This window comes from Prauserella sp. PE36 (genome assembly GCF_003311655.1).
In the GTDB taxonomy this organism is placed as follows: domain Bacteria; phylum Actinomycetota; class Actinomycetes; order Mycobacteriales; family Pseudonocardiaceae; genus Prauserella_A; species Prauserella_A endophytica.
Genome location: NZ_QEQT01000049.1, coordinates 113,538 through 170,691, shown reverse-complemented (window position 1 = coordinate 170,691; position 57,154 = coordinate 113,538). Strand labels below are relative to the sequence as shown.

The following is a 57,154-nucleotide window of genomic DNA, read 5'->3' as shown; positions in this document are numbered from 1 at the left end:
GGAACTGTGCCCCGAACACGAGGCCCACCCGCGCGAGGACTGTGCCCTTTTCGCCCGCTTCGACGCGATCGCCTGACCACATCGAGTGTGACGTTGTCCTCCCCTGTCGCTGCCGTGGATACGGACGGCGACCGGAGATGATCATGGGGTGAAGACCCCCGCCCTCGTCGTCGCCCTTGCCGCCGCGTTCACGCTCACCGCGTGCGAACTGCCCGAAGCCCCTGCCGAGACGCCCGCCCCATCGGGAGCGCTCCCGCAGCTGCGGGTGGCGCCGGAGGACACGGGCGCCCGCTACGACCGCGACGACTGGCCGCACTGGGACTACCTCGGCGACGGCTGCGACGTACGCGACCAGATCCTGCAGGACCAGGGCCGCTCCGTCCGCGTCGGCGACAACTGCGAGGTGACGGGCGAGTGGACGAGCGTCTACGACGGCGAGATCGTGACCGACGCCGGCGATCTGGACATCGACCACATCGTGCCGCTCGCGGAGGTGGCCCGCTCGGGCTCACGTGACTGGACCGAAGCCGAGCGGGAGGCGTACGCGAACGACCCGGAGGTGCTGGTCGCCGTGACGGCCAGGAGCAACCGCCAGAAGGGCGACCAGGACCCGGCGACGTGGCTCCCGGACCAGGATCGCTGCGGCTACGTGACCCGCTGGGTCCAGACGAAGGCCAAGTACGACCTGACGGCGGACCAGGCGGAAGCGGAGGCGATCAACGCGATCCTCTCCCACTGCCCGAGCTGATCCCACTGCCCGAGCTGACGCGCCGGTCCTTCGAGGAGGGTCCGCGCTCAGGAGTCCCGGAGCTGGTTGCGCAGGATCTTCCCCGACGCCGACTTGGGGATCGCTTCGACGAACTCCACCGCACGAACGCGTTTGTGGGGCGCCACCCGGCCGGCCACGTAGGTCATGACGGCGTCCTTGGTGACAGTGCTCCCCCGGCGTCGCACGACGAAGGCCTTGGGCACTTCCTCTCCGTCGGCGTCGCGGGCCCCGACCACGGCGGCGTCGTCCACGCACGGATGGCCCAGCAGCACGTCCTCGAGCTCGGCGGGTGCGACCTGGTAGCCCTTGTACTTGATCAGCTCCTTGATCCGGTCGACGATCTTGATCTCACCGTGCGGACCGAGCGTCGCGACGTCCCCGGTGTGCAGGTAGCCGTCCTCGTCAAGGGCGGAGGCCGTGGCCGACGGGTTGTTCAGGTACCCGGACATGACGTTCGGTCCCCGCACCCACAGCTCGCCCCGCTCTCCCGGCCCGGCGTCGACGCCGGTCGCCGGGTCGACGAGCCGGAACTCGATGCCGGGCAGTGCGAGCCCGCAGCTCGCGGGGTCGATGTCGGGGCGGTCCTCGGGCGCCGCGTGCGACACGGGCGACATCTCCGTCATCCCGTAGCCCTGCATGACCGCGCACCCCAGCCGTTCCGCCAGCGTGGCACTCAGCCCACGGTCGAGCGGGGCCGCACCGGAGAACACCATTTCCAGGCTGCTCACGTCGTGCTGTTCCACCACGGGGTCCTTGGCGAGCGCACGCACGACCGGCGGCGCCACGTAGAGCTTGCGCACCCGGTGCTCGGCCACCAGGCGGAGCAGCTCGGCCAGGTCGAACCGCGACATCGTGACCAGCGGCGCGTGGGTGTACAGGCTGTGGTTCATCAGCACGGTCATGCCGTAGATGTGGAACAGCGGGAGAACGGCCAGCTGGGTGCTGCCCCGCGTCAGCGGCACCATCCGGTCGAACTGCAGGACGTTCGCGACGACGTTGCGGTGGGTGAGCACCACCCCCTTGGCCTGGCCCGTGGTGCCCGAGGAGTACGGCAGCACCGCGATGTCGTCCGGCCCGGTGGTCAGCACCGGCGCGGGCCCGGACTCCGCCGCCAGCTCGGCGAGGCAGGAATGGCCTTCGACCGGCTCCAGGGTGAACACGGCGTCCGGCCCGATCCCGGCCTTCTCCGCGGCCGCCGCGACCGACTCCAGCTGCGCCGCCGCCGCGATGGCGAAGCGGGCGCCCGAGTCGTGGAGCTGGTGAGCGAGCTCAGGTGTCGTGTACGTGGGGTTCGCGGCCGTGACGACGCCACCCGCGCGGAGTACGGCGTGGAACGCCGACACCCAGTCCGGCGAGTTCGGGCCCACCAGACCGACGACGTCACCGGTGCGCAGTCCACGCCCGCGCAACCCCGCCGCAATGCGCTCAACCCGTTGGTGCAGCTCGCCGAAGGTCGTCACCGCGCCCGTGCGGCCGTCGACGAGCGCGGTCGCGCCGGCGTGCTCGCCGGGACCGTCGCCGAACAGCAACGTGGTCAGTGAGACGTCCGGAACGGTGACGGCTGGATACGGGCTGGAAATCGGCATCGACGGTCCTCACTCGTGGGTGCCGCGCACGCGGCCGCAGGCGTGGCCCGCCGCGCGGTAGGCGTACGTGTAGTTCCGGGCGTTCGCCAGCCCGGTGACGTAGCCACGCAGTTCCCGCGTGGCCGCGGCGTTTCCGGTGGCGTACAGGCCAGGGATCGGCGTGCCGTCCCGTCGCAGCACGCGGGCGTGCCGGTCGATCCACAGACCGAGCGTGCCCATCCCGAACCCGACCACGGTCAGGTCCAGCGCGTAGAACGGCGGCGTGCGCAGGGCGCCGAGGCACCCATTCGGCTCGTGGGCTGCGTCGCCGTAGGTCCGCAGGACGAACGGCAGCGTGCCTCTGCCGAACTCCGGGTCCTCGCCGCGATCGGCCCCCTCGTTGAACGCGGTGACGGTGCGCTCGAGCCCGTCGGGGTCGATGCCGGTGAGCGCAGCCAGTTCGGCGAGGCTGTCAGCCCTCGGGATCGAGTGCGGCCATTCCTGTCCCGCCGCGTACGGCCCGAGCGGGTAGCGCTTGCGGTACTCGTCGTCGACGAGGAACCAGCACGGCAGGTTCGCCCAGCGGCGGCGACGACCGTCGAACCGGCGCAGCGCACCGATCAGTGCCCCGTAGTAGCTTTCGTCGCCGAACCGTCGCCCGTCCCGGTTGACGATCATCGAGTGCGGCAGGCCCAGGTGGGCGAGCAACGGCCGGACGAGCGGAACGTCCGTGCCGGGGTGGACCTCGCCGGGGAAGCCGTACCCGACGCTGAAGAACGGGTCGGCCCCTCGGACCAGGCCGGCTCCCGCCTGTTCCGCGAGGGTCGCCGAGTCGCCCTCGACGACCGGAGGGGCGCATTCCACGAGCTCGGGCACGTCCTCCAGCTCGGCCGCGTGCGAGGTCCAGCCGTAGCCGCCCGCCGCGATCAGCACGCCGCCACGCGCCCTGACCGCCACGCGGCCGCCTGGCCCGTCCAGCACCGCGCCGACCACCGCCCCGTCCTCGCGCAGCAGTTCCACCGCCCGGTGCCCGAGCAGGCATTCGACGCCGCGTCGCACCAGCGTCTCCCTGACGAACCCACCGGCGAGCCCCACTCCGTGGGTCAGGCGGTCCTCGGCAGGCGCGGCACCGTCCGGTGTGGCCGGTTCGGTGTACCGCTCGGCCCGGGTGACGCCGATGTCGTAGTAGGGGCCTGGCCGCAGCCGTGGCCGCCAGGCGCCCAGCTCAGCGCCGTCCAGCACGCATTCCAGCAGCCGCCCTTCGCTCGTGGAGCCGGGCGCGGGGTGGTAGAGGTCGGGAGCGTCCGGGATCACGCGCAGCGGTACGCCGGCGTCGGCGAACCAGGCCGTCGCCTCGACCGCGTCCAGCAGGTACTCCCGGCGTGCGGCGCGATCGACCGGACGCTCCCCCTGCACGTGGTCCAAATAGGACTCGACAGCCTCGATGGGGTCGGCGGCGGAGGAGGAGAGCGGATCGCCACCGACCCAGACGAACCCACCGCTGTAGGCGGCGACACCACCGACCAGCGACGACCTTTCGGCCACGAGCACCTCGGCGCCGAGCTCGTGCGCCCGCAACGCCGCGGCGAGCCCACCCAGCCCGCCGCCGACGCAGAGGAGGTCGACCTCCCGAACGCCTGACACCGTCAGGAGTCCTTCACGTCGATGCTCACGTTGATGTTGCCCCGCGTGGCGCGGCTGTAGGGGCACGTCTTCTCCGCCTCGGCGAGCAGCGGCCGCACCTGGCCGACGGAATCCGAGGGCACCGTGACGACGATGTCGACCGCCAGCTCGAAGCCACCGTCGTCGGCCCGATGCAGGTGCACCTGCGACGTGGCGGACACCTCGGGCAGCTTCGTACGGGCCCGGCGAGCCACGGCGCCGAGCGCGCTGAGGTAGCAGGCGGCGAAACCGGCGGCGAAGAGCTGCTCCGGATTCGTTCCTGCGCCGTCTCCGCCGAGTGCGGCGGGTGGCGCGAGTGCCACGTCGAGTTTTCCGTCGTCGCTACGTGCCGCACCGCCCCTGCCGTTGGTGACGTGCACCGACGCGGTGTAGAGGGGTTGGGACAAGGCTGCTCTCCTCGGGTCGTGTTGCGGTGGCCGGCTCGGTCACACCGGCAGGCGTTCCCTGCCGGTCTCGCGGAACGTCAGCACCGTCACGATGCCCACGAGCGCGACACCCATGACCCAGAAGGCGGGCGCCATCGGGTCGCCGGTGCTCTCCACGAGCTGAGCGGCGATGTACGGGGCCGAGCCACCGGCGATGATGGTGCCGATGTTGAAGCCGAGCGCGACACCGGTGTACCGCATGCGCCGCGGGAACAGCTCGGTGAACTGCGGGAACGCCGGAACCTGCGCGAGTCCGTTGAACGACATGTAGACGATGTAGACCAGCGCCACCACGACGATGCTCGACGTCGCGCCGAGGATCGCGAATGCGGGCCACGCGATCACCAGGTACCCGATGTACGCGGTGAGCAGCACGGGACGCCGCCCGAACCGGTCCGCGAGCGCACCCGCCAGCGGGAACGTGGCACAGGCGAGCGCGATGCCGATCGCGGAGGTCCAGTAGACGTCCTGTTTGTCGAACCCGAGATCGATGAGGTAGACGTTGAAGTAGGTCAGTCCAATGTAGCCACTGCCGTTCATGGCGATCGCGATGCCGACGACCCGCGCGACACTGCCCGGCCGTTCCTTGATCACCTGACGCAGGGGGCTGCGCACGATCTCCCGCTTGCTGGCCATCTCCGCGAACTCGTCGGTGTCCTCCAGCCGCACCCGCACCCACAGGCAGAGCAGCGCGAGCGGAAGCGAGATGAGGAACGGGATGCGCCAGCCCCAGGACGTCATCTGCTCGGCCGTCGTCAGCGTGCTCACCAGACCGACCACGGCCGCGGACGTGGCGAAACCGAGGGTCGAGCCGAGCGCGGTGACGGAACCGTAGAAACCACGGCGCTTGGTCGGCGCGGACTCGGCCACGTAGGTCGCTGCGCCACCGATCTCACCGCCCGCGGAGAACCCCTGGGCAAGGCGGAGCAGCACCAGCAGGATCGGGGCGGCGATGCCGATCGAGGCGTATGTCGGCAGCAGTCCCAGCAGGCCGCAGCAGATACCCATGGCGACGACCGTCACCACGAGCGCGCTCCGGCGGCCGCGGCGGTCGCCGAGGCGACCGAAGAACCAGCCGCCGATGGGCCGCATGACGTAGCCGGACCCGAAGACGGCCAGCGCGACGAGCACCGAGACCGCGGGCTCGCCGCTGGGGAAGAACAGCGGACCGATCGTCACCGCGAGGAACGCGTACACGCTGAAGTCGTAGTACTCGATCAGGGTGCCGACTCCACCGGCCAGCGCGGCGCGCTTGGCCGTGGCCGGCGAGGGCACGGTGGGGCTTTCGGTCGACGGGTGTGAGGTCGTCTCGGACATGGTGCTCCTGGTCCGTCGTCGTTGACTTGGCGGAGGGATATCAGGCTTGGTCTGCTGGTTGGTGGGCGTGCTCGGCGAGCAGCAGCTTCAGCGAGCCGCCCGCCTCGATGACGCGGCGGACGCGGTCGCTGGGCGGGGTGCCCCGCAGCTCGGTGCCGTCGTCGAGCCGCACGGTGGCGGCGCGCCAGTCCACTGCCACGTTGTCGCCCTTGGTGACCCCGGTGCTGATGCCGGGCACGGTCAGCAGCGGCATCCCGTTGTAGGTCTCCCCTCGCCAGAAGCCGGGGGAGAACGATTCGGCCAGCACCGCGGCGATGCCGAGGTCCCGCAGTGCCACCATCGGCGGGTAGTGCGGGTGGCCGTAGCCGAAGTTGCGGCCGCCGACGATCACGTCACCGGGCCTGACGCGGTCGGCGAACGTGGGGTCGAACTCCCGCATCACCTTGCTGCGCAGGAAATCCGCGTCGTAGGACTTGATGTTCTCGACCCCGATCACGAGGTCGATGTCGAAGTCGTCACCGAAGATCCACGCCACGCGGCCGCGGATCACATCCGGCGGCGGCGGGTAGTCGCGGAGTGCGCTCACGACCTGGCCACCCCCTCGGCCGACGAGATCGTTCCGGCGACGGCGCTGGCCGCGACCGTGTAGGCCGAGCCCATGTAGATGTTCGCCTCGGTGCTGCCCATCCGGCCCGAGATGTTCAGCACGCCGGTGGAGATGCAGTTCTCGCCGGGCTGCAACGGCTTCTGGTAGCCGAAGCAGAAGTCGCAGCTGGAGCGCGCGATCTGCGCGCCCGCGGCGCGCAGCACGTCCAGCAGGCCCTCCCGCTCCGCTTGCTGGTGCACCGAATCGGAGGTCGGGACGACGTTCAGTTCGACGCCGGGAGCGACCTTGCGTCCATCCAGGATCAGCGCGGCGGCGCGGATGTCCTCGATACGGCCGCTGGCACACGAGCCGATGAACGCCTTGGTCACCGGAGTGCCCGCGAGTTCGTCGACCCCTCGGGTGTTGTCCGACCGCGCCGATCCGGGCAGCACCACCCTCGGGCGCAGTTCGGACAGGTCGATCGTGTGCACGGCGGCGTAGTCGGCGCCCTCGTCCGGCAGCTGCGGCGTGAAGCCGGTGCTGGCGACCCGGCGGGCGTAGGACAGCGCGGCCTCGTCGGGCTCGAAGACCGCGGAGACCGCGCCGGTGAACATGGCCATGCCACAGAGCCCCTGCCGCCGGTCGATCGACATACCACGCGCGCCGGGGCCCGAGAACTCCATGACCTGGTGCGCACAGCCGTCGGCACCGTACTCACCGATGATGTGGTGCACCAGATCACGGCTGTCCACGCCGTCGGCCAGCTCACCGACCAGCTCGAACCGCGTCGTCGCCGGGACGTCGAGGTAGATCTGCCCGGAAACCCACGCCTCCAGCAGGTCGCGGCGCACACCCCAGCCGAGCGCACCGAACGCGCCCGCGCCGGAGATGTGCCCGTCGAAGTGGATCAGGAAGTTGCCAGGGAGCGCGTAGCCCAGTTCGGCCATCACCTGGTGACCGATGCCGCGAGCTTCGTGCAGCTCGATGCCGTAGAACTCGCACCAGTCCCGCGTGACCTGGTGGACCTCGCGTTCCTGTTCCGTGCCCTTGGTGAGCATGTGGTCGATGAACACGACGTACCGGTGCGGCTCGGCGAGCGTCCGGATGCCGAAGTCGTCGTGCATCTGCTTGAACATCACGTCCGTGTAGCCGGGAAAGTCGTAGGCGATCATGTAGTCCGGGCGCACGGGGAGGTTGTCGCCTGCCTTGACGACGTCGACGCCCGCGGCCCTGGCCAGTATCTTCTCGGCGATTGTGCTCGGCATGCCGCTCCTTACACCGGCTCCGCGGCGGGCAGGTACGCCTGCTGGAGCCGCTCGATCTCGGGCATTCCGATGAGGTCCACGAAGTCGTGGTGCGAGGTCGCGTCCGCGCTGACGTCGGCCGGGTTCTCGCCGGATGCGAGCCTGCGCAGGCAGTCACCGGCGGCGCGGGTCACGGCCATCAGCACCTGCGTGGGCAGCAAGGCGATGCGGACACCGATCTGCCGCATCACCTCGGGCGTGAACTCGCGTTCCGTCCACGCCGACGCGGTGAGCGTAGCCATCAACGGAACACCGGTGACCTCGTGGCAGCGCCGCCACTCCTCGACGGTGCTGAACGTCTTGGTCACCGGCATGATCAGGTCCGCGCCCGCCTCGACGTACGCGTCGGCGCGGCGGAGTGCCTCGTCGCCGCTGGCGTCGGTCCTGGCGATCACGAGCATGCCCGAGTCCTTCGCCGCGTCGACCACGGCGCGGATCTTGCCGGTCGCCTCCGGCACGTCGAGCAGCTCGGGTGCGGAGCCAGGGATCAGCGGGCACCGCTTCGGCGAGCGCTGGTCCTCCATGAACACGGCGGCCACTCCGGCGTCCGCGAACAGGCGCGCCGTGCGGTGTGCGTTGACGGCGTTGCCGTAGCCCGTGTCGATGTCGGCGATGAGGGGCAGCCCGCTCGCCTCGCGGATCGTCCGCACGGCCTGCAGGTTCTCCGACATCGAGTAGAGCTCGGCGTCCGGATAGCCAAGCGCCGCCGAGATCGCGAAGCCCGACGCGCACAGCGCGGGGAAGCCCGCCTGCTCGGCCAGCCGGGCGGTCAGACCGTCCCAGACACCGGGTGCGTAGACGAGTCGCTCGCTGATCAAGTCGCGCAAATCCACTGATCACTCCCTTGTGTATCGTGATGCGATACGCGTTCCGAAACTTTGCGGGAAGGACACCGAGCATGTCAAGGAACCGGCGCGAACTCATCGCTAACCTGAGTCCAGCAAGCACGCGGCAGGTGAGGTGAGCGGTGACGCAAGAGGCACTCCAGGACGGCTCCGCGGGGCGGGAGACGGTCACCTCGGTGCTGCGCGCGTGCCAGCTGCTCAGCCACTTCAGCGCCGACCGGCCGGTGATCACCCTGGCCGAGTTGACGGCCACCACCGGGCTCAACAAACCCACCGTGCACCGGCTCATGAGCTCGTTCGTCGAAGCGGGCTGGGTGCACCGGGAGCACACGGGCGCGTACCGGATCCGGATGCCCGTGTTCACGATCGGCGCCGCGGCGCTCGCGGGGTTCGACCTGCGCACCGAGGCCAGGCCCGAACTCGAGGCGCTGGCGCAGCGGTTCGGCGACACCGCGTTCCTGATGGTCCCCTCCGACGCCGGCGCGGTGTGCATCGACCGGGTCGAGGGCGGGAAACCGATGGCATTGGCGGCCATCAGCGTCGGCTCGGTGCTGCCGTTCCACGCGGCCGCCGCGCCGGTGGCGATGGCCGCGTTCGATCCGGAGATCCGCCGCCGGGTCCTGAAGGGCCGGCTCGAGGCCTTCACCGAGGAAACGCACATCGACCCGGCCGCGCTGGCGAGTCACCTGGAGCGGGTACGGACCGAGGGCATCTCCCGCAGCCAGGACGACTACCTGCGCGGCGTGTCCGCCGTCGCCGCGCCCGTCCTCGGCCAGTACGGGGCGCTCGTGGGAACGATCAGCCTCGGCGGGCACAGCGAGGACTTCGCGGGAGCCGAGGGCGAGGCCCGCGCGGAAGCCGTACGCGCCGCCGCGGACCGGCTGAGCACCACGGTGCGCGCCTCACGTCTCTGAGTGGGCCGATCCGGCCCGATATCCGAAAAACGCCCCGAGACCTGATCGAGCAGGTCATCGGGGCGTATCGGCTCGTGTGGCGGGTGAGGGATTCGAACCCCCGAAGGCAGTGCCGTCTGATTTACAGTCAGATCCCTTTGGCCGCTCGGGCAACCCGCCTCGGCCGGGCTCGCCCGGCCGAGAAACAGAGTACCCAATGCCACTGGCCTGCCCACGCCGGGGGTTCGCGGTCACTAAGGTGGACCCATTCCAACCAGCAGACTACGAGGTGTATGACGTGGCCGATCCATCGTTCGACGTGGTGAGCAAGGTCGATCACCAGGAGGTGGACAACGCGCTGAACCAGGCGGGCAAGGAGCTGTCCACCCGGTTCGACTTCCGCGGCACCGGCGCCAAGATCGAGTGGTCCGGCTCCGACGGCGTGGTGCTCGAGGCCGAGACCGAGGAGCGGGTGCTCGCAGCGGTCGAGGTGTTCAAGGAGAAGCTGATCAAGCGGGGCATCTCGCTCAAGGCGTTCGACGCGGGTGAGCCCGCTGTCTCCGGCAAGGTCTACAAGGTCCAGGGCAAGATCATCGAGGGCATCGCCTCCGACAAGGCCAAGCAGATCGCCAAGTTCATCCGCGACGAGGGCCCCAAGGGTGTTCAGGCGCAGATCCAGGGCGACCAGCTCCGCGTCTCCGGCAAGAAGAAGGATCACCTGCAGGAGGTGATCTCGCTGTTGAAGAACAAGGACTTCGAGATCGCCCTGCAGTTCACCAACTACCGCTGACGCGCCAGCGCTGACCTGCGACAACTCACTCCGAGTCGGTCTCGGGTACAACCCCGGTACAACCGAGTGCGGAGTCCACGAGCGAGCGGGTCTGGTCGACGGCGTCGGGCCAGTAGCCGACGTAGGTGTTGAGCGTGACGGTCGGGGTCGTGTGCCCCATCGCGAGCTGGACCGTCTTCACGTTTGCGCCGCCGAAGATCAGCACGGTCGCGAAGTAGTGCCGCAGGTCGCGCAGGCCGAAGCCACTCGGCAGGCCCGTGACCTCCCGGAGGGCTATCACGCCGCGTCCAGGGGCAAGCTTTGGGAAGGCCTGCACAACTTCCGATACAGGTTGCCCCCTGGACCCAGCGTGATTGGGCTGCGCCAGGTCGACGGCATGGAACAAAGGCGGCCCACTCGGAGGGGTCGGACGAGTGACATAAGCGAAGCCCGACATCCGCAAAGGACTGTCGGGCTTCGCCGTAGCTCATAACCGGGAGACTTGCACAAGCAGAGGCCGCACCGGTCTTCGATGAAGAGTGTAGCTTAGAGTAGCCGACGTGCCAAACTCGGACGTCTTTGCCACCTTCGAGCTCCGGGCGCAACGGCTGTCGCCACCCCGGATGGCCTCCTATCTTCACGCTGCTCAGAACGACCGGAAACGGGCGTTGCAACTGTATGAGTGGAACGTGGCTGCGTCTGGTGCAGTGTACGAAGCTCTCGCGATCGTTGAGGTGGTAGTTCGTAACGCGATTCACGATGAGCTCACAGCATGGCATGAACGCGAGCAACGTCCCGGTACCTGGTTGGACGACCCCGCAAATCTCCTGGAAAAGCGCGCGAAGGACGACATCGCGAAGGCCGTTGAACGAGCCCAAGTATGGCGCCGGGTAAAGGGGATCCGGCGCCCCACCAAGCCGAAGCCGCCGGTCGGTGCTGTTGTTGCCGAGCTTTCCTTCGGCTTCTGGCGGTACCTCCTGGCAGCCCGGTATGAGCACACGCTGTGGCTTGAGTCGATTCGGCACGGATTCCCCCACGTCCACGGACGACGTACCGCAGTGGACGAGCCGATGCGCCGACTGCATCAGCTCCGCAATCGAATCGCGCATTTGGAACCGATCATCAACCGCGAGCTCCACCGAGATGCGGCGGACATCCACGCGGTAGTCCACGCAGTGTGCCCGAAAACCGCAGAGTGGGCGGCATCGTTGCGTCGGGTCGATGCTGTACTCGCGGCAAAACCGTAGAGCGGTCACCGCTCGTCAGACACCCACCTAGCACGGCAAACGGTGCCGGTCGCCATTCGTCGCTTCAACTCTGGCCCCGCAGTGCTAACCCATGGCCGGGTACAAATCCGGTACAGATGGCACCGGCCAGCGACGATCACCAACGGCAGACGACCACCGATAAGCGCAGGCCAGAGCCCTCGCTAGACGCGTCGACACAGGTCAGGCGCAGTTCACCAACTACCGCTGACGCGGCAGCGCTGACGGTGTCCGGCGGACCCGCCGGACACCGTTGCCCGCAGGCCGCGAAGAGTGCCAGAGAAGAAGCCGCCACGACGCGACGCACAAGATCACGTCATGGTGTAATCCCTCCGTCACAGCGCGAAGGGATCACCATGCGCAAGGTCTGCGTCCTGCTGTTCTGCCTGCTCACGCTCTCGGGGGTCGTCGCGCCCGCGGCGGCCGCCGAGCGAGAGCTTCTCCACGACGGGCTCGGTTCCTACCCCCGGCTGATCCGCCTCGAGCACAGCGGGCTGCTCGGCAACGGGCGCATCCTCGCCTCCGTCACCAGCAGGGACTCCGCCGGCAACTACGCGCCGATCTTCGAAAGCACCGACGAGGGCCGCACGTTCACCAGGGTCGGCGCCGTGCGTGATCCCGCCGGGGCCGCTGGAATGTGCTGCGGCACGCTCTACGAGCTGCCGGAACGCGTTGGGCGGCTGCGGGCCGGGACGCTGCTGTGGGCCGCGAGCTACCGGCAGAAGGCGGGGCCCGATCGGCGCATCGGCATCCGCGTGTGGGCCAGCCGTGACCTCGGTCGCAGCTGGAGCTTCCTCGCCGAGCCCGTTCGCTCCCACAACTACGACGGCGTGTGGGAGCCCGAGTTCACCGTCGACGTGGGCGGCAACCTCTGGATGCACTACGCCGACGAGACCGAGGCGCCCCGCTACGGCCAGGTTCTCAACCGCGTCGCCAGCACCGACGGCATCAACTGGGGCACCAAGCAGCGCACGATGGCCATCCCACCCGACCGCGTGCGTCCCGGCATGCCGATCGTGCGCAGGCTGCCCGACGGGCGGTACTACTTCGCCTACGAGATCTGCAACTACGGTGACCGCTTCTGCGACCCGTACTTCAAGATCTCCCCGGACGGCGCCAACTACGGCGACCCGAAGGGCCCTGGCACCAGGGTGGACACCGCGAGCGGCAACCACTTCCAGCACGCCCAGACCATCACGCTGTTCCCCGGCGGCCCCACGGGCACCCGGATTCTCATGGTCGGCCAGATCTACGTCGACCGGAACGGCAAGCCGCTGCCCGGCAACGGGCGGACCCTGCTCGCCAACGACCACCTCGGCGCGGGTGACTGGTACGAGGTGCCCGCTCCCGTCCACGTGCGCAGGCCCTACGACAACTGGTGCCCGAACTACAGCTCCACGCTGCTGCCCGTGGACGACAGCGAGAACGTGCTGCAGATCGCCGCGGACTACACCAACGGGGTGTGCAAGGCCTACTTCGGCAGGGGGCCGGCCCGCTGACCGCCGCGATACCCTGGCCATTCACGACCGAGTGACGGCAGGAGTAGTTGATGAAGGGCATCGTGCTGGCTGGTGGCAGCGGCACCCGGCTCCACCCCATCACACAGGCGATCTCCAAGCAGCTGCTCCCGGTCTACGACAAGCCGATGATCTACTACCCGCTCTCGGTGCTCATGCTGGCCGGGATCCGCGAGGTGCTGGTCATCTCCACGCCCACGGACCTGCCGAACTTCCGGCGCCTGCTCGGTGACGGCAGCCAGTTCGGGCTGGAACTGAGCTACGCCGAGCAGGCCGCGCCCAACGGGCTTGCCGAGGCGTTCGTGATCGGCGCGGACTTCGTCGGCGACGACGACGTGGCGCTCATCCTCGGCGACAACATCTTCTACGGCCAGGGCTTCTCGCGGACCCTGCAGGAACAGGTGTCCACTCTGGACGGCTGTGTGCTGTTCGGCTACCCCGTCAAGGACCCCCAGCGCTACGGCGTCGGCGAGATGGACGCCGACGGCAGGTTGGTCTCCATCGAGGAGAAGCCGGAGCGGCCGCGCTCCAACCGCGCCATCACCGGTCTGTACCTCTACGACAACCAGGTGGTGGAGATCGCGAAGGGCCTCACGCCCTCGAAGCGAGGCGAGCTGGAGATCACCGACGTCAACATGGCCTACCTGCGCCAGGACCGCGCGCGGCTCGTGGAGCTCAGCCGCGGTTTCGCGTGGCTCGACACCGGCACGCACGACTCGCTGCTCGAGGCCGCCCAGTTCGTGCAGGTGCTCGAACACCGCACCGGGGTCCGCATCGCGTGCCTGGAGGAGATCGCGCTGCGCATGGGCTTCATCACGGCTGACGAGTGCTACCAGCTGGGTGCGAAGCTCGCCAAGAGCGGCTACGGCGACTACGTGATGGACGTCGCCATGGCCGCGGGCGCCTCCGGCTGAGCCGCCTCAGTACCGCCTGCGGGCCAGCTCCTCCAGCCTGCGCACGCGGTCCTCGATCGGCGGGTGCGTGGAGAACAGCTGCGAGAGCCGCTGACCCGGCCGGAACGGGTTGGCGATCATCAGGTGCGACTGAGAGACGACCTTGGGCTCCGGCGCGAGCGGCAGGGCTCTGGTGCCCCGCTCCAGTTTGCGCAGCGCCGAGGCGAGCGCGAGCGGGTCGCCGGTCAGCTCCGCGCCCGAGGCATCGGCCTGGTACTCCCGCGAGCGGCTGACGCTCATCTTGATGATCCCGGCCGCGATGGGGCCGAGGAACACGAGCAGCAGCGAGACGAGCGGGTTGCCCCCCTCGCGGTTGCCCCCGGTGAACAGCGCCAGGTTCGCCAGCACGCTCACCACGCTGGCCAGCGCACCGGCCACACAGGAGATGAGTATGTCGCGGTTGTAGACGTGGGACAGCTCATGGCCCAGCACGGCCCGCAGCTCGCGCTCGTCGAGGATCTCCAGGATGCCGGTGGTGCAGCACACGGCGGCGTTGCGCGGGTTGCGGCCCGTCGCGAACGCGTTGGGCGCCTGCGTGGGGCTGATGTAGAGCCTCGGCATGGGCTGGCGCGCCTGGGTGGCCAGCTCGCGAACGATGCGGTACATCGCGGGCTGCTGGGCCTCCGACACCGGCCGCGCGCGCATGGCGCGCAGGGCGAGCTTGTCGGACTGGAAGTACGCGTAGGCGTTCATGCCGATCGCGATCGCGAGGCCGATGAACAGCGCGCCGCGGCCGAACAGCCCGCTGATCGCGATGATGATGGCACTCAGCAGGCCGAGCAGCATCGCGGTCTTCAGCCCGTTGCGGTGCTTGTGCACGTGCTCATGCCTCCCTTCGAGTGCCGGCCGTTGGGCGCCGGCTCCACTAGATCGAACGCCGTCGATGCTTGCGAAGTTCCTGGTGAACGTCACTCGGCAGGGGCGAAGCCGCAATCACACTCGCATTTCAGCCGACGTTCAGCCTGCCCTCAGGTTACGGTCCGACCGACAACAGCGCAGAAACGTGGAGGAAAAACAGGAGGTCGGAGTGGCCGAGCCGAGGTGGGCGCGCCGCGTGGTGCTCGGAACGGCGATGGCCGCGCTGGCCTCGCTCCTCCCGACGGGAAGGGCCGGAGCGACACAGGTCACGGCCGTTTCCGTGGGCCGGTCGCCGTCGTGCGTGGCTGTGAACTCACTCACCGGATCGGTCTACGTCGGCTGCGAGGGCGACGGCACGGTGTGCGTGCTCGACCGCACGGGCGCGTTGCGCGCGGTGGTGCCGGTCGGGTCCACGGTGAGCGACGTCGCGGTGAACGAGGTCACCGGCCGGGTCTACGCGAGCAACCGGCTGGCCGGGACGGTGACCGTGTTCGAAGGGGCCACCGGCCGGGTGCTGACCACGATCGCGGCGGGGCCCGGGGCGGCGGCGCTCGCGGTGGACGAAACCACCGACACGGTCTACGTCGCCAGTGAGGCGAGCGGAACGGTCACGGTGCTCGACGGCGCGGCAGGGTCGTTCGCGAACCTGGTGCCGGGCGAGTCGGACGCCCTCGCCGGGATCTGCGTCGATCCCGGAAGGCGGCTGGCGTACTGCACGAGCGTGGGCGAGGCGCGGGTCGAGGTGCTCGACCTGCATACCGAACGGTTCACGGGCTCGATCCCGGCAGGCCGCTCCCCGGCAGGGGTCGCGGTGCACCGGCTGAGCAACACCGTCTACGTCGCCAACGCCGGCATCCACCACCTGTCCGTGCTCGACGGTTCCAACCGCACCGAGAAGGCGACGATCCTGCTCGGCAGCGCCGCCTCGGCCGTCGCCGTGCACCAGGGCACCGCCACCGTCTACGCCAACGGCGGGGCGAACGGGCTGGTGCGGATCGACGGGGCCCAGGGCGAGCGGACGGGAGAGCTGGCGCTCGGAATCAATCCCGGCGCCGTGGCCGTGGACCAGCGCACCCGCGTGGTCTACGCGACCGACCCGGTGCGCGACTCGGTCTGCGTGGTGCGCGACTTCTGAGTGGGCGCCAACCGCAGTGAAGGCCACCTTCACTGCGTTGAACGCAGGCATGGTGGCCTTCACTGCGGCTGGTGGCTGAATTGTGGGAACGGTTGGTCCACTTCGGATCGGCCACCATTTTCCGGGCGAGTGCGTTGTTCACCGACAAGCGCATTCGCTCGATTCTTTTTCACCGGATCTTTTCGACATCACCACTCGATAAATCGCGTAACGACCTCCACTCGCCCAGCGAATCAGCAGGAGAGTCGCGGCCGCCCGGGCAGGCGGTGGCGGGAGGAGAGCCACATGAAGATCAGTGTCTTCGGGCTCGGCTACGTGGGCTGTGTGTCCGCCGCGTGCCTTGCCGACCGCGGTAACCAGGTCATCGGCGTCGACGTCAACCCGATCAAGATCGACTTGGTGCGCGCAGGCAAGGCGCCCGTCGTGGAGGAACGCATCGGTGAGCTGACCGCGCAGGTCGTGGCCTCGGGCGCGTTACGAGCCACCACGGATGTCGCCGACGCGATCGCGAACAGCGAGATCTCCCTGGTGTGCGTCGGCACGCCGTCAGCCCCCAACGGCAGCCTTTCCACGGCATACCTCGAGCGCGTGACCGAGGAGATCGGCATGGCGCTGGCCGAGGTGGACCACCGGCACACCGTGGTCTTCCGCAGCACGATGCTGCCCGGCACGTGCCTCGAACTGCTGGTGCCGATCCTGGAGAAGGCATCGGGCCGCACGGCCGGGGTCGGCTTCGGCGTGGCCGTGAACCCCGAGTTCCTGCGCGAAGGCAGCAGTGTCAAGGACTTCTTCGACCCGCCGAAGACGGTGATCGGCGAGTTCGACACCGCCAGCGGCGACGCTGTGGCCGCGCTGTACGAGGGCCTGCCCGGCGAAGTGTTCCGCGTCCCGGTGCCCGTTGCCGAGATGACGAAGTACGCCGACAATGCCTTTCACGGCCTCAAGATCGGCTTCGCCAACGAGCTGGGCGCGATCTGCCGGGCACTCGGACTCGACTCCCACCGCGTGATGGACGTGTTCCTCGCCGACCGCAAACTCAACGTCAGTCCCGCCTACCTGCGGCCCGGCTTCGCTTTCGGCGGCTCGTGCCTGCCGAAGGACCTGCGTGGCCTCGTCCACGCCGCGCACAGGGCCGACGTGTCCGTGCCGATCCTGTCGCACGTGCTGCCCTCCAACGAGGAGCACCTGCGGCGCGCCGTCGACCTCGTGGTGCGCACCGGGAAGCGGCGGGTTGGACTGTTCGGGCTCTCGTTCAAGCCCGGCACCGACGACCTGCGCGAGAGCCCGCTCGTGGAGCTGGCGGAACGGCTGCTCGGCAAGGGCTACGACCTCAGGATCTACGACGCCAACGTGAGCCTCTCGCGACTTCTCGGCGCCAACCGGGAGTACATCGAGAGCCGGCTGCCGCACCTCGGTCAACTACTCGCCGGATCGGTCGAGGAAGTGCTCGAGCACGCCGAGGTGTGCCTGATCGGCAGCACGGACTCGTCGGTGCTGGCAGCACTGCCGCACGGCGGCGAGCGCGTGCTCATCGACCTCGTCCGCCTTCCCGACGCCGACGTGCGCAGGACCGAAGAGGGGTATGTTGGCCTTGCCTGGTAAGAAAGCTCTGGTCCTCGTCGAGAACCTCTCCGTCCCGTTCGACCGGCGCGTGTGGCAGGAGTGCACGACGCTGCGCGACGCGGGCTGGGAGGTCCACGTCATCTGTCCACAGGGGACCAAACGGGACACCGAGCGCGAAACGATCATCGATGGTGTGCGCATCCACCGCTACCCGCTGCGCGCCGCGACGGGCGGGCCGGCCGGGTACGTCGCGGAGTACGGATCCGCGCTGTGGCACACGTTGCGGATCGCGCGGCGTATCGGCCGCGTCGACGTGGTGCACGCCTGCAACCCGCCCGACCTGCTGTTCCTCGTGGCCCGCATGCTGAAGCGGCGCGGCGCGCGGTTCGTGTTCGACCAGCACGACCTGGTGCCCGAGCTGTATCTCTCCCGCTTCGACCGCGGCAAGGACCTGCTGTACCGGGGCGTGTGCGCGTTGGAGCGGGCGACCTACCGCGCGGCGGACGTCGTGATCGCCACCAACGAGAGCTACCGCGCGGTGGCGCTGACCAGGGGCGGCAAGTCTCCCGAGGACGTGTTCGTGGTGCGCAGCGCGCCGGCGATCGAGCGGTTCCACCAGGTGCCGCCCGAGCCGGAGCTCAAGCACGGCAAGCCACATCTGCTGTGCTACCTCGGCGTGATGGGCCCGCAGGACGGCGTGGACTACGCGCTGCGCGCGCTGGCCTCGCTGCGCGACGACCTCGGCCGCACCGACTGGCATGCGGCGTTCATCGGCTCGGGCGACACGTTCGACGCAATGGTGACCCTCTCGCGCGAGCTCGGGCTGGCAGGCCACGTGGAGTTCACCGGTCGTATTCCGGATACCGACCTGGTTCGTTATCTCTCCACGGCCGACGTGTGCCTCTCGCCGGACCCGCTGAACCCGCTCAACGACGTGTCCACCATGAACAAGATCATGGAGTACATGGCGATGAGCCGCCCGATCGTCTCGTTCGATCTCAAGGAGGCGCGGGTCTCGGCGGGCGACGCCGCCGTCTACGCGCCGGCAAACGACGTTCGCGAGTTCGCCAAGCTCACCGCGCGGCTGCTCGACGATCCCGAGGAGCGGGCCCGCATGGGCGCGCTGGGGCACGAGCGGGTCAACGGGCCGCTCTCGTGGCGGAACTCGGCCAAGGCGCTGCTCGCCGCGTATGCCGCCGCAAGCAAATAACTCATTACCGAACGGTTTTCCAGGTCGCGTTTTGAACAAGACTGCGCCGTGGTTGTAACCAATGGCCTAAAAACCGCGACCTGGTGGGTGAATACCAGTCCGATACGGCACTCGATAAACGAGAGGGGAGGCTCCGGCGTTGAGTGATGAACCGGTTCGGTTGTCCATGGTCTGGGAGGTCCTCCGCAGGCGGTGGCGGCCGCTCGTCGTCCTCGCCGTGCTCGGTGGGCTCGTCGGTGCCGGCGCCTCGGTGGTCTTCTCCCCGGGATACGAGACGACCACGAGCGTGCTGTTGCAGGGCCCGCGCGAGGAGAACGAGCTGCTGACGCAGGAGCAGGTGGCGATGAGCTCGGCGGTGCTCGACCGCGCCGCGCTCGCGCTCGGCAGCCCCGGCGGGGGCAGCGAGCTGCGGGACTCGGTGACGGCGGAGGTCGTGGACGGCGGCGTCATCCAGATCACCGGCAGCGCCGACGATCCCGCACGGGCACAGCGCATCGCGGACACCGTGGCCGAGGAGTTCGTGCGCTACTCGGGCCAGCTCGCCAACAACTCGAGCGACGCGGCCAGCAGGCTGGTGCGCCAGCAGCAGGAGACGCTTCGCCGGCAGGTCGCCGAGACCAACCGCCGCATCACCGAGCTGCACGCGGCCGCGCCGAACCTGACCGTCGAGGACGTCCAGATGCGCACCGACCTCGAAGCGCTGCGCAGCTCCCTGGCCCAGGCCATCACCACGCTCAACGAGACCGAGGCGACCTCGAGCCGCTCGAACATGGTGATCATGGGTCCCGCGCCCATGCCGTCCGGCCCGGCGAGCCCGACGATGCTCCACTTCGTCGGCGGTGGCGTGCTCGCCTTCCTGCTCCTCGGGGTGTTCGGCCAGCTGCTGGCGATCCGCACCGACCGGCGGCTGCGCCGCGAGTCCGACATCGCGGCCGCGCTCGGCTCACCGGTGCTCGGCATCGCCGACGTGCCCGGCGACGGCAGGTCGGTCCAGCGGCCGGAGGCGAGCGGGTGGGCGCGGCTGCGCAGGCTCATGTGGGACGACCAGCCACTCGACCTGGCCCCGCTGCTGCTCACCGGTGACGAGGAGAGCAGGAGCCTGCGGCTGCGGCGCATCCTCGCGAAGCTGCCCGAGGGGGGACGGACGGGGCGCCTGCTGGTGCTCGCCGCCGACGACGACGGCCCGGCGCAGGCGGCGGCAGCCGGACTCGCCGCCGCGGCCGAGGCCCGGCCGGGCGGGCACAGGACGACGCTGCGGGTCATCGACGTGTCCGCGGGCAGGCCGACCGTGCCGGACCGCACCGAGGCGGACGGCGTGCTCGTGGTGCTCACGGCAGGCAGCCGCACGGGCTGGGAGCTGGTCGGCATCGCTGAGGCGTGTGCCGACGCGGGACACCGGGTGATCGGCGCGGTGGTCACCTACCGCACGCGGGCGCAACGCGAGCGACAGACGCCCGAGCCCACTACCGATGATGCGATGGCGGGGTCAGTGTGACGGCGACGGAGAACACCCAGACAGCCCAGCCACTGCTCGATCTGCAGCGGCTCGGGATGACCGTTCGCAGGCGCAGGCGCTTCTGGCTCTCGCTGGGGCTGCTCGGCTTCGTGCTCGGCGCCGCGCTGGCGGTGCTCATGCCCCCGCCGCCGTCAGCGGCGACGCGGCTGCTGGTGGTGCACGAGGCGGACACCCCGACCGACAGCGGCACGCTCGTCGCGACCGACGTGGCGCTGCTGGAGACCACCCGGGTCGCCGAGGAGACCCTGCGCAGGCTCGGCGCGAACGAGTCGCCCGAAGCGTTCCTGAAGACCTACCAGGGCACGCCGGTCACCAACAACATCATGGAGATCAGCGTCCAGGCAGCCAGCGAAGACGAGGCGATGAGGCGGGCGCAGGCGCTCGCGGACACGTTCATCGCCGACTACCGGGAGCGGGTGCGGACGGCGGCCGACGCCGAGGCGCAGGCCCTGATCGACCAGCGTGACCGGGCGCAGGGCGACCTCGACCAGGTGAACGGCACGGTCGCGGAGCTGACCGCCAGCGGTGACGCGAGCGCCGCCGCGCACCTGGAGACCCTCTACGCCCGGCGCGCCGAGCTGGAGTCGCAGATCTCCCAGCTCAACGAGGAGGCGGAGCAGGCCAGGATCGGCGCGCCCGGCGTACTGGCCGGCACGCAGATCGTGGACGCGCCGAGGCCGGTCACCGCGTCACTGGTCGCCGCCGTCGGCATGAACGCCCTCATCGGCCTCGCGTTCGGGCTCGCCGCGGGGCTCGGGCTCACCGCCGTGCTGAGCGTCGTGCGCGAGCGGCCGGTGCTGCGCAGGGAGGTCGCGGAGGACCTCGGCGCGTCGGTGATCGCGGAGCTGCCGCCACCCCACCGGGGACCCGCGAAGCTGTGGCGGCACTCGCGGACCGTCCAGGACCGCAAGCGGGTAGCCGGGACGCTCGCGCGGCTCGTGCGCGAGGACTCCGAACCGGTGTCGGTGCTGGAGTTGGGCTGCCCCGAGACCGCGGCGGCGCTGGCGTTGGACCTGGCGATGGACCTGGCCGCCGACGGCAAGGTCGTGCTGATCGACGACCTGCCCGGCGGCAGGCTCGGCGACCTCGCGGGCGACGGTCCACACCCGTACCGGATCGTCGACGCCGCCGACCTACCGCTGCCGGTCTGGCCGGAGGAGCTGCACGTCGGCGTCGGCTCCGTGTCGCCGGGCACCGCGTGGACCGACCTCGCGCGGCTCGGCACCGAGACCGTGCTCGTGGTCAAGGCCGGGCACGCCACGAGCCTGTGGCTGCACACCGTGGCCAGGCAGCTGGCCGACGCGCGGATCCCGATCATCGGCGTCGTGCTCGTCGGGCCGGACCCGAAGGACCGCTCCGACGGGACGCTGTGGGACGGCCTGCACACCGCGCTGCGCGGCCGGGCCGGGCGCGAGCTGCCCGCCGCCCGCGCGGAGCGCGCGATACCCGCCAGGGCCACCGGGCAGGAGACCGAGGTGTTCGGCCCGGTCCAGCCCGAGAACGGGCTGTCGCACGTCGACGACCTGCCCACCAAGCGGTTCGCCCCCGTGCGGCCGAAGGACGCGGAGGTGTCCTGATGTGCGGTATCGCGGGGACGTACCTGTGGCCGGACGGCGGCCCACTGACCGACCGGCTCACCAAGCGGCTCGCCCACCGGGGGCCCGACGGCTCGGGCCGGTACGCGAGGGCGGTCGCGGACGGCGAGGTGCACCTCGGGCACCGCAGGCTCTCGATCCTCGACCTCTCGGAGACCGGCGCGCAGCCCATGATGCTCGACGGCTTCGCGCTGACCTACAACGGCGAGTTGTACAACGCGCCCGAGCTGCGGGCGGAGCTGGAGAACGCGGGCGTGCGCTTCCGCGGCACGTCCGACACCGAGGTGGTGCTCCAGGCGTGGCGGCGCTGGGGCGCCGACTGCCTGCCCCGGCTGCGCGGGATGTTCGCGTTCGGTGTCTTCGAGGAGCGCACCGGTGAGCTGACGCTCGTGCGCGACCAGCTCGGCATCAAGCCGCTGTTCCTGCTGCGCCGCGGCAGGGGCGTGGTGTTCTCGTCCGAGCTGAAGGCACTCGCGACGGAGCTCGGGGGCTCGTTGCGGGTCGACGAGACCGCGCTCGTGGCCTCGCTGCTCTACTACTGGGTCCCCGATGGGCGCTGCGCCTACCGCGAGGCGGAGAAGCTGCCGCCGGGCACATGGTTGCGGTGCCTGCCGGACGGCAGCGTGCGGCGCGGGCGCTACTACTCCATTCGCGACGTCGCCGAGCAGGCCGCGCAGGGGCCGGAGGCCGACCTCGCCGAAGTGGTGGCCGAATCCACCCGCAAGCACCTGCTCTCCGACGTCCCGGTGGCGACGTTCCTCTCCGGCGGCCTCGACTCCAGCTACCTGACCGCGCTGGCCGCTCGAGAGCAGCCGGGGATCTCCGCCTACACCATCGGTTTCCGCGCCGAGGACGCCAAGTTCGAGGCCATGCCGGACGACCTGCGCTACGCGCGGCAGGTGGCCGCGCGCTTCGGCGTGAACCTGCACGAGATCGAGATCGCGCCGCAGGTGCTGGACCTGTTGCCGCGCATGACCTACCACCTCGACGAGCCGATCGGCGACCCCGCGGCCATCAACACGTTCCTCATCTGCACGGCGGCGCGCGACGCCGGGGTGAAGGTGATGCTCTCCGGCATGGGCGCCGACGAGCTGTTCGCCGGCTACCGCAAGCACCTGGCGAACGTGCTGGCCCTGCGCTACCAGCGGGTGCCACACGCGGTACGCGCGCCCGTGCAGTCCATTGTGGATCGTCTGCCGGTGGCGACCGCGAAGCGGGGCCTGCGCTCGGTGCGCTTCGCCAAGCGGTTCCTGTCGTTCGCGGAGCTGCCGGAGGAGACGGCGTTCCGGCGCAGCTACACGATGTACGACCGCACCGAGCTGCTGGACCTGGTGAACCCCGACCTCGCGTCCGCCGTCGACGACGTGCTCACCGAGCACGCCGACACCTACCACGACACGGCGCTCACCGACTTCGTCAACCGCATGTGCCTCACGGACTCGCGGCTCTTCCTGCCGGGACTGAACCTCGCCTACACCGACCGTTCCAGCATGGCCGCCTCCACCGAGGTGCGGGTGCCGTTCGTGGACGTCGATGTGGTGCGGGCCGCGTTCAGCCTGCCCGGCAACCGCAAGATCGTCGGCAGGCAGGGCAAGGTCGCGCTGAAGGACGCCGCGTCGTCGATCCTGCCCAGCGAGATCGTGCACCGGCCGAAGGGCCTGTTCAGCGCACCGCTGCGGGCATGGATGAGCCGTGACCTCGCACCGCTGGTGCGCGAGGTCGTCGACGAGGGCGTGCTCGTGAAGTCGGGGCTGCTGCGGCGCGAGGCACTGCGACGGCTCGTCGCCGAGGACGCCTCCGGCCAGCAGGACCGCTCGAAGCACCTCTGGCACATCTTGACTCTCGAGTACTGGTATCGCGGTGCCACAGAAGGGGCGTCTTCGTGAAGCAGGTCGTGCAGAACTACAAGAGCGGAGAGCTGACACTGCTCGACGTGCCCGCACCAGCGTGCAAACCGGGTGGCGTCCTCGTGCGAACGGTGTACTCGCTGATCTCCACCGGCACCGAGCTGATGAAGGTATCCGAGGCCGGAATGTCGTTGCTCGGCAAGGCGAAAGCTCGGCCCGACCAGGTCGCAAAGGTGATGCAGAGCGTCGCCACGAACGGTGTTTCGGCCACCTACCGCAAGGTGACGAGCAAGCTCGACTCCTACACCCCGCTCGGCTACTCGCTGTGCGGTGTGGTGGAGGAGGTCGGCGCCGGGGTGAACGACGTCGCGGTGGGCGACCTCGTCGCCTGCGCGGGCAACGAGCACGCGCTGCACTCCGAGCTGAACTGGGTACCGAAGAACCTCTACAGCCGCGTGCCCGAGAACGTCGAACCCCGGCACGCCGCGTTCGGCACGGTCGGCTCGATCGCGCTGCAGGGCGTGCGCCGAGGCGAACCGCGACTCGGTGACGTCGCGCTGGTGATCGGGCTCGGGCTCATCGGCCAGCTCGTGGTGCAGCTGCTGGTCGCCTCGGGCGTGCGGGTGGTGGGCGTCGACCCGGCGGCCGCGCGCTGCCGGCTGGCCGAGCGGCTCGGGGCGCTCGTGTGCGCCGACCCCGGCTCTGGGCTCGTGGACACCGCGGTCGGTGAACTGACCGGCAGCCACGGCGTCGACCAGGTCTACCTCGCGGCGGGCGGAGGCAGCAACGAGCCGGTCGAGCTGGCCGCGAAACTCGCGCGCGACCGCGCCACCGTGGTCGACATCGGCAAGTGCAGCCTGAACCTGCCATGGAACGCCTACTACGAGAAGGAGCTGGACGTCCGGTTCTCCCGCTCGTACGGGCCCGGTCGCTACGACCCGGAGTACGAGTTGGAGGGGCGCGACTACCCCATCGGCTACGTGCGCTGGACCGAGCGCCGCAACCTGGAGTGCTTCATCGACCTGCTCGCGCGTGGACGGCTCGACGTGGAGCCCCTCGTGTCGCACGTCGCCGACTTCGGCGACGCCGTGGAGACCTACCGGCAGCTGTCCGAAGGCGAGCTGAAGGCCGTCGCCGTGCTGTTCCGCTACCCCGGCGCTGCCCCGGCCCCCTCGGAAACGGTCACGTCGGCCACGGTTCCGCGCCCCGCGCCCGCTCGCGTGGCACCGAAGAACCGCATCCGGGTCGGTTTCGTCGGCGCGGGCAACTACGCGTCGTCGATGCTGCTGCCGCACCTGGCCGAGCGCGAGGACGTGGAGCTGCACCGGGTGGTCACCACCTCGGCTCTCTCGGGCGCCAACGCCCAGCGCAAGTTCGGCTTCGCTGAGGCGTCGACCGACACCGCCGCGCTGCTGACCGACGGTGCCGTGGACGCCGTCTTCGTCGTGACCCGGCACAGCTCGCACGCGGAGCTGACCCGGCAGGCCCTCCTGGCGGGCAAGGCCGTGTTCGTGGAGAAGCCGCTCGCGCTGAGCGAGACCGAGCTTGAGAAGGTGCTCGCCGCCGTAGAGGAGTCCGGCAACGACCGCCTTCAGGTGGGCTTCAACCGCCGCTTCGCGCCGCTGCTGAACCAGGCCCGCAACCGTTTCGGCACGCGCGTGGGCCCGGCCTCGGTGCGCTACCTCGTCAACGCGGGGCGGCTGGAACACGGCAGCTGGTACAACCAGCAGGACACCGAGGGCTCGCGCTTCGCGGGCGAGGGCGGGCACTTCATCGACACGGTGAGCTGGCTGCTCGGCGCCGATCCGGTCTCGGTGTACGCGTGCGCGACGCCGGGCCAGGCGGACCTGCAGATCCTGCTCCGCTACGACGACGGCTCCACCGCGTCGATCGGGTACACCACCTCCGGCGCGTCGACCTTCCCGAAGGAGACCATCGACGTCACCGCCGACGGCAAGGTGCTCCGCTTCGACGACTTCCAGCGCGCTTCGCTCTACGGCCGCAAACGCTCGGTGAGCCCGAAGCTGCCGCAGGGCAGGGACAAGGGGCAGGCCGCGGAGCTGGGCGCGTTCGTCGAGGCCGTGCGCTCCGGCGGGCCGATGCCGGTGCCGCTGTCGTCGCTCGTCTCCACCACGCTCGCGACCCTGGCCGTGCACACGAGCCTCGCGACCGGAGCGCCCGTGCGGATCGAGTCGCGCTGATGACCAGCGCGGGGTGGTACCTGCGACGGCTCTCGCGCATGGGGCCCGCCGAGGTGGCGGGCCGCGTCGGCGACGCCGTGCGCAGGCGCCGGTGGCGGCGGGTGCTGACCGCGCCCGTCGCGACGGTGTGGCACGAGCAGCGCCGGTTCGCCGCCACGGTGCCGGGCGCGGCGCTCGCCTCGGTCCCACCCGCCGCGCGGCAGCGGCTCGTCGCGAGCGCCGATCGGATCCTGGACGGCTACGCCGAGTACTTCGGACGCACCCGCGACGACCTGGTGTCCCCGGACTGGTCGTTCGACCCCAAGACCGGGCGCAGGGCACCGGCCGACGTCTACGCCTTCGACGTCCCGTACCGCGACGAGGAGGCCATCGGTGACGTCAAGCAGATCTGGGAACCCTCACGGCACCAGCACCTCACCGTGCTCGCCGCCGCCTACGCGGTCACCGGCGAGGACCGCTACGCCGAGCGGATCGCCGACCACCTCAAGTCGTGGTGGGCGGCCAACCCCCCGATGTACGGCGTGCACTGGGTCAGCGGCATCGAACTGGGCATCCGGCTGCTGTCGTGGGTGTGGGTGCGCAGGCTGCTCGACGGCTGGCCCGGCGCGGCGCAGCTGTTCGAGCACAACCCCGTCGCCCTGCACCAGATCTACTGGCACCAGCGCTGGCTCGCGACGTTCCGCAGCCGGGGCTCGTCGGCCAACAACCACGTGATCGCCGAGGACGCGGGTCAGCTCGCCGCCGCGTGCGCGTTCGGCTGGTTCCCCGACTCCCCGCGCTGGCGCTCCGACGCGCTGCGCTCGCTCGACGAGCAGCTGCGGCACAACACGTTCGGCTCGGGGCTCAACCGCGAGCTGGCGACCGAGTACCACGGGCTCGTGCTCGAACTCGGGCTCGCCGGGCTCACCGAGGCGAGCCGCGCCGGAATGGCCGTGCCCCGGTCGGCGTGGCTGACGCTGCGCCGGATGACCGACGCGCTCGCGGCCGTTGTGGACACCCGGCTGCGGCCACCGAGGCAGGGCGACGCCGACGACGGCTACGGCCTCGTGCTCGACGGCGAGGGCCGCGACCGCTGGGCCGCCCTGCTCACCACGGGCGAGGTGCTGTTCGGGCGGCTCGGCTGGTGGCCGAAGGTCGCCGATGCCGAGGTGTTCACCGCGCTCGTGGGCTCGCTCGCGGCCCCGCCCGAGCTGACCGGCGACCGCCCCGCCGGGCGGCCGGCGCACTTCGCCGACGCCGGGCTCACGATCCTGCGCGCCGGTGCCGGGAACGAGGAGATCTGGTGCCGCTGCGACGGTGGCCCGCACGGGTTCCTCTCGATCGCGGCGCACGCGCACGCCGACGCGCTCTCGCTGGAGGTGCGGCACGGCGGCGTCGACATCCTCGCCGACCCGGGCACCTACTGCTATCACTGCGAACCGGAGTGGCGGCGGTACTTCCGCTCCACGCTCGCGCACAACACTCTGGAGCTCGACGGCGCCGACCAGTCGGTCTCGGGCGGCCCGTTCCTGTGGACGCGGCACGCCGAGAGCCAGGTGCTCGTGGTGCACACGCCCCGCACGGGCGTCGCCAGGTGGTGTGCCGAGCACGAGGGCTACTCCCACACCAACGGCCCCGCGCTGCACCGGCGTTCCGTCGAGCTGGACGACGCCACGGGCGAGCTGCGCGTGCTCGACGAGGTGCTGGGCTCCGAGCGGCACCCGTGCCGGCTCGCGTTCCACCTGGGGCCCGCGGTCGAGGCCGACCTCGACGGCAGCACCGCGCGGCTGCGCTGGCCGGGTGAGGACGGCGAGCGCACCGCGGTGCTGGAGTTGCCGCCCGAACTGAGCTGGACCTGGCACCGGGGCGAGACCGACCCACCACTGGGCTGGTACTCGCCCGGCTTCGGGGTGCGCGAGCCCGCCGTGACGCTGCTGGGCACGGGCACCGCCGAGCCCGCCACCGGCCTCGCCACGACCCTGCGTTTCGAAGGGGCCCGGGAATGAGGATCGTCGTGGTGCACAACCGGTACCGCTCCGAGCACCCGAGCGGCGAGGACCGCGTGGTCGACCAGGAGACGGCGCTGCTGTCCTCGGCCGGGCACGAGGTGGTGCTCTTCGAGCGGCGCAGCGACGACATCGCCGGGATGTCCCTCGCCCGCAAGGCCGCCGTGCCGTTGCTGGTGCCGTGGAATCCGGCCGCGCGGACCGAGCTGAGGCGCACACTGCTGGACGTGCGGCCCGACGTGGTGCACCTACACAGCACGTTCCCGCTGCTCAGCCCGTCGGTGGTGGCCGCGTGCGCTGACGCCGGTGTGCCGTCGGTCGCGACCCTGCACAACTACCAGCAGGTGTGCGCGCCCGGCACGCTGTACCGCGACGGCCGCATCTGCACCGACTGCGTTGGCGGCACGCCGCTGCCCGCCGTCAGGCACGGCTGTTACCGGGGTTCGCCGCTCGCGACGGCGCCGCTGGCGCTGAGCCTCGCGGTCAACCGGCGGCGCTGGTGGTCGGGTGTCACCCGGTTCTTCTGCATCTCCGGCGCGCTGCGGCGGGTGCTCGTGGAGGCCGGGATGCCCGCCGAACGGCTCGCGGTGAAGTACAACTTCGTGGCGGAGCCCCGCCGTCGGCGCGACGGCGACGGCGAGTACCTGCTCTACATCGGACGGTTGACCGAGGAGAAGGGCGTGCGCCTGCTCATGGCGGCGTGGGACCTGCTCAGGGCGCGCGGCGGCGTGGGCCTGCCGCTCGTGGTGGCCGGCTCGGGGCCGCTCGACGGCGAGGTGGCCACGTGGGCCCGCGATCGCACCGACGTGCGGTACCTGGGCCTGCGCACCCGAGAGGAGTGCGCCGAGCTGACCGCTCGCGCGGCGGCGCTCGTGGCGCCGTCGCAGTGGCTGGAGGGCTTCGGCCTCGTGGTCGTGGAGGCCATGGCGGCGGGCGTGCCGTCGGTCGCGGCGGGACACGGCGCGTTCGTGGAGCTGGTCGACGACGGCGTGACCGGGCTGCTGCACCGGCCGGGCGATGCCGAGTCGCTCGCCGAGGGCCTGCGCCGCATCGTCGACTCGCCGGAGCGCAACCGCGCGCTGGGCGCGGCGGCCCGCAGGCGCTACGAGCGTGACTTCGACCCCAGGGCGGGGCTCACCGGGCTCATCGCGGGCTACCGCGCGGCCATCGGCACACCCGCCTTTCCCGAGCGGGTGTGACGATGGCGAACTCAGGAGATTCAGCCCAGCGGCTCGGCCTGGCGGTGTGCGCGCTCCCGTTGCCCCGCGACGATCGTCTCGACCAGGATGGGCACGTCGAGCTCCACGGGCGCGGCGTCCTCGGCCCGCTCACCGCTGCCGATGCGCACGCGGCTCGCCGCCCAGTGCGCGAGGTGCCCGTAGCACTTCCAGCGGTCGGCCTGCGAAAGCGGCGTCCGGCGGATCGCGTCGATGAAGCCCCACACGTACTCGCCGAGCAGCCGCACGGTGGGGTGGCGCAGCCGGTCGGCCCGGATCGGGTCCATGTTGGCGCACCGGGCGCGGATGGTCGGCTTCGCCCGTTCGGCGCGGCCGGGGTGGTCGCGGCGGAAGAACAGCAGCTCCGGCACCTGGTGGAACCGGCCGAGCAGGGCGAGTTCCGCGGTGATCGTGCGGTCGGAGTGGTGGTAGCTGCCGTTGAGCGGGGTCCTGCGCAGCACGTCGGTGCGGATCACGCCGTAGAAGTCGTCCCCGCCGACTCCGAAAAGGACACTCCGGAACCGCTCGGGCGCGCTCGGCGAGTCCGTGGTGAGCGTGTACTCGACGGGCCGCGTCACGGCGCCGTGCTCGTCGATGAGCGCCTTGTACGAATGGGCGAGCACCACGTCGGGACGTTCGTCGAGCGCGTCGACGCACACCTTCAGCAGGTCCCTGCCGTAGAGGTCGTCGTGGGAGGCCCACTTGAACAGCTCGCCGCGTGCCTCGTGCACGGTGACGTTGTGGTTCGGGCACGCGCCGATGTTGGTGCGCTGCCGGAGGTACCGGATCCGGCCGTCCCGCGCGGCGTACTCGCGGCAGATCTCCTGTGTGCCGTCGGTGGAGGCATTGTCCGAAATGATCAGCTCGAAGTCCTCGTAGGTCTGCCCCAGCAGCGCGTCGAGGGACTCGGCCAGGTAACGCTCGCCGTTGTAGATGGGTAGGCCGATGCTCAGCCGCGGAACAGAACTCACGAGCCCTCAATCCCTTCGCCGCACAGAGGGAGATTCCCTTGCGAGGTGTCACAGGCACAGTCGGCTGCGAGCGGCGAGCCGTTACGCGGGCACCCTTCCGGGCTGTAACAAGCGGTGCGGCGCCACGACTTCACCTAGGTCGGGCAAACACAGAGACGAAGGCCGGCCGTGACAGCTTCCACGAGCACCGCACGCCCACTGGCTGAGCCGGATTTTCCGGGCCAGCGCGGCGTTTCCTGGGTGATCGGGCTGATCTGGGGCCTGCTGGTGATCAACACGCTCGGCTCGCTCGGCGTGGACACGATCGTGCCGATCCCGCGCAGGCTGCTGCAGGTGATCACCATGGGCTCGCTCTGTGTCGCTTTCGTGCTGGCCCTGTTGCTCAATCGCAAACTGCGCATCCGCCCGAACGCGTTCTTGTTGTTGCTGAGCCTGCTCGCGGTGGTCAGCTTCGTCTCCAGCTCCTTCCTCGACTCCGGTTTCGGCGCGTTGTTCCGCTGTGCCCGGCTCGCCGTCTTCATCGCGACGCTGTGGCTGCTGACGCGGTGGTGGGACGGGGGCCTGGCGTTCGTACGCCACCACGTGCGGGCGCTGACCGCGGTGCTCGCGGTGGTGGCGGCGGGCCTCGTGCTCTCCCCCGGCACCGCGATGCCCGCCGACTTCGACGGCCGCCTCGTCGGCGTGCTGTGGCCGATCACCGCGACCCAGGTGGCCGACTACGCCGCCGTGGTCGCCGGGCTCACACTCGTGCTGTGGCTGGGCCGCGCGACCACGGCCAGAAGCGTGCTGTTCATCGCCGTGCCCGCCGTGTTCCTGCTCCTGCTCACCCACACCCGCACGGCGACCGTCGGCCTGCTCGCCGGCGTTCCGGTGGCCGGGCTGACGCTGGCACTGACGAATGCCCGCGCCCGCAAGACGATCGCGGCGATCACCGTGGGCGCGACCGTGCTCGCCGTGGCCTTCTCCACAGCGCTGACGGCATGGTTCCAGCGCGGGCAGGACGACGACTCGTTCTCCAACCTCACCGGGCGGCAGTTCGTGTGGGACGCGCTGCTCGCCGAGGACCGGACGGTCCGCGAGCAGATACTCGGCGTCGGGCTCACCGACAAGTCCTTCGGCGGACTGCCGATCGACAGCACGTGGCTTGCCGTGTACCACGAGCAGGGCATCGTCGGCATCAGCATCGTGGTGCTGATGCTGCTCGGGCTCCTGTTCGCCATGGCGACCCGGCCGCCGTCGCCCGCCCGCGCGTGCGCCGTTTTCCTGGTGGTCTACGGCCTCATCGCGTCGTACACGCAGGTCGGCCTCGGCGACGTGACGGGCTACCTGCTGCACTTCGTCGTGGCGGCCGCGTTGCTGACGCCCTCGTCCGGTGACCAGCGAACCCTCCACAGCTACGACCGAGCCTGAACACTGCCCGAACCGGGCAGAGGGAGACGGAGCACATGACCATGCGGCGAATCGACACCGTCCTGAGGCAACGTAAGACGCTTGCCGTGCTGGGCGTGCTGGTTCTCGTCGTCGTCGGCACGATCGTCGCACTCGGCCGGGACCCCGGTGCGGGCAGCGGCGGCCCCGGCGGCCAGGCGCGGTCGGACCTCAATCCCACGGCAGCAGGCTGGCCTGCCGAACCACCCGCCCGCGTCTGCGGCAACCAGGCGATCCTCGGCAAGGGCCCGGCCGAACCGCCGCAGGGCGCCGTCGTGATCCCGGCCGGCGACAACAGCTCGCTGGAACTCGACCTGCAGGCGGAGAACACCACGTTCTGGTTCGCCCCCGGCGTGCACACGCTCTCGCCCGACGAGTTCGGCCAGATCATCCCCGGCAGCGGCAGCACATTCGTGGGCGCACCCGGCGCGGTCCTCGACGGCAAGCGCATCAACCGCTACGCCTTCACCGGTGAGGCCGACCGCGTGACCATCCGCTACCTGACCGTGCGCAACTTCGTCGCCCCCATGAACGAGGGCGTGGTCAACCACAACGACGGCACCAACTGGCTCGTCGAGTACAGCACCATCACCGAGAACGAGGGCGCCGGGCTGATGGCGGGCGCACCCGGCAACACCTATCGCTACAACTGCATCAAGGACAACGGCCAGTACGGCATCAACGCCTGCTGCGGCACCGAGGCCGAGCCGGTCGAGAACCTCGTGCTCGACCACAACGAGATCACCGGCAACAACACCGGCGACTGGGAGAACAAGGTCGAGGGCTGCGGCTGCACCGGCGGCGTCAAGTTCTGGATCAACGACAACGTCACGGTCACCAACAACTGGGTACACGACAATCGCGGTACCGGGTTGTGGCTCGACAACAACAACAGCGGGTTCGTGATCGAGCACAACTACATCGACAACAACGACGGCAACGCCATTTTCCTGGAGGCGGGCTATGACGCCCGCGTGCGCTACAACAACATCAAGCGCAACGCGATCGTGACGGGCCGAGAGTTCCAGAGCCGGGCCGACCCGTTCCCGATCGGCGCGATCTACGTGTCGGAGAACGGCAGCCCTCGGGGTTACGGCCTGAAGAGCGTGCCCACCGTCATCAGCCACAACAACTTCGAGAACAACTGGGGCGGCGTGACGCTCTGGGAGAGCGCGGACCGCTACTGCGGCTCCACCGCGCACACCCATCCCCCGTTCTGCACGATCAAGGTGGATCTCTACGACGACGCGCAGTGCGAGACCGACGTCGAGGACGTGATCCCGGAGAGCATCGGCGACAAGTACCGCTGCCGGTGGTCCACCGAGAACAACGTGGTGGAGAACAACGTGTTCCGCATCGACAAGGACGCGATCGGCGTGGGCTGCGCGAAGCGCGACTACTGCGGTCTCAACGGCCTGTTCGCCGGGTATGGGACCTTTCCGGGATTCCCCGGCTACGAGGTGATGTGGCGGGCCACGTTCGAACAGGGAAACGTGTTCCGGAACAACCAGTACCACGGCGACTGGCAGTTCGCCGGTTTCCAACCCAGCAAACCGAACGGTGGCCGGGTGAGCTGGGAGGAATGGACCTCGCCGGCGCCGGCCGTGCCCGAGAGTTTCACCCACGACAATCGCCCCGAGACCTTCGGCCAGGACCAGGGAAGCACTTATTCGATCACGCCCTGAAACCGGAAACACCCGCCCCGGAAACCCGAACGACCAGCAACGCTCGCACCAGTTGCCTCGAAGAACGGAAACCGACAGTGAGAACAGGTGCATTCAGCCAATCCAGTGCCCTGAGCCGCAGGATCGCGCGCAGCAGACTGGCCCCGGTCGCGGCGTTCCCCATCCGCGCGATGAGCGTGCTCAAACACGACGCGCAGGTGGTCGGGAAGTCCGCGCGCTGGCTCTTCACCTCCAGGGAACACCACAACTTCACCTACGACCTCACGCCCCGCAACCGGGAGCACCTCGCGTGGTTCCTCTCGGCCGTGACCGGGCTGGACGTCAGCGCCTTCCGCAACTGGCTCGACGAGGTGGAAGGTGACGACGCGCTGCGCACGCTGGTCGCCCGCGGCGTCGCCACGAGCGACCGGCGCGGCCTCGCCGACGAGGTGGTGCGCTACGGCCGCCGCATCGGCTGGTACGCGCTGGTGCGCGCCCTCCGGCCGAAGCACGTGGTGGAGTCGGGCATCGACAAGGGGCTCGGCTCGTGCCTCATCGCATCGGCCCTGCTGCGCAACGCCGCCGACGGACACCCCGGCAGGCTCAGCGCACTCGACATCAACCCCGACGCCGGGTACCTGATCCAGGGCCCCTACCGCGAGGTGGTCGACGTGCGCAGGGGCGACTCGCTGGCGACCATCCCGGCGCTGACCGAGCCCGTCGACCTGTTCATCCACGACAGCTGGCACAGCCCCGAGCACGAGAGCGCCGAGTTCACGCTCATGGAGGACAAGCTCGCGGAGAACGCGCTGCTGGTCACCGACAACGCGGCCGAGACCGACGTGCTGATCCAGCACGCCGAGAAGACCGGCCGCCGGTTCCTGTACTTCCAGGAGCGGCCCGAGAACCACTGGCATCCGGGCGACGGCACCGGCATCGCCTGGTACGGCAAGGGCTGAGGCGATGGCGCGTCGGGTCTGCGGTGAGGAGCACTATCCAGCCACGTTGCTCGCCGTCGCCGGTCACGGCCTGCCCGGTGCCACGCGCGCCTTTCCCGCCGAACCGCTCGGCGACAAGGCGTGGACCGCACTGCTGGCCGCTGCACGCGAGCACCGTGTGCTCGGCCCGCTGCGCCAAGCCGTCGGGGAAGGGCGCCTGCCAACGCGCGACCGGCAGGCCGCCGACGCGCGCGCCCTCCACCGCGCCGGCCTGCTGCGCGTGTTGTCGCTGGAGCAGGCGCTACTCTCCCTCGTGCGCCTGCTCGGCGAGGCAGGCATCGACAGCAGGGTGCTCAAGGGCAGCGCGGTGGCGCGGCTCGACTACCGCGAGCCCGCGCTGCGCTCGTTCATCGACCTCGACGTGCTCGTGCGGGCAGCCGACTTCGAACGCGCGGTCGCCACGCTCGGCACGGCGGGCCTCGCGAGGACGCTCGCCGAGCCGTCGCCGGGGTTCGACCGCCGCTTCGACAAGGGGACCACACTTCGCCACGCCGCGGGCTACGAGCTCGACCTGCACCGGACCTTCGTGCTCGGGCCGTGGGGCAGGCTGGTGCGGCTGGAGTCGCTGTGGGACGAAGGCGAGGCGTTCGAGCTCGGCGGCCACCGGCTGCGCGCGCTCTCGCGCCGCAACCGTTTCCTGCACGCCTGCTACCACGCCGCGCTCGGCGACTGGCCGCTGCGGCTCGGCTCACTGCGCGACATCGCGGAGATGCTGCGCTGGGCCGACCCCGATGGCGCGGCGATCCTGAGCATCGCGCGCGAGTGGGGCATCCAGGCGGTCGTCGCCGCCGCGGTCGCCGACTGCACCCGGCTGCTCGGGCTGCCTGCCGACGGCGAGCTGACGCGATGGGCACCCGGCTACGTGCCCACCAGGCGCGAGGTGTCGTGGCTGGCCCTGCACACCCACGCGAACAAGACGTTCGCCGCGCAGGCGCTCGCCACGGTGCGGGTGCTGCCGTGGCGCGACCGGACCGCGTACGTGCGGGCGCTGCTGCTGCCGGACGCCGAGTACGTCGCGGGCAGGCACCGCTCGGCGCTGAGCCGGTTCGGCTACGCCGTGCGCGAGGTGCGCAGAGGCCGCGCGGCCCGGTCCTGAGTGGACAGCCACGCCTGCTGCAGCAGCGTCATCGAAGGCGCCGAGGGCGTATCGGAGAGCCAGATGCGCCGCAGCACGCCGGGGTCGACCAGGTCCGCGTCGACGCCGTCACCGGCCCAGCTCTCGGCGAACTCACGCGTGTGGCCGGTGAACAACGCCGAGGCGAAAGCGGCCTTGCTGTCACGCTCCAGGACCGTACGCGGCAACAGGTCACCGAAAAGCGAGCGCATCGCGTCGGTACGGCCGCTCCAGCCCCAGAACCCGGCCGCCTCGCGCACGGCGGCGACGAACTCCAGCTCACCGAAGGTCTGGACGTAGGTGACCCCGATCGACTCGCCGAGCGTGCGGACCGTCTCGTAGGCGCGGCGCACGCTCCGGCGCGTCGCGAACTGCCAGGCGTGCTGCCCGGCGTGCAGCGACGACGCGGCGATGTCGTCGGCGTCCCTGCGCGCGAGCAGCCGCGCGATGTCGTCCCGCAGCCAGGGCCTGCGGTAGTGGTGGCGCAGCGCCCAGCGCCTGCGCACCACCGCCGGAGCGAACGCCCGCGCGATGTACGGATAGACCTGCGGGCTGACCTTGCCCCTGGCCTTGAGCACCTTCGTCAACGGCGTGATGCGCTTGAGGCCGAACACCTCGTCGCCGCTCTCGCCGGTGAGCAGCACCCCGCCGCGGGCGAGGTTCATCATGCGCCACGTTGGCGCGATGTTAGGTGGCCACAGTAGACCGTGCTCGCGTAACAGCGGCGCGGCGACGGGGCCGATCGGGTCGTGCTCGTCCAGCACCGAGAGCACCACGCGTTCGTGCACGCCCAGGTGGTCCAGCACCGCCTGCTGCCACTGCGCCTCGTCGGTGGCGGGCGCGTTCGGGTAGGTGAGTGTCACCGGAACCGGCAACGGCAGACCCTCCCGGCGCGCGGCGTGGACCGCCGCCGCGAGCAGCACCGACGAGTCCCTGCCCCCGGAGAACGCGAGCAGACAGGGCGAGCGGGTCAGGTGCGTCAGCAGGATCCGGTCGAGCACCTGCCGCGGCGAGCCGTACGGAGGCTGTGGCAGCGGCACCCGCTCGTAGCCGTTGACCCAGCCACCCACGATCTCCAGCTCGTCCATTGTGTACAGGTTGCCCATGGAGCACCTTTCTTTCGGGCAGCCGTTCGAATTCGTGACACGCCAACGGGCCACGGGGCCGTGCACATTCTTCGACCCCGTGGCTGATCCGTCAGGAGAATGTATCGTCACCGAAAATCGGCCCAAGGACCGGAAGCCAGGACAAATTATCCGCGTTGTCCCCGCCGATAGCGGACTGCGTCATCTCCACGACCGTCCCCAGAGTGGTGAGCTCGGGTGGCACGTACGGCTGGCGCATTGGGGTACACCTCCTCTCCGTGTGTCGAAGTGGCAAACTCCTCAGGAGAAGGTCAGGTCACCGAAGACGGTGCCCGCCGCGAAGTCGGCGTCGAGCCGGCTCCCCTGCGACTGTCCGAGCGTGATCTCGGCTACCGAACCGATCTCTTCGAGCGCGGGAGCGGTGTAAACTTCTTTCATTCCGCACCCCCTTTCCGAACAATTGGAACCACGGCGAAACAGGCACACCATCGCGCCTAGCAGACCATTCGTACTTTCGGCGCATTCGTTACGCCTGGACGGATAACGTGTCCACTCGGCAACGAAACCGGTACCGCTGAGGTATTGTGCGCGGCTCGGTTTTCGCACTCGCCGCGGATAAGATCGGTTGGTGCGCCTGCGAAAAGTGGCCAGAGCCTCGGTGAACACCCCGCGGCTGATCGCGGCCGCCGCGCGCGAGGTTCGCCGTGCCGATCCACTGGGGGCGGTGGTCGCCTCGGTGTACCAGATCATCGGCGCCACCGCGGCACTCGGCGTGGTCGCCGCGGGCAAGCTCACCTTCGACGCGTTGCTGCAGCCCGAGGACGCCGCACTCGGGATCACCCCGTCGCTGCTGCTGCTCGCGCTCGCGACCGCGCTGTCCGGGTCGGTCGGTCCACTCCAGACCCAGCAGCACCGGCTGCTCGGTGAGCGGGTCTCGCAGCGGGTGTGGGACCGGCTGCTCGACACCACCGCGCGCGCCGACCTGGTGACCTACGAGTCGGCCGGCTTCGCGACCTCGCTCGAGCGAATCCAGCAGAACGCGCTGACGAGGCCGTTCGCCGTCACGACCTCGCTGCTGGGGCTCACCGGCAGCCTGCTCGGCGTGGTGACGCTGTCGGCGGTGCTGATCGGCGTCGAGCCGCTGCTGGTGCCGATCCTGCTCGCGGCCGGGCTGCCCGCGGTGCTGCTCTCGCGCTGGGCGAGCCGCACCGAGTTCGCGTTCGCCCACCGGCTCACGCCGTTCGCCAGGCGGCGCAACTACCTGCGGCAGCTGCTCACGCAGCGGCCCTACGCCGCCGAGCTGCGCGCGTTCGACTCGGCCGGACGGCTGCGGGAGAAGCACGCAGAGCTCAACCACGAGGTGAACGCCGGCCTGCGCGGGCAGGTGCGGCACCGGCAGCTGATCGCCGCGCTGACCACGCTCGGGGTCGCGGCGGCGTTGACGGGTGCGCTGCTCGCGATCGTCGCGCTCGTGCGGCAGGGACGAATCGGGTTACCGGAGGCCGGTGCGGCCGCGATCGCCGTGCGGTTGCTGTCCGGGCAGCTCAACACGCTGTTCACATCGATCGGGGGCCTGTTCGAGTCGGCCCCGTTCCTCGCGGATCTCGAACGGTTCGTCGCCTCGGTGCCGCCGGCCGCGCCGCGCGGGCGCAAGCGAACGCTCACCGAGGGGATCGCTTTGTGCGACGTCACCTTCCGCTACCCGGGTCAGGAGCGGCCCGCGGTGGATGGGGTCGACATCCGGATCGGCGCGGGCGAGGTCGTGGCGCTGGTCGGCGAGAACGGCTCCGGAAAGACCACGCTCGCCAAGATCGCGGCCGGGCTGTACGCGCCGGACACGGGCTCCCGCCGGTGGGACGGCGCCGTCGTGCCCGCCGCCGACGTGCGGGCGTCGGTGACCGTGATCTTCCAGGACTTCGTGCGCTACCAGCTGACGCTGCGCGAGAACATCGTGATCAGCGACGGGTACCGCGACGAGGCCGACCTCGAGGACGCCGCCAAGCGCGCGGGCCTGCTCGCGGCGACGCGGGAACTGCCCGACGGGCTCGACACGATGCTCGGCCGCGACCTCGACGAGGGTGTGGACCTGTCCGGTGGGCAGTGGCAGCGGGTGGCCCTGGCGAGAGCGTTGTACCGCGACACGGGGCTGGTGGTGCTCGACGAGCCCGCCGCGTCCCTCGACCCGCGTGCCGAGTACGAGCTGTTCGCCGACGTGCGGGCCATGCTCGGGGGCCGCGCGGCCCTGCTCATCTCGCACCGGTTCTCCAGCACGCGTCTTGCCGACCGCATCTACGTTCTCGATGGTGGCCGCGTCGTCGAATGCGGCACCCACGACGAGCTCATGTCGAGGGCAGGCCAGTACGCCGAGCTGTACACCCTCCAATCGGCGGCCTACCGCTGACGCCCGCGAGTCCCCCGCTCCAGCCCGCGAGTCCCCCGCTCCAGACCGCGAGTCCCCCGCTCCCAACCGCGAGTCCCCCGCTCCCAACCGCGAGTCCCCCGCTCCCAACCGCGAGTTGCCCGCTCCCGACGGCCGCCGAAGGGGGAACTCGCGGGCCCGAAGGGGGAACTCGCAGACCGGAAGGGGGAACTCGCAGACCGGAAGGGGGACTCGCGGGTCAGAGCGGGGGACTCGCGCGGTCACACCCTTGCCGGTTCCGCCAGGGCCGCCAGCAGGCGACCCGGGATCTCCGGGCGGAAGGGCGGGCCCCACGGGACGGTCGCCTCGAAGAGGGGTACGCGTTCGACGAGGTCACCGAGCGCCTGGAAGGTGTGCCCCAGCGAGGAGGGGTCCGACCACCCGAGCACGCGCGGGAACCGGCACAGCCACAACAGCGCCCTCGAAGGGGGTACCCGGCGCACCACGACGTCGCCCGCCTCCCGGCTCGGCCGGGGTACGACGCACGCCGCGAGCGGCAGCGGCCCACCCGCACGGGAACCGGGTCGCAGCGCCAGCCTGCCGTCCGCGGTGGGGCGCACCGCAGACCCAGGCGCCGAGTCGGCCAGTTGCCGCGCGTTCGGGCGCAGCCGGCTCTCGGTGCTTCCCGGATGCACCACGAACCCATCCGCACCAGCGGGGTCGACCCGCAGCACGTCGTCCGCCACCAGTCCGCACCCGGCTCCGCAGAGCGCGGCGGCGAGCGTCGACTTGCCCATGCCCGACGCGCCGACGAACGCGATGGCCCGCCCCTCGGCCTCCACGGCGCTCGCGTGCAGCACTAGGTGCCCTCGAAGCAGCAGGTGCACCGCCAGCAGCGTGCCCGACGCCAGCACGGACAGCAGTCCCGGATCGGCGCCGCGCTGCGGATGCGCGGTCACGTCCGCGAGGTCCGCGTCGCCCGCGAACTCGGCCAGCTCCGGGTAACGCAGCACCGTCCGCTCGCCCTCGCGAGCGAGCGCGTAGAACATCCGCCCGCCCTCGCGCGACAGCTCCGCCAGCGGCTTCCCCTCCGGCCGCCGATGGGGGACGTCCACCGCCTCGCCGAGGCGAAGGGTCACCTCGTGGCGGCCATCACCGGGCGGCAGCGGCAGTTCCAGGTCGCTCAGGATCCCCAGGCCGTGCGCCCGGTACCGGTACGCCACGCCGCTCACCGCCCCGCCGCGCCGAGGGTCGCGAACGCCGACGCGCCGGGGTCGAGCGAGCGGCCGCCGATCTCCAGCCACGAGTGTGCGAAGAACGCGCCGTCCTCACGCCGCACGCCGATCCGCAGCACCGGGTCCAGCTCACGCAGGCGGTGCCCGATCAGCAGGCACCGGCGCAGGCACGTGTCCCCCGCGGGCCAGCACGCGGCGACGAGCCTCGCCGCGACCACGGCCGGACGCGTGCGCCGCGGTAGCACGGCCCGCTCGCGCGCGGGCGGCGCCGCGCTGTCGAGATCCCAGCCGACGCCGAGCCGCAGGCACGTCGACGGCAGATCTTCGGTGCGCAGGCTCCGTTCGATCCGCGCCAACGTCACGACCGCGCCCGGCACCTCCGCCACGAACCGCACCACTCCCCGCACGCTCACCGCTCCTCCGCGCTCGCCAGCCACGCCTGCTGCAGCAGCAGCGCCGTGGACGCGGGCGGGACCTCCGACAGCCACGCCGCCCGCAGGGCCACCGGATCGACGAGGTCCTGATCGACCCCGCCGCCGTCCCACTCTCGCGCGAAGGCACGCGACACGGCGCCGAACCGCGACGCGTTGAAGTACGCCTTGTCGCGCCGCGAGACCACCTCCGGCGGCAACAGCTCACCTGCCAGCAGCCGGGTGCCCTCAGCGCGCGTCAGCCCACCCCACGGCCCGCCGAACGCCGCGTACGACGCGACGAAGTCCGCCGCCCCCAGCGGTTCGACGAGCGCGCAGTCGTACTGCCCGGCGACGGCGGCCCGCGTGCGCCTGCCGACCAGGACCGCGCGGGGCGCCAGAGCGGACCACACACTGCGGTCGAAGCGCAGGGGCCGCGCGGCACCGTCCACACCGAGCGCCCGGCGCAGCGGGGGGCGCAGCCACGGCGCGTCACCCAGCACTCGCCGGGCCCGGTGCCTGCGCACCGGCGCGGGCGCCGCACAGGTCGCCGCGAGCCGCCAGTCGGCGCCGGTGAGCCCGCGCCCTCGCCTGCGCACCACCGCACGAAGCACCGCCGCGCGATGCCCGCCGAGCACCTCGTCACCGCCGTTGCCCGTCACGAGGCTGCCGCCGCGCGCGTACCGCGCGAGCAGCACCGTGTTGCCGACAGCGGCGGGGTACACCGGCGCCCCGTGCTCACGCAGCACGGGCGTCGTGAGCGGGCCGAGCACGTCCAGCTCGCCGGTGATGTCGCGGCGGATCCATTCGATCCGCGAACCCAGGTGGGCCAGCACCTTCTCCTGCCATGCCGTCTCGTCGGCGGCGGGATCGCCTGGATAGCGGAACGTCACCGCGATCGGCGCGGGCAGGCCCTCGCGCGCGGCTAGATCGGCGGCGACGGCCAGCAGCAGCGCGGAGTCCCTTCCTCCCGAGAAGGCGACGACGCACGGCGGGCGCAGCAGCGCGGGCCGCACGGCATCGCGCAGCGCGCGCACCGGATCCGGGTCGACCCGCGCGGCCCTCGCGAGCAGCAGCGGCACGGCGCCGACCGGGCACCCGAGCGCGATCTCCCGCGCCGAGAGCGTCGGCAGCACGGTGGGCCGCTCGTCAGTGCAGGAGCTGGGCATCGCGCAGCCGTTCGACGAAAGCCTCGACGTCCCGGCGCGCGGTGGCGTCGTCGACGTCGTACTCGGCCACGATCGTGCCGACGAGTGCGTCGACCGACGTCTCCTCGGCCAGCAGTTCGAACAGCCGTGTGCCCACACCGGTGATCGTGAAGTACCGGGAGGTGGGCAGGCTCAGCACGATCGTCTCGTCACCGATGGTTCGCGTGGACAGCTCGGCGGATCGCAGGCGCATGGGGTCCTCCTCCGCGGTTCCATATTGGATTCGCGTTGGGGCGCAAGATCGTTACGCCGAACGGCCGTGTCCGAAACGAACGATCCCGCAACGCCGACTTAGTGGTGTGCGCATGGAACCGATGAGCGAGGACGGCGGGCTCGCCCTGCCGAGGCGGCTACGACTGCCGCTCGGTATTGCGGCGGGAATCGGCGTGCTCGTGGTGCTCCTGCTCGGGTTTCTCCACACCGGCGAGTCGACGGCGAACGGCGTGGACGCGTGGGTCGAGTCCCTCGTCGGCGAGCCCGTCGGGCCGAGACGCGAGGTCGCGCTCATGGTCGACTTCGGCGGCGAACCCGTGGGCGCCGCGATCCTCGTGGCCGTGCTGGCCGGGATGTGCCTGGCGCTGCGGCGGTTCCGGCTCGCGATCCTCACCGTCGCGTGCCTCGTACCCGCGTTCGCCACCACGCCGCTGAAGGACGTCTTCGATCGCACGATCAACGACGGCCACCTCGCCTACCCCAGCGGGCACACGGCGTTCGCCACCGCCATCGGGATCGTGTTCGGTCTGCTCGTGGTGGACGTCTTCCGCGTCGGCGGCAGGGCGGCGCTCGCCGTCGTCGCGGGAACGGCGCTGCTTGGCGGCGCCGAGATGGCGTGGGCGCAGACGTCTCTGGACGCCCACTACGCCACGGACACGCTCGGCGGCTTCGCCACGGCCTTCGTGTTCGTGCCCGTGCTGGCCGTGGCGATCGACGCCGTCGCCGAAAGGGCCGCGCTGGTCAGGCCCGGCGGCGGAACACCGGCTTGACCGAGCGGCCGCCCATCCACGCCGTGGGATCCTGCGCGTCGAGTGCCTTCCGGTACACCGCGCACGCCTGCGAGACGACCTCGACGGTCCGCTCGATGTCCTCGCCGGACAGCGCGCTGCTGACCACGAACGAGGGGCCGAGCACGCCGCCGCAAACCAGCTGCCGCAGGAACAGGGTCCGGTACTGCTGCGAGGGCCTGCCGTGCTCGTCCAGCGTCGCGAAGACCAGGTTGCTCGCGCGGCCACGGACGAGGACGTGGTCGCCGACGCCCATACCCTCGGCGACCTCCCGCACACCGGCGGCCAGCCGCTCGCCGAGGTCGTGCAGCCGCGCGGTGATGCCCTCCTCGGTGTAGGTCTGCAGCACGGCCATCGCCGCGGCGAGCGAGTGCGTTTCAGCGCCGTGCGTGGTGGAGAGGAGGAAGACGCGGTCGCCCCGGCCACGAAGACCGCCGAGCTCCATCAGCTCACGCTTGCCGGCGAGCGCCGACACGGCGAAGCCGTTGCCGAGCGCCTTGCCGAACGTCGACAGGTCGGGCGTCACGCCGTACAAGCCCTGCGCCCCGGCCTCCGACCAGCGGAAACCGGTGATCATCTCATCGAAGATCAGCACACAGCCGTAGGTGTCGGCGAGCGAGCGCAGCCCTTCGAGGTAGCCCGGTGGGGGTTCCAGTTGCCCCGACGCCGCCTCCAGCATGAGACACGCGATCTGCCCGTCGTGCCGCCGCAGCAGCTCCTCCGTCGCGGCGAGGTCGCCGTACGGGAACGTCACCGTGAGCGGCCTGGTCCTGGCGGGAATGCCCGCGTCCATCGCGGTGGTGCCGATGAACCAGTCGTCGGTGGAGAAGAACGGCTGGTCGGCACAGATGGCCACCAGCTGGCGTCCGGTGGCGGCGCGCGCGAGCCGCACGGCGGCGGTGGTGACGTCGGAGCCGTTCTTGGCGAACTTCACCATGTCCGCCGTGGGCACGGTGGTGAGGAACCGTTCCGCCGCCTCGAGTTCGAGGATGCCGGGACGCACGAAGTTGGAGCCCCGGTCGAGCTCGCGCCGCGCCGCTTCGGTGACGCGGGGATGCGCGTGCCCGAGGCTCACCGAGCGCAGGCCGGCGCCGTACTCGATGTAGCGGTTGCCGTCGACGTCCCACACGTGCGCGCCGACGCCGTGGGAGATCACGGGCGCGAGGCACTCGGGGTACTGGTCGTCGCCCTTGGCGTAGGTGTGCGCGCCACCGGGGATCAGCTGGTGCAGCCGCTCGTTGGCCACGTTGGAGCGGGGAAGCGTCCGTTCGGTGTCCATGTCGGTTACCTCGGCTTCCTGAGCGCGTCGGCGAGCGAGGGGGCGAGCCTGTCCCGCTCCGACAGCAGGGTGGGTGGCAGTGGCCACGGGATGGCCAGTTCCGGGTCGTCGTGGGCGATCGCGACGTCCTCGGCTGGATCGTGTGGCCGGTCGATGCGGTAGGACACGTCGGCGGGTTCGGTCAGCGCCTGGAAGCCGTGCGCGCAGCCCGCGGGCACGTACACGGTCACCTGCGTGTCGCCGGAAAGCTGGAAGAACTCGATGTTGCGGTGGGTGGGCGAATCGGGCCGCAAATCAACGACCACGTCGAACACCTCGCCGTAGGAGCAGCGTACGAGCTTCGCCTCGCCGCGGCCCGAACGCAGGTGCATACCGCGAATCACGCCCTTGGCGGAGCGGGAGAGGCTGTCCTGCGCGAAGCCGTCGGGGTCGATGCCCACGGAACGCACCACCTCCCGGTCGAACGTGCGGGAGAAGAACCCGCGCGCGTCGACGTGCGGCGTCGGTTCGAAAAGGTAGGCCCCGGCGATGGCCGGGACGGGGATGGCCTTCATCGTCGCCCTCCGTTCGGAAAGAGAGCCTTGGACAACACGGAGTACTGCTGCTCCAGCCGTTCCCTGCACGCCCGGCTGCGCTCGGCGAGCGCGGGGCGCAGCTCATCGGCGCGCCGTTCGAGTTCGGTGAACTGCGCGACGAGCCGGTCGACGTCGACGGCCTTGGCGGGCTGACAGAACTCCGCCATCCCGAACTCGGCCATGAGATCGTCGCTCTTGGCCGAGTAGCTGATGGAGATCGTCGGCTTGGCGAGCTTGAGCCCGCAGAGCACGTTGTGGTAGCGCGTGCCCACCACGAAGTCGACCCCGACCATCTGCCGCATGAGTTCCCTGAGCGTGGTCATGGGTTCGGCCACCACGGCGGACGCGGGCAGTCCGGGGCGCTGCTCGCGCAGGTCGGCAAGCACATCGGCGACCACAGCGTCGTCGTAGATGTCACCGGTGAACAGGCGCAGCCGGTAGCCCCGGTCGATGAGCCTGCGCACGAATTCCTTCATCGCGGTGACGTAGGTGGCGCGAATGCGGGCGGCATCGCGCCGGTCGTCGTTCGAACCGGAGAAGGCCATCAGCCCGACCCCGACCACCGGCGTGCCGGTGTCCGTCGACGCCTCGGGCTCGGGCAGCGCGAACACGAGATCCGGGTAGACGTCGTCCGCCACCGTGTCGGCTCCCATCTCCTGTAGAGCGGCGCGGGAGCGGACGTCGCGGAACGACCGGTAGTGAGCCAGCTTCGCCGCCGAACCGATGAACAGCCGGGTGGCGCGCTGTTTGATCACGTTGGCGCCGACGTTCACCAGCGCCACCGGCGTGCCCGTCAGCCGCCCCGCCGCAGTGAGCAGGAACAGCGACAGGGGGAAACCCCAGGCGCGCAAGGGAAGCGTCGTCTCCAGCACGCCCGCGCCGGGCACGATCACCACGTCCTGTCCGCGGACCCAACGCAGGACCCGAATCGGGTCGAGCAGTTTCCCGAGCGCTTTCGCGACGAACACGCCGACACGGGTACGTGGGCTGGGCCGGCCGTAGAACCAGTGCAGCGACGCGGTCGGCAGGCCGTAGCGCTCGCGCACCACCGCAGCGCCGGAACAGAAGCCACTGAGCACGGCGTCGGGATGTTCCCGCTGGAGGTAGTCGAGGATCACCTCGAGGGAACCGTCGTTACCGATGTTTCCGGAGCCGAGCAGGCCGAACAGGCCGACTCGCGGTGGCGCGGTCCTGCTCATCGCGTCCTCATCTCCTCGGGCTGGTCCGGCTCGGGCACGACGTACTGGCGGAAACCCACCCGCAGCTGCCACCACCAGACAGCCGCACCGCACCACATCGCGATCGTGGAGCCCCAGCTGGCGCCGAGGGCCCCGCCGAGCGCGGCTCCGGCGAGCCCGCCGCCGAGGTAGCCTGCCGAGGCGAACAGCTGGGCCCGCAGGCTCAGCTTCGCCGCCCCGAGCGCACGCAGCCCCGCCGTCGCACCGGCCACCACGCCCGCGCCGGTGACCGAGAGTGTGATCGGCAGGATCAGCTCCTCGGCAGGTCCCCACACCTCGCCGAGCACGAGCGCGCCAAGCGAATCGGGCAGGAACAGCAGGATCCCGAGGCCCCACACCAGCGCCGCGGCGGCCTGCCCTCCGCCGAGCACGAGGCAGAACGCGGGCAGCCGGGCCGGGGACCGTTTGAGCACCCGCGCCGCCTCGGGCACCGCGACGAGGCTCACGCCCATCAGCAGCGCGAGGAACGGCGCGAGCAGCAGCTCGCCACCCCGGATGGCACCGACGGCGGACAGGCCCGCGATCGCGCCGAGGCCGTACATCCGCAGCTGCGAGGCGCCGCTGTTGCTGACGTTCTCGACGAGGTAGCGCGAGCCGAGGTCGCGGTGGCGTGACACCCATTCCCGCGCTCCGCCCGCGCTCGGCAGCACCCCGGACTGGAGCGCGCCGTAGCCCGCGGCAAGCGCGGCGGAAAGGCCCCACGCGAGCACGAAGGCGAACACGGTGCCCGACTTCGCCGCGAGGAACAGCGCGGGCACCATGGCGGCCGCCCACACGATGTCGTTGAGGAACGCCTTCTGCCCCTGTCCCGCCGCGAAGAACGCGTACCGCCACGAGTCCTGCACCAGCAGGCCAGGGAGCACGACGCCGAGCCCTAGGAACGCCCAGCCGATCACTCCACCGAGCGCGAGTCCCGCGAGGACGCTCAGCGCGCCCGAGCCGAGGCCGATCAGCAGCGCCGTGCCCGACGAGCGTGCCACGGCGGAACGCCATCGCTCGTCCGCGGCGCCGCTGAAACGCACCACGAGCGGGTCGGTCGCGAGGCCGCGTGAGACGTTGAGCAGCACGCCGTAGGTCACCCACGCGAGCGTGAACACGCCGAAGCCCGTGACGCCGAGACCGCGGGCGACGACGATGCCGACCGCGAAGTTGGACAGGCTCGACACCGCCTGGTCACCGAGGCCCCAGCTGAGCCGCCCCGCCATGGCGCGCACGCCTTGCCGCATCGCTCACTCCCTCGCGGGCGGGGCCGGGGCGAGCAGCCCGGCCGCGTACAGCGCGTCGGCGGCGGCGGCCACCGCGTCGAAGGCGATGCCCGAGCGCTGCGCGATGTCGAGCAGCGTGTGGTCGCCGTCGGAGAGGTTGAGCACCCACAGCATCGCGAGCTGGGCCTGCTTGGCGTCACTGCGGCCCCCAAGGGAGCCGTAGAGCCCGCGCTTGCCGAGCTGCGGCTCGCCGTACGGGCTCAGGTTCACGTAGCGGCGGTTGCGGTCGAGCACCGAGAACGCGTCCCGGCACGCGGCGAGCGTGTCGGCCATGGCCTGCGCGGTCACGAAGTCCGGGTTGTCGGCCGACGTGTGGTACTCGGGGTAGCCCGCGTAGGGCGTGCGCGTCAGCGAGCCGACGCCGAGGTTGAACCCGGGTGAGCAGAACTGCCGTTCGTCGTAGCCGTACGGCGAGAAGTCCACCACCGTGTGCTCGCGCTCGGCGAGCACGTGCTGGACGACACGGTCGATCTCGGCGTCCCCGCGCCTGCTCTTCTTGTACGTCAACGACCCAGGGTCACCCGCGCACGCGAGCACGAGCCCGTGCTTCACCTTGCCGATGCGCTCGGCGTTGCGGGCCAGCCACGTGATCGAGCCGATCGTGCCGGGCACGAACAGGAACCGGTAGGTGTAGTACGGCTCCCGCTGCGCCAGCTCGCGGGCGAGGAACGTGGCGACGGCGATCCCGGCGAGGTTGTCGTTCGCCAGGGAGGGATGGCACACGTGGCACGACACGATCACCTCGTCGGTGACCTCGCCGGGCACGACGTGCTCCGCGTAGGTCAGGTGCCCGTCCTCCAGCGTCGAGTCGATGCGGACCTCGTAGTCACCGTCCGGCAGGGCGTCGAGCGCGTTCTGCGAGAGGCAGAAACCCCAGTCCGGCGAGTAGTAGCTGGTGCGGTAGGGCACGAGCGACGGCTGGTCGGGCAGGGTGTGCAGGTGCTCGCGCAGCTCGGCGAGGCTCATCGTGGCCGACACCGGCACGCTGTAGCTCACCACGTGCAGACTGGACTCGGCGAAGTCCACCACCCGCTTGCCCTCGGAGTCGGCGATCCAGGCGTCGGAGATGTTCCATTCCTTCGGAACGGTCCAGTCGAAGACCTGCGTGCCGGTGGGCACCTCGTACAGCCGCAGCGGCAGGTACTCGCCGACGATCTCCAGCGTCCGGCGCACTCCGTCGCCCGTGATGCTGCGGCAGAGCGGGTAGAGCCGCTCCACCAGCGCGTGCATCTCGGCGCCCGTGTTCATCCCCGTGTTCATCACTGCCCGCGCAGGGTGTCGTCGACGGTGCCGTCTTCCATCCGGTCACGCAGCCACGCCAGCCGCGTGAAGCGCCGCGCGAAGTCCTCCGGGGTCAGCGTGAAACGCTGGTAGGCCTCCACCAGCTCCACGGCCCCGTCCTTGACGCTCCACTGGCAGTCGAAGCCGGGCACGGCATCGCGGAAGCGCGAGAAGTCCACGCGGTACGAGCGCGGGTCGGCACCCGCCTCGCCGGTGATCCGCAGCCGCGCGCCCGGCACGGCCTCCACCACCTGCTCGGCGATCTCGGCGACGGTGACGTTGTTGCGCTCGGTGCCGATGTTGAAGGCCCGGTTGTGCACGGCCTCCCGCGGCGCGGCGAGCGCTGCGGCGAACGCGCGCGCGATGTCGACGGCGTGCACGAGCGGCCGCCACGGCGTGCCGTCGGAGAGCACCAGCACCTCGCCGGAGAGCACCGCGTGCCCGACGAGGTTGTTGAGCACGATGTCGGCGCGCAGCCGCGGCGAGTAGCCGAACGCGGTCGCGTTGCGCATGAACACCGGCGTGAAGTCGTCGTCGGCCATCGCCCCGACATCGCCCTCGACCTTGACCTTCGACTCGGCGTAGGGCGTCACGGGCCGCAACGGTGCCTCCTCGTCGACGAGCCCCGAGTCGCCGGAAGCGCCGTACACCGAGCACGTCGAGGCGTAGAGGAAGCGGCTCACCCCCGCCGCCTTGGCCAGCTCGGCGAGCCGCACGGCGGCGTGGTGGTTGATGTCGTAGGTGAGCTGCGGGGCGAGCGCGCCGAGCGGATCGTTGGACAGCGCGGCCAGGTGAATCACCGCGTCCACACCGGACACGTGCTCGGGCCCGGCATCGCGCAGGTCCACGGTGTGGCCGGGCGGGTCGCCGGGCAGCAGGCCGAGCACGCAGTCGTCGAAGAGGCCGGAGTCGAGGCCGATGACCTCATGGCCCTCGGCGGCGAGCACCGGGGCCATCACCGTGCCCAGGTAGCCCTTGTGGCCGGTCAGCAGCACACGCATGTCTCAGCCCTCCAGGGCAAGAGTGAACTTGTGGGTGTAGAAGCCCTCGGCGTAGTGGTGTCCGCACTCGATGCCGCGGATCCGGGCCAGCCCGAGGAAGGCCTCCCGGTCATACCAAGGACGATGTCGCTGGGAGGGGTAGTGCTGTTGCAGCAACCGCACCTTTTTCTCCGCGAGCTCGCGCGAGAGCGGCTGGTAGGCCGACGGCGTGCCGAGGTCGCCGTCCCATTTCACGATCTCGTAGCCGAGCGCGAGGTGGTCGCGGAACACCGTGGGCACGAGCTGTGCGAGGCCTCGGTGGTCCTGGTGCGCGTCGCCGGTGCTCGGCGCGATCACCAGCTCCGGTTCGGTGCGCCTGCGCAGCTCCTCCAGCGCGGACTTCGCCTCGTCCCAGTGCGCGGGCAGCCGCCCGTCGGGCAGCTTCAGGACCGTGACGTCCACGTCGGCGCCCTGGCAGAACGCGGCCAGAGCGGCCCGCTCCTCGTCCTCGCGGTCGGTGCCGCCGCCGGAGAGCACGAGCGCGTCGACCCGCACCCCCGGCCACGCCGAGCACAGGGTCAGCAACGTGCCCCCGGCGCCGATCGCGATGTCGTCACAGTGGGCGCCGAGCGCAACGACCCGCGTGAGCCGGCCGGCGAGCAGTCGGATCACGCCGTCCTCGCGACCTCTCGCTCGTTCTCCCAGAGCGCCCACGGGCGCTCGCCGCGGGCGTAGGCCTCGTCGAGCGCGGCCCGCTCCTTGACCGTGTCGGTCGGCTTCCAGAAGCCCCGGTACGGGTAGGCGAGCAGCCTGCCCCGCTTGGCGAGCTCGGCGCAGCCATCGCCCACGAGGTCGCCGTTCTGCGGGATGTGGTCGAACACCTCCTGGCGCAGCACGAAGTACCCGCCGTTCTCCCACAGCGGCATCTCGCTCACCGCCGTGATGGCGCCGACCATGCCGCCCTCGTCCATCTCCACACAGTGGAACGACGACTGCGGCGGCACGACCATCATCGAAGCGCCCGCGTCCGAGGCCGAGAACCGCTCGATGATGTCGGGCAGCGGCGCGTCGGTGAGCACGTCGGCGTAGTTGGCGAGGAACATCTCGTCACCGTCGAGGTGGTGGCGCACTCGCCGCAGCCGCTCCCCGATAGCGGACTCGATGCCCGTCTGCACGAACGTGATCGACCACTCCGAGATGTCGGTGGAGAGCAGCTCCGCCTTGCCGCCCCGCAACACGAAGTCGTTGGACGTGGTCTCCTCGTAGTTGAGGAAGAAGTCCTTGATGTGGTGGGCGCCGTAGCCGAGACACAGGATGAACTCGGTGTGCCCGAAGTGCGCGTAGTAGCGCATCACGTGCCAGATCAGCGGGCGCGGGCCCACCATCTGCATGGGCTTTGGCACGTCCGAGGCCGTGCCGTTGCGCATGCGCATGCCGTAGCCGCCGCAGAAGAGAACGACCTTCACGATGTCACCTCGACGATCTCCAGTCGTGGGATCGGGAACACCAGCCGTCCGCCCCACTCGTCTACATAGGACAACTGCTCCGTGAGCTCTTCCCTGAGGTTCCACGGGAGCACGAGCACGTAATCGGGCCGGTCGAGTGCGATCTGCTCGGGCGGCAGGATGGGGATCCGCGTGCCCGGCGTGTACCGGCCGTGCTTGTAAGGGTTGCGATCCACCGTGTACGCGAGCAGGTCCGGCCGGATGCCGCAGTGGTTCAGCAGCGTGTTGCCCTTGCCGGGCGCGCCGTAGCCCACCACGGTCCTGCCGTTCGCGGCGGCCTCGGTGAGGAACCGCAGCAGGTCCAGCCGCACGCGGTCCACCTCGGCGGCGAACGCGGTGTAGCCGCTCAGCTCGTGCAGGCCGGCCGCCTTCTCGCGCGCGAGGACATCGACCATGCGCGAGCTCGGTTCGCCCGCGACCTCGACCGGTCGTGCCCAGAGCCGGATGGAACCGCCGTGGGTCGGCAGCAGCTCGACGTCCACAACGGACAAACCGCCCACCGCGAGCGCCCTTCGCGCCGACTCCACGGTGTAGTACTGGAAATGCTCGTGGTAGATCGTGTCGTACTGCACCTTCTGGATCAGCGTCAGCAGATGCTGCACCTCGATCGACACCCAGCCGTCGTCGGCCACCAGCGCGCGCAGGCCGTGGGTGAAGCCGGCGACGTCGGGGATGTGCGCGTAGACGTTGTTGGCCACCACCAGGTTCGCGGGTCCGTGCTCGGCGCGGGCCTGCGCTCCCGTCTCTGGGCCGAGGAACGCCGTGAGCGTTGGGACTCCCTTGTCGCGGGCGGCCTGGCCGACGTTCACCGAGGGCTCGATCCCGAGACAGCGAATCGACCGTGACACCACGTGCTGCAACAGGTACCCGTCGTTGCTGGCGACCTCGACGACGAAGGAGTTCTCGTCCAGCGAGGCGCGCTCGACGGCGCTCTCCACGAAGCGGCGCGCGTGGTCCACCCAGGACTGGGAGTACGACGAGAAGTAGGCGTACTCCGTGAACGTGTCCTCCGGCGTGATGAGCGGCGGGATCTGCGCGAGCCAGCATTCGGTGCAGACGCGCAGGTGCAGCGGATACGTGACTTCCGGTTCGTCGAGCTGGTCCCGCGTCAGAAACCGCTCACACGGCGGCGTCGCCCCGAGGTCCACGACACCTGCCATGCTCGCGGAGCCGCACAATCGGCATGTTGTCATCTACTTGGCTCCTTGGCGCGCGGTGTCCGTGCAAAGCCTGATTCGCGGGCCAGTAGGCCGTTGTTACAGCGAATTCGGACAGCGCGGCAATGCGATTCCCAAATGAGACCTGTCTCGTTTCCGCATTTCCGAAAACGGGGAATGACTGTGAGACATTCGCCGCCATGGTTGTCTTCGACGCGGCGTACGCTAAAGTTCGGCATACCGAACTTTGGGAAGGGCGATGGACACCGAGCGGATCAGTGAGACCGCGCGCCGCAGGCGGCACGCGCGCAGGCGCGACGCGCGGCTGCTCGTCGCGCTCGCGGCCGTGTTCGTGCTGGCCCTCTCCTGCGCCGTCGGCTACGCCATGCAGCCGGGCGCGGATCCCGCGCACGAGGGCCTGCGCCTGGTCACCACCACGAACTTCCTCGACGACACCGTGCGCCGCATCGGCGGCGAGCACGTCGAGACCGTGCGGCTCATGGGCCCCGGGGTCGACCCCCACCTGTACCAGGCCAAGGCGAGCGACCTGACCGAGATGCGCGAGGCGGACGCGGTGGTCGCCGTCGGGCTCTACCTCGAAGGGTCGCTGCAACAGACGTTGGACGAGATCGCCAGGACCAAACCGGTGCTCTTCGCGGGCGAGGCCATTCCCAAGGAGAAGCTGCTCTCCCCTCCGGCAGGCGCGGCCCCGGAGGAGGAGCACGACCCGCACGTCTGGTTCGACCCGTACCTGTGGGTCCACGTGGTCGACTCCGTCACCGACGAGCTCGCGAAGCTCGACCCCGAGCACGCCGTGGACTACCGCCGCAACGGCGCCGCCTACCGCGCCGACGTGCTCGCGATGGCCGCGCAGGTGCACGGGCTGATCGAGCGGATCCCGCCGGCGCACCGACAGCTCGTCACCTCGCACGACGCGTTCCGCTACTTCGGGAGGGCATTCGGCATGGAAGTCGTCGCGATCCAGGGGATCTCCACGCAGCAGGAGGCGACCACGGCCGACATCTCGCGCGTCGCCGCCGACATCGCCTCGAGCGGGGTGCGCTCGGTGTTCGTCGAGTCGAGCGTGCCGAGACAGACGCTCGACTCGGTGCTCGCGGCGGCCCGCAGGCAAGGCAGCGACATCCGGATCGGCGGCGAGCTGTTCTCCGACGCCGCCGGCGCCGACGGCACCCCCGAGGGCACCTACCTCGGCATGGTGCGCGCCAACGCCGAGACGCTCGTGGAGGGACTGCGATGACAACGACCGTGGTGCGGCCACCGTCCGCGCTGGCACTGCACGAGGTGAGCGCCTCCTACGGCGGACGCACCGTGCTCGACAGCGTCAGCGTGGAGATCCCTCCCGCCACGCTGTCCGCCGTCGTCGGCCCCAACGGCGCCGGCAAGTCCACGATGGTCAAGGCCGCGCTGGGGCTCGTGCCGTCGGTGCGCGGGCACGTCGCGCTGCTCGGCGAACCGCTGCGGCGCGTCCGCCGCCGGGTCGCGTACGTGCCGCAGCAGGACAGCGTCGCGCAGGACTTCCCCATCACCGCCGTCCAGGTGGTGGAGATGGGCCGCTACCCGCACCGGGGCTGGTTGCGCAGGCTCACCCGCCACGACGACGAGCTGGTGGCCGCCGCGATGGAGCAGGTGAACGTAGCCGACCTCGCCGACAGCCCCATCGACGAGCTGTCCGGAGGGCAGCGGCAGCGGGTCTTCCTCGCCCGCGCGCTCGCGCAGGGCGCGGACCTGATCATTCTCGACGAGCCGTTCACGGCCGTCGACGCGCGCACGGAGTCGGCGCTGCTTGAGGTGCTCACGTCGCTGTGCGAGAACGGCCGGTCCGTGATCGCCGTGCACCACGACCTGCGCACCGTGCTCGACCGGTTCGACCACGCCGTGCTGCTCGCGGGCACCGTGATCGCCGCGGGCGCGCCGGCGGACGTGCTCACCGCCGAGCACCTGGAGCGCGCTTACGGCATGGCCCCGCTGGCGCTGAACCGATGATCGGCTGGCTCCTCGACGCGCTCCCGCTGTCCTACCCCGACGCGGTGGTGGTGGTCGGCACCGCCGTGGTCGGGTTCGTCGCCGGCGCGCTCGGTCCGCTCGCGGTGCTGCGCCAGCGCAGCATGTTCGGCGACGCCATGAGCCACGGCACGCTCGCGGGTGTCGCGGTCGCGTTCCTGGTCACGGGCGCGAAGGTGCCCGAGGTGCTGCTGCTCGGCGCCACGATCTCCGCCGCGCTCGCGGCGTTCGCGATGATCGCGCTGGAACGCACGGGCCGGCTGCGGCCCGACGCCGCGATCGGCGTGGTGCTCTCGGTGTCGCTGACGCTCGGCATCGTGCTGCTGACCCACATCGCGGGCAGCGGCAACAGCGAGCAGGCCGGACTCAACTCCTACCTGCTCGGCCAGGCCGCCGGCCTCACCGAACGCGACATCGTGCTCGCGCTCGCGCTCGGCGCGGCGGCGCTCGCCGTGCTGCTGGTGGGCTTCCGGCTGGTGCGCTCCGCGACGTTCGACCCCGGGTTCACGTCGGTCGCCGGCGTGCCGACGTGGGCGGTCGACGCCGCGAGCACCGGCCTGCTCGCCCTCGCCGTGGTGCTCGGAGTGCGCACGGTCGGCGCGATCCTGATGGTGGCGCTGCTAGTGGCCCCGGTGGTGACGGCGCGACAGCTCACCAAGCGGCTCTCCACGCTCGTGCCCCTCTCCGGCGCGGTGGGCGCAGCGTGCGGTGCGGTCGGCGGGGTCCTGTCCGGACGCGCGGAACTCCCGGCGGGGCCGGTGATCGTGCTGCTGGCGACCGCCGTCGCGGTGCTGTCGGTGACGTTCGCGCCGCGCAGGGGCATCGTCGCGAGGATGAGGCGGAGGAGGACCCGTGTCGCCCGATGACGTCATGATCGTCGTGATCACGGGGCTGCTCTCCACGGCCTGTGCGCTGCTCGGCAGCTTTCTCGTGCTGCGGCGGCAGGCGCTGCTGCCCGACGCGGTGAGCCACGCGGTGCTGCCGGGAATCGTGCTGATCTTCCTGCTGACCGGCGAGCGCGCGTCGCTCGCGACCGTGCTCGGCGCGACGGCGTTCGGCGTCGCCTGCGTGGCCGGGTTCGACTGGCTTCGGCGCACCGGCATCGTCGGCTCCGACGCGGCACTCGCACTCGTCTTCCCCGCCCTGTTCTCGATGGGAATCCTGCTGATCAGCCGGTTCGCCTCGGGCGCGCACATCGACCTCGACTCGGCGATCTTCGGCGACGTGACGTTCGCGCCGCTGCGCACGATCGAGATCGCCGGCGCCGACGTGCCCCGCTCGCTGGTGATCACCGGCGGCGCGACGCTCGCGACGGTGCTCCTCGTGACCCTGCTGTGGCGGCCGCTGCAGGCGAGCACGTTCGACCCGGACTTCGCCGAACTGGGCGGCCTGCGCGGGCGGCTGGTGAACCAGGTGCTGCTGGTGGCCGTGGCGGGGCTCGCGGTGGTGGCCTTCGACAGCGTCGGCGCGATCCTGGTGATCACGTTCTTCGTGATGCCGGCGTCCACGGCACGGCTGCTGGTGCGGCGCGTCGGCACGATGCTCGTGGTCGCCGTGGCGGTCGGCTGGCTCAGCGCGTTCGCAGGCCAGCGCGCCGCGGTCACGTTCGACACGTCCATCCCGGGCACCATCGGACTCACCGCGGGAGCCCTCTTCCTGCTGGCCCTCCTCTTCGCCCCGCGCAAAGGCCTGCTCACCAGACGCCTCACCCGGCTCCGCCAACCGCAGTGAAGGCCACCTTGCCTGCGTTCAACGCAGTGAAGGTGGCCTTCACTGCGGTCGGGGTGACGGGTTACTTGCGGAGCTCCAGCGTGCAGCACTTCGGGCCGCCGCCGGCCTTGCGCAGCTCCGAGATGTCGACGAACACCGGCTCGTAGCCCAGCGCGGCGAGCCGGTCGGCCAGCGCCGTCGCCTCGACCGGCAGCACCACGTTGCGGCCGTCGGACACCGCGTTGAGCCCGAAGCACGCGGCGTCGGCCGCCGTCGCGAGCACGGCGTCGGGGAACAGCCGCTCCAGCACTCGGCGGGAGCCGCGCGAGAACGCCCCGGGGTAGTACGCCACGCGCGCGGGCGCCGCCTCGGTGGCCTCGCTGAGCACGAACAACGCCGTGTCCAGGTGGTAGTAGCGCGGGTCGGTGAGCCCCAGCGACACCACCGGAACGCCCAGCGTTTCCTGCGCCTCCGCGTGCGCCGCGGGGTCGGTGCGGAACCCCGTGCCCGCGAGCAGCAGCCTGCCCGTCCAGGCGAAGTCGCCCTCGGCCTCGTTGACCTGCCTCGGCATTGTCACGTCGCGGTAGCCGTGCTCCACGAACCAGCGGCGGAAGTGCTCGGCCTCAGCGGCCCGCTGCGGCGCCCGGAACCGCGCGCCGAGCACGCGTCCGTCGATCACGGTGCCCGAGTTGGCGGCGAACACCATGTCGGGCAGCCCCGGCTCCGGCGGCACCTCGTCGACGGTGTGCCCGAGCCTGCGGTAGGTGTCCCGCAGCTCCGTCCACTGCGCGAGCGCGCGGTCGACGTCGACGGGCATGCTCGGGTCCATCCACGGGTTGATCGCGTACTCGACGGCGAAGTACCGCGGCGGGCACATCAGGTAGTGGCGAGGCGTCGGGACACGCACGGGCAGCGGCGGGGCTTCCGTCATGATTCGAATGTATGCGTGCCCGAACCCGCAAGCAATCGATGTTGATTGCGCATATACGTGCAGAATGTTGCGCATGAACACGTTGGATCAGCGAATCGTTTCGTGCCTTGTCTCCAACGCGCGGTCGAGCTACGCGGAGATCGGCAAGGTGGTGGGGCTGTCGGCTCCCGCGGTGAAACGCCGGGTCGACCGGCTGGTCGACACGGGCGTACTGCGCGGCTTCACGGCGGTGGTGGATCCCGAGGCGCTCGGCTGGGGCACCGAGGCGTTCGTGGAGGTCCACTGCCAGGGCAACGTCTCACCTGCCAGGATCCGCACGCACCTCGAACCACTGCCCGAGGTCGTTGCGGCCTACACTGTGTCCGGAGCAGCCGATGCGATCGTGCACTTGCGGGCAGCCGACATTCACCACCTCGAATCCGCGTTGGAGCGACTACGCGGGTTGGAGATCATCGACCGCACCGTGTCCACCGTGGTGCTCTCGACCCTGCTGGAGCGGCCGCCGAACCCTGAGACGTGATCTCATGCACTGGGATCCGCCGGGCCGCCACCGCCGCTCGCTGGTAAGGCAGATCACACCGCTCTCGGCCCCACCCAAACAGCAAGTAATCTCGAAGTATTAGCGCTGTGCGCGCCCAGTCGTGAGAGAGGGATTTCCTGGCCCATGAGCACGAGTGCGAACGGCAGTGGCACCGGCGCGCTGTCGGCGACGCGACCCAC

At 70.6% G+C, this 57,154-nt stretch carries 54 protein-coding genes and 1 tRNA gene (2 of these 55 only partly in view); 28 read left to right on the top strand and 27 right to left on the bottom strand.

Going from position 1 to position 57,154, the window contains the following annotated elements:
* Positions 1-76, top strand: partial view of a hypothetical protein gene (locus tag DI005_RS10965; protein WP_113642036.1) — the end only. The gene continues 194 nt to the left of window position 1, outside the view; the window shows 76 of its 270 coding nt (coding positions 195-270); its start codon lies off the left edge, out of view; it ends in the stop codon at positions 74-76.
* A 72-nt stretch (positions 77-148) separates the two neighbouring features.
* On the top strand, positions 149-748 hold the full coding sequence (locus DI005_RS10960) for an HNH endonuclease family protein (RefSeq protein WP_112276754.1): 600 nt from the start codon (positions 149-151) through the stop codon (positions 746-748).
* 47 nt (positions 749-795) lie between these two features.
* Here DI005_RS10960 and DI005_RS10955 read toward each other — a convergent pair whose 3' ends face one another.
* Genes DI005_RS10955 through DI005_RS10925 form a run of 7 tightly spaced genes read right to left on the bottom strand, consistent with a single transcriptional unit; the run spans position 796 to position 8,482 of the window.
* Complete coding sequence (locus tag DI005_RS10955; protein WP_113642035.1) at positions 796-2,355, bottom strand: AMP-binding protein; 1,560 nt, start codon at positions 2,353-2,355, stop codon at positions 796-798.
* A 9-nt stretch (positions 2,356-2,364) separates the two neighbouring features.
* Positions 2,365-3,978 carry an FAD-binding protein gene (locus tag DI005_RS10950; RefSeq protein ID WP_158559804.1) on the bottom strand — a complete coding sequence of 538 codons (1,614 nt, stop codon included), beginning with the start codon at positions 3,976-3,978 and terminating at the stop codon, positions 2,365-2,367.
* 2 nt (positions 3,979-3,980) lie between these two features.
* Positions 3,981-4,403 carry an organic hydroperoxide resistance protein gene (locus tag DI005_RS10945; RefSeq protein ID WP_113642051.1) on the bottom strand — a complete coding sequence of 141 codons (423 nt, stop codon included), beginning with the start codon at positions 4,401-4,403 and terminating at the stop codon, positions 3,981-3,983.
* A gap of 39 nt (positions 4,404-4,442) precedes the next feature.
* Complete coding sequence (locus DI005_RS10940; RefSeq protein ID WP_112276746.1) at positions 4,443-5,759, bottom strand: MFS transporter; 1,317 nt, start codon at positions 5,757-5,759, stop codon at positions 4,443-4,445.
* 40 nt (positions 5,760-5,799) lie between these two features.
* Entirely contained in the window at positions 5,800-6,345 is a 546-nt protein-coding gene (locus DI005_RS10935) for a 3-isopropylmalate dehydratase (RefSeq protein ID WP_112276744.1), read from the bottom strand.
* Positions 6,342-7,610 carry an aconitase family protein gene (locus tag DI005_RS10930; protein WP_199542717.1) on the bottom strand — a complete coding sequence of 423 codons (1,269 nt, stop codon included), beginning with the start codon at positions 7,608-7,610 and terminating at the stop codon, positions 6,342-6,344. The genes DI005_RS10935 and DI005_RS10930 overlap by 4 nt, the downstream gene beginning before the upstream one ends.
* A gap of 8 nt (positions 7,611-7,618) precedes the next feature.
* Positions 7,619-8,482 (bottom strand): oxaloacetate decarboxylase, encoded by an 864-nt coding sequence (locus tag DI005_RS10925; protein ID WP_112276742.1) that lies wholly within the window; start codon positions 8,480-8,482, stop codon positions 7,619-7,621.
* A gap of 134 nt (positions 8,483-8,616) precedes the next feature.
* Between DI005_RS10925 and DI005_RS10920 the strand changes: the two genes are divergently transcribed.
* Positions 8,617-9,408, top strand: coding sequence for an IclR family transcriptional regulator (locus DI005_RS10920; RefSeq protein WP_112276740.1), 792 nt, complete (start codon positions 8,617-8,619; stop codon positions 9,406-9,408).
* 77 nt (positions 9,409-9,485) lie between these two features.
* Here DI005_RS10920 and DI005_RS10915 read toward each other — a convergent pair.
* A tRNA-Tyr gene (locus DI005_RS10915) sits at positions 9,486-9,567 on the bottom strand.
* A 118-nt stretch (positions 9,568-9,685) separates the two neighbouring features.
* On the opposite strand from DI005_RS10915, the gene DI005_RS10910 reads away from it, so the two are divergent.
* Positions 9,686-10,177 carry a YajQ family cyclic di-GMP-binding protein gene (locus tag DI005_RS10910; protein ID WP_158303152.1) on the top strand — a complete coding sequence of 164 codons (492 nt, stop codon included), beginning with the start codon at positions 9,686-9,688 and terminating at the stop codon, positions 10,175-10,177.
* A gap of 25 nt (positions 10,178-10,202) precedes the next feature.
* Here the strand turns inward: DI005_RS10910 and DI005_RS10905 are convergent, their stop codons facing one another.
* Complete coding sequence (locus DI005_RS10905; RefSeq protein WP_233520085.1) at positions 10,203-10,457, bottom strand: tyrosine-type recombinase/integrase; 255 nt, start codon at positions 10,455-10,457, stop codon at positions 10,203-10,205.
* Between the two features lie 259 nt (positions 10,458-10,716).
* Between DI005_RS10905 and DI005_RS10900 the strand changes: the two genes are divergently transcribed.
* The 3 genes from DI005_RS10900 (at position 10,717) to rfbA (ending at position 13,852) form a co-directional block, all read left to right on the top strand.
* Positions 10,717-11,403, top strand: a complete 687-nt coding sequence (locus DI005_RS10900; protein ID WP_113642033.1) for an Abi family protein — start codon at positions 10,717-10,719, stop codon at positions 11,401-11,403.
* A gap of 374 nt (positions 11,404-11,777) precedes the next feature.
* A complete protein-coding gene (locus DI005_RS10895) occupies positions 11,778-12,920 on the top strand; it encodes a sialidase family protein (RefSeq protein ID WP_113642032.1) in 1,143 nt (380 codons plus the stop codon).
* A 50-nt stretch (positions 12,921-12,970) separates the two neighbouring features.
* Positions 12,971-13,852 (top strand): glucose-1-phosphate thymidylyltransferase RfbA, encoded by an 882-nt coding sequence (rfbA, locus tag DI005_RS10890; RefSeq protein WP_112276697.1) that lies wholly within the window; start codon positions 12,971-12,973, stop codon positions 13,850-13,852.
* 6 nt (positions 13,853-13,858) lie between these two features.
* Here rfbA and htpX read toward each other — a convergent pair whose 3' ends face one another.
* Complete coding sequence (gene htpX, locus DI005_RS10885; protein ID WP_112276695.1) at positions 13,859-14,710, bottom strand: zinc metalloprotease HtpX; 852 nt, start codon at positions 14,708-14,710, stop codon at positions 13,859-13,861.
* A gap of 208 nt (positions 14,711-14,918) precedes the next feature.
* On the opposite strand from htpX, the gene DI005_RS10880 reads away from it, so the two are divergent.
* The 9 genes from DI005_RS10880 (at position 14,919) to DI005_RS10840 (ending at position 29,000) form a co-directional block, all read left to right on the top strand.
* Positions 14,919-15,884 carry a YncE family protein gene (locus DI005_RS10880; RefSeq protein ID WP_233520084.1) on the top strand — a complete coding sequence of 322 codons (966 nt, stop codon included), beginning with the start codon at positions 14,919-14,921 and terminating at the stop codon, positions 15,882-15,884.
* Positions 15,885-16,169: 285 nt separating this feature from the next.
* Positions 16,170-17,486 (top strand): nucleotide sugar dehydrogenase, encoded by a 1,317-nt coding sequence (locus DI005_RS10875; protein ID WP_112276693.1) that lies wholly within the window; start codon positions 16,170-16,172, stop codon positions 17,484-17,486.
* A complete protein-coding gene (locus DI005_RS10870; protein WP_113642031.1) occupies positions 17,467-18,657 on the top strand; it encodes a glycosyltransferase family 4 protein in 1,191 nt (396 codons plus the stop codon). Before DI005_RS10875 ends, DI005_RS10870 begins: the two co-directional genes overlap by 20 nt.
* Positions 18,658-18,796: 139 nt before the next feature.
* The gene (locus tag DI005_RS10865; RefSeq protein ID WP_113642030.1) at positions 18,797-20,152 is read left to right on the top strand and encodes a YveK family protein; all 1,356 of its coding nucleotides are present in this window, start codon (positions 18,797-18,799) and stop codon (positions 20,150-20,152) included.
* Positions 20,149-21,750, top strand: a complete 1,602-nt coding sequence (locus DI005_RS10860; RefSeq protein WP_112276687.1) for a Wzz/FepE/Etk N-terminal domain-containing protein — start codon at positions 20,149-20,151, stop codon at positions 21,748-21,750. The genes DI005_RS10865 and DI005_RS10860 overlap by 4 nt, the downstream gene beginning before the upstream one ends.
* Positions 21,750-23,654: an asparagine synthase (glutamine-hydrolyzing) gene (gene asnB, locus DI005_RS10855; RefSeq protein WP_113642029.1), complete on the top strand. Its 1,905-nt coding sequence runs from the start codon at positions 21,750-21,752 to the stop codon at positions 23,652-23,654. Before DI005_RS10860 ends, asnB begins: the two co-directional genes overlap by 1 nt.
* Positions 23,651-25,816 carry a bi-domain-containing oxidoreductase gene (locus DI005_RS10850; protein ID WP_113642028.1) on the top strand — a complete coding sequence of 722 codons (2,166 nt, stop codon included), beginning with the start codon at positions 23,651-23,653 and terminating at the stop codon, positions 25,814-25,816. Before asnB ends, DI005_RS10850 begins: the two co-directional genes overlap by 4 nt.
* Positions 25,816-27,801, top strand: a complete 1,986-nt coding sequence (locus tag DI005_RS10845) for an alginate lyase family protein (protein ID WP_113642027.1) — start codon at positions 25,816-25,818, stop codon at positions 27,799-27,801. Before DI005_RS10850 ends, DI005_RS10845 begins: the two co-directional genes overlap by 1 nt.
* Positions 27,798-29,000 (top strand): glycosyltransferase, encoded by a 1,203-nt coding sequence (locus DI005_RS10840; RefSeq protein WP_113642026.1) that lies wholly within the window; start codon positions 27,798-27,800, stop codon positions 28,998-29,000. The genes DI005_RS10845 and DI005_RS10840 overlap by 4 nt, the downstream gene beginning before the upstream one ends.
* Positions 29,001-29,020: 20 nt before the next feature.
* Here the strand turns inward: DI005_RS10840 and DI005_RS10835 are convergent, their stop codons facing one another.
* The gene (locus DI005_RS10835) at positions 29,021-29,989 is read right to left on the bottom strand and encodes a glycosyltransferase family 2 protein (RefSeq protein ID WP_112276676.1); all 969 of its coding nucleotides are present in this window, start codon (positions 29,987-29,989) and stop codon (positions 29,021-29,023) included.
* A 240-nt stretch (positions 29,990-30,229) separates the two neighbouring features.
* On the opposite strand from DI005_RS10835, the gene DI005_RS10830 reads away from it, so the two are divergent.
* From DI005_RS10830 to DI005_RS10815, 4 genes are all read left to right on the top strand, one after another.
* Positions 30,230-31,399, top strand: a complete 1,170-nt coding sequence (locus tag DI005_RS10830; protein ID WP_113642025.1) for an O-antigen ligase — start codon at positions 30,230-30,232, stop codon at positions 31,397-31,399.
* A gap of 35 nt (positions 31,400-31,434) precedes the next feature.
* Positions 31,435-33,102, top strand: a complete 1,668-nt coding sequence (locus DI005_RS10825; protein ID WP_113642024.1) for a right-handed parallel beta-helix repeat-containing protein — start codon at positions 31,435-31,437, stop codon at positions 33,100-33,102.
* Positions 33,103-33,179: 77 nt separating this feature from the next.
* The gene (locus tag DI005_RS10820) at positions 33,180-34,040 is read left to right on the top strand and encodes a class I SAM-dependent methyltransferase (protein WP_199542715.1); all 861 of its coding nucleotides are present in this window, start codon (positions 33,180-33,182) and stop codon (positions 34,038-34,040) included.
* A 4-nt stretch (positions 34,041-34,044) separates the two neighbouring features.
* Positions 34,045-35,175 carry a nucleotidyltransferase family protein gene (locus DI005_RS10815; RefSeq protein WP_112276668.1) on the top strand — a complete coding sequence of 377 codons (1,131 nt, stop codon included), beginning with the start codon at positions 34,045-34,047 and terminating at the stop codon, positions 35,173-35,175.
* Here DI005_RS10815 and DI005_RS10810 read toward each other — a convergent pair.
* Both DI005_RS10810 and DI005_RS10805 read right to left on the bottom strand, forming a co-directional pair.
* The gene (locus DI005_RS10810; RefSeq protein WP_233520083.1) at positions 35,130-36,299 is read right to left on the bottom strand and encodes an asparagine synthase-related protein; all 1,170 of its coding nucleotides are present in this window, start codon (positions 36,297-36,299) and stop codon (positions 35,130-35,132) included. The two genes, DI005_RS10815 and DI005_RS10810, sit on opposite strands and share 46 nt — an antisense overlap.
* 279 nt (positions 36,300-36,578) lie before the next feature.
* The gene (locus tag DI005_RS10805) at positions 36,579-36,716 is read right to left on the bottom strand and encodes a lasso RiPP family leader peptide-containing protein (RefSeq protein WP_112276666.1); all 138 of its coding nucleotides are present in this window, start codon (positions 36,714-36,716) and stop codon (positions 36,579-36,581) included.
* A gap of 190 nt (positions 36,717-36,906) precedes the next feature.
* Here DI005_RS10805 and DI005_RS10800 point away from each other — a divergent pair, with 190 nt between their 5' ends.
* Entirely contained in the window at positions 36,907-38,679 is a 1,773-nt protein-coding gene (locus DI005_RS10800) for an ABC transporter ATP-binding protein (protein ID WP_113642049.1), read from the top strand.
* A 239-nt stretch (positions 38,680-38,918) separates the two neighbouring features.
* On the opposite strand, the gene DI005_RS10795 is transcribed toward DI005_RS10800, so the two are convergent.
* The 4 genes from DI005_RS10795 to DI005_RS37925 are packed head-to-tail and all read right to left on the bottom strand — an operon-like array spanning position 38,919 to position 41,683.
* Positions 38,919-39,860 (bottom strand): hypothetical protein, encoded by a 942-nt coding sequence (locus DI005_RS10795; protein ID WP_233520082.1) that lies wholly within the window; start codon positions 39,858-39,860, stop codon positions 38,919-38,921.
* A gap of 5 nt (positions 39,861-39,865) precedes the next feature.
* Entirely contained in the window at positions 39,866-40,285 is a 420-nt protein-coding gene (locus DI005_RS10790; protein ID WP_233520081.1) for a lasso peptide biosynthesis B2 protein, read from the bottom strand.
* Positions 40,282-41,451, bottom strand: a complete 1,170-nt coding sequence (locus DI005_RS10785) for an asparagine synthase-related protein (RefSeq protein ID WP_113642021.1) — start codon at positions 41,449-41,451, stop codon at positions 40,282-40,284. Before DI005_RS10785 ends, DI005_RS10790 begins: the two co-directional genes overlap by 4 nt.
* Positions 41,432-41,683, bottom strand: a complete 252-nt coding sequence (locus DI005_RS37925; protein ID WP_112266571.1) for a PqqD family protein — start codon at positions 41,681-41,683, stop codon at positions 41,432-41,434. Before DI005_RS37925 ends, DI005_RS10785 begins: the two co-directional genes overlap by 20 nt.
* Positions 41,684-41,795: 112 nt before the next feature.
* Between DI005_RS37925 and DI005_RS10780 the strand changes: the two genes are divergently transcribed.
* Positions 41,796-42,473 (top strand): phosphatase PAP2 family protein, encoded by a 678-nt coding sequence (locus DI005_RS10780; RefSeq protein WP_158559802.1) that lies wholly within the window; start codon positions 41,796-41,798, stop codon positions 42,471-42,473.
* Here DI005_RS10780 and DI005_RS10775 read toward each other — a convergent pair.
* Genes DI005_RS10775 through DI005_RS10735 form a run of 9 tightly spaced genes read right to left on the bottom strand, consistent with a single transcriptional unit; the run spans position 42,445 to position 51,807 of the window.
* The gene (locus DI005_RS10775; RefSeq protein WP_112266567.1) at positions 42,445-43,770 is read right to left on the bottom strand and encodes a glutamate-1-semialdehyde 2,1-aminomutase; all 1,326 of its coding nucleotides are present in this window, start codon (positions 43,768-43,770) and stop codon (positions 42,445-42,447) included. The two genes, DI005_RS10780 and DI005_RS10775, sit on opposite strands and share 29 nt — an antisense overlap.
* A 5-nt stretch (positions 43,771-43,775) precedes the next feature.
* Positions 43,776-44,324 carry a dTDP-4-dehydrorhamnose 3,5-epimerase family protein gene (locus DI005_RS10770; RefSeq protein ID WP_113642019.1) on the bottom strand — a complete coding sequence of 183 codons (549 nt, stop codon included), beginning with the start codon at positions 44,322-44,324 and terminating at the stop codon, positions 43,776-43,778.
* Positions 44,321-45,544: a polysaccharide pyruvyl transferase family protein gene (locus DI005_RS10765; RefSeq protein ID WP_113642018.1), complete on the bottom strand. Its 1,224-nt coding sequence runs from the start codon at positions 45,542-45,544 to the stop codon at positions 44,321-44,323. The genes DI005_RS10770 and DI005_RS10765 overlap by 4 nt, the downstream gene beginning before the upstream one ends.
* Entirely contained in the window at positions 45,541-46,809 is a 1,269-nt protein-coding gene (locus DI005_RS10760) for a hypothetical protein (protein WP_113642017.1), read from the bottom strand. Before DI005_RS10760 ends, DI005_RS10765 begins: the two co-directional genes overlap by 4 nt.
* A gap of 3 nt (positions 46,810-46,812) precedes the next feature.
* Positions 46,813-48,096 carry a DUF4910 domain-containing protein gene (locus DI005_RS10755; protein ID WP_113642047.1) on the bottom strand — a complete coding sequence of 428 codons (1,284 nt, stop codon included), beginning with the start codon at positions 48,094-48,096 and terminating at the stop codon, positions 46,813-46,815.
* 11 nt (positions 48,097-48,107) lie between these two features.
* Positions 48,108-49,130 (bottom strand): NAD(P)-dependent oxidoreductase, encoded by a 1,023-nt coding sequence (locus DI005_RS10750; protein ID WP_113642016.1) that lies wholly within the window; start codon positions 49,128-49,130, stop codon positions 48,108-48,110.
* 3 nt (positions 49,131-49,133) lie between these two features.
* Positions 49,134-49,781 (bottom strand): PIG-L deacetylase family protein, encoded by a 648-nt coding sequence (locus tag DI005_RS10745; protein ID WP_112266557.1) that lies wholly within the window; start codon positions 49,779-49,781, stop codon positions 49,134-49,136.
* The gene (locus tag DI005_RS10740) at positions 49,778-50,575 is read right to left on the bottom strand and encodes a sugar phosphate nucleotidyltransferase (protein WP_112266556.1); all 798 of its coding nucleotides are present in this window, start codon (positions 50,573-50,575) and stop codon (positions 49,778-49,780) included. Before DI005_RS10740 ends, DI005_RS10745 begins: the two co-directional genes overlap by 4 nt.
* Positions 50,572-51,807: a class I SAM-dependent methyltransferase gene (locus tag DI005_RS10735; RefSeq protein WP_112266555.1), complete on the bottom strand. Its 1,236-nt coding sequence runs from the start codon at positions 51,805-51,807 to the stop codon at positions 50,572-50,574. Before DI005_RS10735 ends, DI005_RS10740 begins: the two co-directional genes overlap by 4 nt.
* Before the next feature lie 223 nt (positions 51,808-52,030).
* Here DI005_RS10735 and DI005_RS10730 point away from each other — a divergent pair, with 223 nt between their 5' ends.
* From DI005_RS10730 to DI005_RS10715, 4 genes are read left to right on the top strand one after another with little or no spacing between them, the layout of a single operon-like run.
* Positions 52,031-53,029 carry a metal ABC transporter solute-binding protein, Zn/Mn family gene (locus tag DI005_RS10730; RefSeq protein ID WP_113642015.1) on the top strand — a complete coding sequence of 333 codons (999 nt, stop codon included), beginning with the start codon at positions 52,031-52,033 and terminating at the stop codon, positions 53,027-53,029.
* Positions 53,026-53,775 (top strand): metal ABC transporter ATP-binding protein, encoded by a 750-nt coding sequence (locus DI005_RS10725; RefSeq protein WP_113642014.1) that lies wholly within the window; start codon positions 53,026-53,028, stop codon positions 53,773-53,775. Before DI005_RS10730 ends, DI005_RS10725 begins: the two co-directional genes overlap by 4 nt.
* Entirely contained in the window at positions 53,772-54,659 is an 888-nt protein-coding gene (locus tag DI005_RS10720) for a metal ABC transporter permease (RefSeq protein ID WP_113642013.1), read from the top strand. Before DI005_RS10725 ends, DI005_RS10720 begins: the two co-directional genes overlap by 4 nt.
* Positions 54,646-55,524, top strand: coding sequence for a metal ABC transporter permease (locus DI005_RS10715; protein WP_113642012.1), 879 nt, complete (start codon positions 54,646-54,648; stop codon positions 55,522-55,524). Before DI005_RS10720 ends, DI005_RS10715 begins: the two co-directional genes overlap by 14 nt.
* Positions 55,525-55,585: 61 nt before the next feature.
* On the opposite strand, the gene ddaH is transcribed toward DI005_RS10715, so the two are convergent.
* Complete coding sequence (gene ddaH, locus DI005_RS10710; protein WP_233520080.1) at positions 55,586-56,434, bottom strand: dimethylargininase; 849 nt, start codon at positions 56,432-56,434, stop codon at positions 55,586-55,588.
* 73 nt (positions 56,435-56,507) lie between these two features.
* Between ddaH and DI005_RS10705 the strand changes: the two genes are divergently transcribed.
* Together DI005_RS10705 and DI005_RS10700 are read left to right on the top strand one after the other, a co-directional pair.
* Entirely contained in the window at positions 56,508-56,954 is a 447-nt protein-coding gene (locus DI005_RS10705) for an Lrp/AsnC family transcriptional regulator (RefSeq protein WP_112266550.1), read from the top strand.
* Positions 56,955-57,098: 144 nt separating this feature from the next.
* On the top strand, positions 57,099-57,154 hold the beginning of the coding sequence (locus tag DI005_RS10700; protein WP_113642011.1) for a 2-oxoacid:acceptor oxidoreductase subunit alpha. The gene runs 1,861 nt beyond the window's last position; 56 of the gene's 1,917 nt are visible here — the first part of the coding sequence; its start codon is at positions 57,099-57,101; its stop codon lies beyond the right edge, outside the window.

Bases quoted from the DNA above. Each gene is read 5' to 3' on its own strand.
- DI005_RS10930 (WP_199542717.1), bottom strand. From the start codon at position 7,610: ATGCCGAGCACAATCGCCGAGAAGATACTGGCCAGGGCCGCGGGCGTC.
- DI005_RS10955 (WP_113642035.1), bottom strand. From the start codon at position 2,355: ATGCCGATTTCCAGCCCGTATCCAGCCGTCACCGTTCCGGACGTCTCA.
- DI005_RS10810 (WP_233520083.1), bottom strand. From the start codon at position 36,299: ATGGGCAACCTGTACACAATGGACGAGCTGGAGATCGTGGGTGGCTGG.
- rfbA (WP_112276697.1), top strand. From the start codon at position 12,971: ATGAAGGGCATCGTGCTGGCTGGTGGCAGCGGCACCCGGCTCCACCCC.
- DI005_RS10735 (WP_112266555.1), bottom strand. From the start codon at position 51,807: ATGACAACATGCCGATTGTGCGGCTCCGCGAGCATGGCAGGTGTCGTG.
- DI005_RS10725 (WP_113642014.1), top strand. From the start codon at position 53,026: ATGACAACGACCGTGGTGCGGCCACCGTCCGCGCTGGCACTGCACGAG.
- DI005_RS10720 (WP_113642013.1), top strand. From the start codon at position 53,772: ATGATCGGCTGGCTCCTCGACGCGCTCCCGCTGTCCTACCCCGACGCG.
- DI005_RS10780 (WP_158559802.1), top strand. From the start codon at position 41,796: ATGGAACCGATGAGCGAGGACGGCGGGCTCGCCCTGCCGAGGCGGCTA.
- ddaH (WP_233520080.1), bottom strand. From the start codon at position 56,434: ATGACGGAAGCCCCGCCGCTGCCCGTGCGTGTCCCGACGCCTCGCCAC.
- DI005_RS10845 (WP_113642027.1), top strand. From the start codon at position 25,816: ATGACCAGCGCGGGGTGGTACCTGCGACGGCTCTCGCGCATGGGGCCC.
- DI005_RS10940 (WP_112276746.1), bottom strand. From the start codon at position 5,759: ATGTCCGAGACGACCTCACACCCGTCGACCGAAAGCCCCACCGTGCCC.
- DI005_RS10785 (WP_113642021.1), bottom strand. From the start codon at position 41,451: ATGCCCAGCTCCTGCACTGACGAGCGGCCCACCGTGCTGCCGACGCTC.
- DI005_RS10755 (WP_113642047.1), bottom strand. From the start codon at position 48,096: ATGAACACGGGCGCCGAGATGCACGCGCTGGTGGAGCGGCTCTACCCG.
- DI005_RS10770 (WP_113642019.1), bottom strand. From the start codon at position 44,324: ATGAAGGCCATCCCCGTCCCGGCCATCGCCGGGGCCTACCTTTTCGAA.
- DI005_RS10840 (WP_113642026.1), top strand. From the start codon at position 27,798: ATGAGGATCGTCGTGGTGCACAACCGGTACCGCTCCGAGCACCCGAGC.
- DI005_RS10805 (WP_112276666.1), bottom strand. From the start codon at position 36,716: ATGAAAGAAGTTTACACCGCTCCCGCGCTCGAAGAGATCGGTTCGGTA.
- DI005_RS10750 (WP_113642016.1), bottom strand. From the start codon at position 49,130: ATGCGTGTGCTGCTGACCGGCCACAAGGGCTACCTGGGCACGGTGATG.
- DI005_RS10870 (WP_113642031.1), top strand. From the start codon at position 17,467: ATGTTGGCCTTGCCTGGTAAGAAAGCTCTGGTCCTCGTCGAGAACCTC.
- DI005_RS10765 (WP_113642018.1), bottom strand. From the start codon at position 45,544: ATGAGCAGGACCGCGCCACCGCGAGTCGGCCTGTTCGGCCTGCTCGGC.
- asnB (WP_113642029.1), top strand. From the start codon at position 21,750: ATGTGCGGTATCGCGGGGACGTACCTGTGGCCGGACGGCGGCCCACTG.
- DI005_RS10895 (WP_113642032.1), top strand. From the start codon at position 11,778: ATGCGCAAGGTCTGCGTCCTGCTGTTCTGCCTGCTCACGCTCTCGGGG.
- DI005_RS10815 (WP_112276668.1), top strand. From the start codon at position 34,045: ATGGCGCGTCGGGTCTGCGGTGAGGAGCACTATCCAGCCACGTTGCTC.
- DI005_RS10730 (WP_113642015.1), top strand. From the start codon at position 52,031: ATGGACACCGAGCGGATCAGTGAGACCGCGCGCCGCAGGCGGCACGCG.
- DI005_RS10825 (WP_113642024.1), top strand. From the start codon at position 31,435: ATGACCATGCGGCGAATCGACACCGTCCTGAGGCAACGTAAGACGCTT.
- DI005_RS10705 (WP_112266550.1), top strand. From the start codon at position 56,508: ATGAACACGTTGGATCAGCGAATCGTTTCGTGCCTTGTCTCCAACGCG.
- DI005_RS10760 (WP_113642017.1), bottom strand. From the start codon at position 46,809: ATGCGGCAAGGCGTGCGCGCCATGGCGGGGCGGCTCAGCTGGGGCCTC.
- DI005_RS37925 (WP_112266571.1), bottom strand. From the start codon at position 41,683: ATGCGCCTGCGATCCGCCGAGCTGTCCACGCGAACCATCGGTGACGAG.
- DI005_RS10775 (WP_112266567.1), bottom strand. From the start codon at position 43,770: ATGGACACCGAACGGACGCTTCCCCGCTCCAACGTGGCCAACGAGCGG.
- DI005_RS10875 (WP_112276693.1), top strand. From the start codon at position 16,170: ATGAAGATCAGTGTCTTCGGGCTCGGCTACGTGGGCTGTGTGTCCGCC.